47 protein-coding genes (1 of these 47 running past the window's edge) are annotated in these 52,174 nt (G+C 36.7%); 17 read left to right on the plus strand and 30 right to left on the minus strand.

Going from position 1 to position 52,174, the window contains the following annotated elements:
- The 4 genes in view from Rain11_RS00795 to Rain11_RS00810 are tightly spaced (at most 28 nt apart) and all read right to left on the minus strand, a layout consistent with a single transcriptional unit that may run on beyond the window.
- Positions 1-124, minus strand: the start of a protein-coding gene (locus Rain11_RS00795; RefSeq protein ID WP_101357425.1) for a 3-oxoacid CoA-transferase subunit B. The gene continues 536 nt to the left of window position 1, outside the view; 124 of the gene's 660 nt are visible here — the first part of the coding sequence; the start codon lies at positions 122-124; its stop codon lies off the left edge, out of view.
- 28 nt (positions 125-152) lie between these two features.
- Positions 153-716, minus strand: coding sequence for an FHA domain-containing protein (locus Rain11_RS00800; protein WP_101357426.1), 564 nt, complete (start codon positions 714-716; stop codon positions 153-155).
- A gap of 6 nt (positions 717-722) precedes the next feature.
- A complete protein-coding gene (locus tag Rain11_RS00805; protein ID WP_101357427.1) occupies positions 723-1,280 on the minus strand; it encodes a Uma2 family endonuclease in 558 nt (185 codons plus the stop codon).
- A 2-nt stretch (positions 1,281-1,282) separates the two neighbouring features.
- Positions 1,283-1,834 (minus strand): Uma2 family endonuclease, encoded by a 552-nt coding sequence (locus tag Rain11_RS00810; protein ID WP_101357428.1) that lies wholly within the window; start codon positions 1,832-1,834, stop codon positions 1,283-1,285.
- An 88-nt stretch (positions 1,835-1,922) separates the two neighbouring features.
- Between Rain11_RS00810 and Rain11_RS00815 the strand changes: the two genes are divergently transcribed.
- From Rain11_RS00815 to miaB, 14 genes are all read left to right on the plus strand, one after another.
- Positions 1,923-2,279, plus strand: coding sequence for a hypothetical protein (locus Rain11_RS00815; RefSeq protein WP_101357429.1), 357 nt, complete (start codon positions 1,923-1,925; stop codon positions 2,277-2,279).
- A gap of 57 nt (positions 2,280-2,336) precedes the next feature.
- Positions 2,337-4,256, plus strand: a complete 1,920-nt coding sequence (locus Rain11_RS00820) for a GAF domain-containing protein (protein ID WP_101357430.1) — start codon at positions 2,337-2,339, stop codon at positions 4,254-4,256.
- A gap of 22 nt (positions 4,257-4,278) precedes the next feature.
- Positions 4,279-5,040: a 3'(2'),5'-bisphosphate nucleotidase CysQ gene (gene cysQ, locus Rain11_RS00825; protein WP_101357431.1), complete on the plus strand. Its 762-nt coding sequence runs from the start codon at positions 4,279-4,281 to the stop codon at positions 5,038-5,040.
- Positions 5,012-5,578, plus strand: a complete 567-nt coding sequence (locus tag Rain11_RS00830; protein ID WP_165778047.1) for an acyloxyacyl hydrolase — start codon at positions 5,012-5,014, stop codon at positions 5,576-5,578. The genes cysQ and Rain11_RS00830 overlap by 29 nt, the downstream gene beginning before the upstream one ends.
- 120 nt (positions 5,579-5,698) lie before the next feature.
- Positions 5,699-6,838, plus strand: a complete 1,140-nt coding sequence (locus tag Rain11_RS00835) for an acyl-CoA dehydrogenase (RefSeq protein ID WP_101357470.1) — start codon at positions 5,699-5,701, stop codon at positions 6,836-6,838.
- Between the two features lie 153 nt (positions 6,839-6,991).
- Positions 6,992-7,942 carry a helix-turn-helix domain-containing protein gene (locus tag Rain11_RS00840; protein ID WP_101357433.1) on the plus strand — a complete coding sequence of 317 codons (951 nt, stop codon included), beginning with the start codon at positions 6,992-6,994 and terminating at the stop codon, positions 7,940-7,942.
- 30 nt (positions 7,943-7,972) lie between these two features.
- Positions 7,973-8,848: a glycosyltransferase family protein gene (locus Rain11_RS00845; protein ID WP_101357434.1), complete on the plus strand. Its 876-nt coding sequence runs from the start codon at positions 7,973-7,975 to the stop codon at positions 8,846-8,848.
- A gap of 13 nt (positions 8,849-8,861) precedes the next feature.
- Entirely contained in the window at positions 8,862-10,004 is a 1,143-nt protein-coding gene (locus Rain11_RS00850) for a glycosyltransferase family 4 protein (RefSeq protein ID WP_101357435.1), read from the plus strand.
- A 1,226-nt stretch (positions 10,005-11,230) separates the two neighbouring features.
- Positions 11,231-12,097 carry a tyrosine-type recombinase/integrase gene (locus Rain11_RS00855; protein WP_317042736.1) on the plus strand — a complete coding sequence of 289 codons (867 nt, stop codon included), beginning with the start codon at positions 11,231-11,233 and terminating at the stop codon, positions 12,095-12,097.
- A gap of 70 nt (positions 12,098-12,167) precedes the next feature.
- On the plus strand, positions 12,168-12,467 hold the full coding sequence (gene hpf / locus Rain11_RS00860; RefSeq protein ID WP_101357437.1) for a ribosome hibernation-promoting factor, HPF/YfiA family: 300 nt from the start codon (positions 12,168-12,170) through the stop codon (positions 12,465-12,467).
- Positions 12,468-12,522: 55 nt separating this feature from the next.
- Positions 12,523-13,239: a DedA family protein gene (locus Rain11_RS00865; RefSeq protein WP_317042737.1), complete on the plus strand. Its 717-nt coding sequence runs from the start codon at positions 12,523-12,525 to the stop codon at positions 13,237-13,239.
- Between the two features lie 5 nt (positions 13,240-13,244).
- Positions 13,245-14,322 (plus strand): peptide chain release factor 2 gene (gene prfB / locus Rain11_RS00870; RefSeq protein WP_101357438.1). Its coding sequence is split into 2 segments (ribosomal slippage): positions 13,245-13,304 and positions 13,306-14,322, totalling 1,077 coding nucleotides; the frame shifts between segments, so codons are not numbered across the junction.
- A 1-nt stretch (position 14,323) separates the two neighbouring features.
- Positions 14,324-15,184: an Rpn family recombination-promoting nuclease/putative transposase gene (locus tag Rain11_RS00875; RefSeq protein ID WP_101357439.1), complete on the plus strand. Its 861-nt coding sequence runs from the start codon at positions 14,324-14,326 to the stop codon at positions 15,182-15,184.
- 28 nt (positions 15,185-15,212) lie between these two features.
- Positions 15,213-16,691: a tRNA (N6-isopentenyl adenosine(37)-C2)-methylthiotransferase MiaB gene (gene miaB / locus Rain11_RS00880; protein WP_101357440.1), complete on the plus strand. Its 1,479-nt coding sequence runs from the start codon at positions 15,213-15,215 to the stop codon at positions 16,689-16,691.
- Between the two features lie 5 nt (positions 16,692-16,696).
- Here miaB and Rain11_RS00885 read toward each other — a convergent pair whose 3' ends face one another.
- The 19 genes from Rain11_RS00885 to Rain11_RS00975 all read right to left on the minus strand — a co-directional run bounded on the left by Rain11_RS00885 (position 16,697) and on the right by Rain11_RS00975 (position 35,081).
- Positions 16,697-17,581: a glycosyltransferase family 2 protein gene (locus tag Rain11_RS00885; RefSeq protein WP_101357441.1), complete on the minus strand. Its 885-nt coding sequence runs from the start codon at positions 17,579-17,581 to the stop codon at positions 16,697-16,699.
- On the minus strand, positions 17,578-18,285 hold the full coding sequence (locus Rain11_RS00890) for a class I SAM-dependent methyltransferase (RefSeq protein WP_101357442.1): 708 nt from the start codon (positions 18,283-18,285) through the stop codon (positions 17,578-17,580). The genes Rain11_RS00885 and Rain11_RS00890 overlap by 4 nt, the downstream gene beginning before the upstream one ends.
- A complete protein-coding gene (locus Rain11_RS00895) occupies positions 18,286-19,164 on the minus strand; it encodes a hypothetical protein (protein ID WP_101357443.1) in 879 nt (292 codons plus the stop codon). It lies immediately after the preceding gene.
- Positions 19,161-20,162 carry a hypothetical protein gene (locus Rain11_RS00900; protein ID WP_101357444.1) on the minus strand — a complete coding sequence of 334 codons (1,002 nt, stop codon included), beginning with the start codon at positions 20,160-20,162 and terminating at the stop codon, positions 19,161-19,163. The genes Rain11_RS00895 and Rain11_RS00900 overlap by 4 nt, the downstream gene beginning before the upstream one ends.
- Positions 20,152-20,985, minus strand: coding sequence for an FkbM family methyltransferase (locus tag Rain11_RS00905; RefSeq protein WP_165778048.1), 834 nt, complete (start codon positions 20,983-20,985; stop codon positions 20,152-20,154). Before Rain11_RS00905 ends, Rain11_RS00900 begins: the two co-directional genes overlap by 11 nt.
- A gap of 70 nt (positions 20,986-21,055) precedes the next feature.
- Positions 21,056-22,126 (minus strand): hypothetical protein, encoded by a 1,071-nt coding sequence (locus Rain11_RS00910; protein ID WP_101357446.1) that lies wholly within the window; start codon positions 22,124-22,126, stop codon positions 21,056-21,058.
- Positions 22,108-23,394 (minus strand): ABC transporter ATP-binding protein, encoded by a 1,287-nt coding sequence (locus tag Rain11_RS00915; RefSeq protein WP_101357447.1) that lies wholly within the window; start codon positions 23,392-23,394, stop codon positions 22,108-22,110. Before Rain11_RS00915 ends, Rain11_RS00910 begins: the two co-directional genes overlap by 19 nt.
- A 29-nt stretch (positions 23,395-23,423) precedes the next feature.
- The gene (locus Rain11_RS00920) at positions 23,424-24,677 is read right to left on the minus strand and encodes an N-acetyl sugar amidotransferase (RefSeq protein ID WP_207764404.1); all 1,254 of its coding nucleotides are present in this window, start codon (positions 24,675-24,677) and stop codon (positions 23,424-23,426) included.
- Positions 24,677-25,546: an imidazole glycerol phosphate synthase subunit HisF gene (gene hisF / locus Rain11_RS00925; protein WP_101357448.1), complete on the minus strand. Its 870-nt coding sequence runs from the start codon at positions 25,544-25,546 to the stop codon at positions 24,677-24,679. The genes Rain11_RS00920 and hisF overlap by 1 nt, the downstream gene beginning before the upstream one ends.
- 3 nt (positions 25,547-25,549) lie before the next feature.
- On the minus strand, positions 25,550-26,179 hold the full coding sequence (gene hisH, locus Rain11_RS00930) for an imidazole glycerol phosphate synthase subunit HisH (RefSeq protein ID WP_101357473.1): 630 nt from the start codon (positions 26,177-26,179) through the stop codon (positions 25,550-25,552).
- On the minus strand, positions 26,169-27,305 hold the full coding sequence (locus Rain11_RS00935; RefSeq protein ID WP_101357449.1) for an N-acetyl sugar amidotransferase: 1,137 nt from the start codon (positions 27,303-27,305) through the stop codon (positions 26,169-26,171). Before Rain11_RS00935 ends, hisH begins: the two co-directional genes overlap by 11 nt.
- A gap of 19 nt (positions 27,306-27,324) precedes the next feature.
- Entirely contained in the window at positions 27,325-29,394 is a 2,070-nt protein-coding gene (locus tag Rain11_RS00940; protein WP_101357450.1) for a hypothetical protein, read from the minus strand.
- Positions 29,387-30,073, minus strand: coding sequence for a pseudaminic acid cytidylyltransferase (pseF, locus tag Rain11_RS00945; RefSeq protein ID WP_101357451.1), 687 nt, complete (start codon positions 30,071-30,073; stop codon positions 29,387-29,389). The genes Rain11_RS00940 and pseF overlap by 8 nt, the downstream gene beginning before the upstream one ends.
- 3 nt (positions 30,074-30,076) lie before the next feature.
- Positions 30,077-30,625: a Uma2 family endonuclease gene (locus Rain11_RS00950; RefSeq protein WP_101357452.1), complete on the minus strand. Its 549-nt coding sequence runs from the start codon at positions 30,623-30,625 to the stop codon at positions 30,077-30,079.
- Positions 30,626-30,663: 38 nt separating this feature from the next.
- Entirely contained in the window at positions 30,664-31,716 is a 1,053-nt protein-coding gene (gene pseI, locus Rain11_RS00955) for a pseudaminic acid synthase (protein ID WP_101357453.1), read from the minus strand.
- Positions 31,717-31,719: 3 nt separating this feature from the next.
- Positions 31,720-33,171 carry a UDP-2,4-diacetamido-2,4,6-trideoxy-beta-L-altropyranose hydrolase gene (gene pseG / locus Rain11_RS00960; RefSeq protein ID WP_101357454.1) on the minus strand — a complete coding sequence of 484 codons (1,452 nt, stop codon included), beginning with the start codon at positions 33,169-33,171 and terminating at the stop codon, positions 31,720-31,722.
- Between the two features lie 64 nt (positions 33,172-33,235).
- Positions 33,236-33,958, minus strand: coding sequence for a CPBP family intramembrane glutamic endopeptidase (locus Rain11_RS00965; RefSeq protein WP_101357455.1), 723 nt, complete (start codon positions 33,956-33,958; stop codon positions 33,236-33,238).
- Between the two features lie 5 nt (positions 33,959-33,963).
- The gene (locus Rain11_RS00970) at positions 33,964-34,725 is read right to left on the minus strand and encodes a hypothetical protein (RefSeq protein WP_101357456.1); all 762 of its coding nucleotides are present in this window, start codon (positions 34,723-34,725) and stop codon (positions 33,964-33,966) included.
- Positions 34,725-35,081, minus strand: coding sequence for an NINE protein (locus Rain11_RS00975; RefSeq protein ID WP_101357457.1), 357 nt, complete (start codon positions 35,079-35,081; stop codon positions 34,725-34,727). Before Rain11_RS00975 ends, Rain11_RS00970 begins: the two co-directional genes overlap by 1 nt.
- 71 nt (positions 35,082-35,152) lie before the next feature.
- On the opposite strand from Rain11_RS00975, the gene Rain11_RS00980 reads away from it, so the two are divergent.
- Entirely contained in the window at positions 35,153-35,713 is a 561-nt protein-coding gene (locus tag Rain11_RS00980; protein ID WP_101357458.1) for an AAA family ATPase, read from the plus strand.
- Here the strand turns inward: Rain11_RS00980 and Rain11_RS00985 are convergent.
- From Rain11_RS00985 to clpX, 3 genes are read right to left on the minus strand one after another with little or no spacing between them, the layout of a single operon-like run.
- Entirely contained in the window at positions 35,670-36,461 is a 792-nt protein-coding gene (locus Rain11_RS00985; protein WP_101357459.1) for a DUF4129 domain-containing protein, read from the minus strand. The two genes, Rain11_RS00980 and Rain11_RS00985, sit on opposite strands and share 44 nt — an antisense overlap.
- Positions 36,451-37,200 (minus strand): SIR2 family NAD-dependent protein deacylase, encoded by a 750-nt coding sequence (locus Rain11_RS00990; protein ID WP_243390518.1) that lies wholly within the window; start codon positions 37,198-37,200, stop codon positions 36,451-36,453. The genes Rain11_RS00985 and Rain11_RS00990 overlap by 11 nt, the downstream gene beginning before the upstream one ends.
- Positions 37,201-37,225: 25 nt before the next feature.
- Positions 37,226-38,458 carry an ATP-dependent Clp protease ATP-binding subunit ClpX gene (gene clpX, locus Rain11_RS00995; RefSeq protein WP_101357460.1) on the minus strand — a complete coding sequence of 411 codons (1,233 nt, stop codon included), beginning with the start codon at positions 38,456-38,458 and terminating at the stop codon, positions 37,226-37,228.
- Between the two features lie 142 nt (positions 38,459-38,600).
- Between clpX and argS the strand changes: the two genes are divergently transcribed.
- Both argS and Rain11_RS01005 read left to right on the plus strand, forming a co-directional pair.
- A complete protein-coding gene (argS, locus tag Rain11_RS01000; RefSeq protein WP_101357461.1) occupies positions 38,601-40,385 on the plus strand; it encodes an arginine--tRNA ligase in 1,785 nt (594 codons plus the stop codon).
- Positions 40,386-40,454: 69 nt separating this feature from the next.
- Positions 40,455-42,113: a DUF4836 family protein gene (locus Rain11_RS01005; RefSeq protein ID WP_101357462.1), complete on the plus strand. Its 1,659-nt coding sequence runs from the start codon at positions 40,455-40,457 to the stop codon at positions 42,111-42,113.
- 53 nt (positions 42,114-42,166) lie between these two features.
- Here the strand turns inward: Rain11_RS01005 and rny are convergent, their stop codons facing one another.
- From rny to sov, 4 genes are all read right to left on the minus strand, one after another.
- Complete coding sequence (gene rny / locus Rain11_RS01010; RefSeq protein ID WP_101357463.1) at positions 42,167-43,729, minus strand: ribonuclease Y; 1,563 nt, start codon at positions 43,727-43,729, stop codon at positions 42,167-42,169.
- Between the two features lie 67 nt (positions 43,730-43,796).
- Complete coding sequence (locus Rain11_RS01015; protein ID WP_101357464.1) at positions 43,797-44,084, minus strand: cell division protein ZapA; 288 nt, start codon at positions 44,082-44,084, stop codon at positions 43,797-43,799.
- Positions 44,085-44,087: 3 nt separating this feature from the next.
- Positions 44,088-44,381 (minus strand): hypothetical protein, encoded by a 294-nt coding sequence (locus Rain11_RS01020; protein ID WP_133121455.1) that lies wholly within the window; start codon positions 44,379-44,381, stop codon positions 44,088-44,090.
- 88 nt (positions 44,382-44,469) lie between these two features.
- On the minus strand, positions 44,470-51,882 hold the full coding sequence (gene sov, locus Rain11_RS01025; RefSeq protein WP_101357466.1) for a T9SS outer membrane translocon Sov/SprA: 7,413 nt from the start codon (positions 51,880-51,882) through the stop codon (positions 44,470-44,472).
- Between the last annotated feature and the right edge of the window lie 292 nt (positions 51,883-52,174).

The raw sequence follows: 52,174 nt of genomic DNA on the forward strand, positions 1-52,174 counted from the left end.
CATTCATACCTTCGGGAATGTAGTTGGCAACTAATGTGGGTATGCCGATACCCAAATTTACGTAATATCCGTCTTTCAATTCTTTGGCAATGCGTTTAGCAATTCCATTTCTATCCAAAGGCATATGTATATGGGTTTTGAGTGGTCAGAACTTACAGAGCTGTTCTAAATTTTAGGAGCGTTTGCCCGATACGAATAACATCGCCATCTTTCAAGTTTCCTTCTTCTACAAATTCCTCATTGATAAAAGTTCCATTCGTAGAAAGTTCATCTTTGAATTTGAAATCTCCCATTCGGTATAAAATGGTGAGATGTTTGCCCGACACTTGGCTATCAGGAATGACAATATCGCAAGCACTATCCGAACCTATGATGTTTCGCCCTTCACGAAGTTTGAAATCTTGTCCCAGGGGGTCTAATGTATAAGAAACAAGCCAACCTACAAGTTTCCTGCCCGTACTTTGCGGCTGAACATTTTGCGATTGTGGTGTAATTTCTTGCGAAGGTGTGCCTGTAAAAATGGCAGTTTTATTGAAATTAGCAATTTTTTCGTTTTGTACCAGCGTTTTATCTTCGTTGCCTTGCATTACTTTGGTCTTGTCGTTATTCATAATTTGTGTTTTATTGAAATCGGAGGCTTGCTGTGTGGGACAATACGGACAAGCAGAGTGAGTGTCTTCGTAATAATGCCCATTAGCACAAAGTACGTATCCCATAATCTTTTACATTTTGAAAATATCTTCTACATTCAATTGCAAATTTTGTAAAATTTTTGATTTTACCAAACCTTTTTCCATTGCATATTCTACAAGGTCGTAATCGTCGTTCTGATACACATATATTTCAAGCACTTGCATTTTGGGCTCTATAATCCAATACTCAGAAATTTGATGTTTTCTGTAAAGTTTCATTTTTTCGCCTCTATCATAACGAGCCGTTGAAGGTGATAAAATTTCTACAACTAAATCGGGAGTTCCTTCAATTCCTTTTTCGGTAATAATGTGCTTTCGGCTTTCTCTGACGAAAACCAAATCTGGAATCACTAAATTTTCATCATCTAAAATCACATCAACAGGGGCATAAATGACCATTCCTAATTTTTCTTTTTTGATGTACTGGCTCAAAAGCTCAAACAATTTCCCTGAAATAATCTGATGCAAAGGATTAGGAGCAGAACGTTTCACAATCGTACCATTCAGAAGTTCATAGATAAAGCCTTCCTCAAAATCATTTTTTTGAAGGAAATCAGCTACTTGGTATTTTTCTAAAACTAGCTGCATAGTTATTTAAAGATTTGCTCTACATCAAATTCTAAATCCTGCAAAACCTTTGATTTTACCAAACCTTTTTCAATTGCATATTCTGAAAGGTCGTAATCGCCATTTTGATACACATATATTTCAAGCACTTGCGTTTTAGGTTCTATAATCCAATACTCAGAAATTTGATGTTTTTTGTAAAGTTTCATTTTTTCGCCTCTATCATAACGAGCCGTTGAAGGTGATAAAATTTCTACGACTAAATCGGGAGTTCCTTCAATATGATTTTCTTTAAGGATATTTTTTCTGCTTTCACGCACAAAAACCAAGTCTGGAACTACTAAATTTTCTTCATCTAAAAGTACATCAATAGGTGCGAAAAAGAACACCCCTAATTTCTTTTCGGTAAGATAATTTTCAAGAAGAAAAACTAACTTACGTAGAATGTTTTGATGTTGCAAACTTGGAGCAGAACGTTTCACAATCGTACCATTCAGAAGTTCATAGATAAAGCCTTCCTCAAAATCATTTTTTTGAAGAAAATCGACTACTTGGTATTTTTCTAAAACCACCATTGTTTTTTTTAGTGCATTTTAGCAAAAATACAGAATTTTTGTTTATTGCCAAAGAAAATTTTAACTTTGCTTAAATTGCAACTATACTATGAGTAGCGAAGATTTACAATTTGAATTTCGTTGGGGACAACTGCTGAACAAAATTGAAAAACTCTTGGGCAAACGTCCCAAAGACCTCAATGGTGTGCTTTTTCTGATTGGAGTTCAAGAGCTTGGCAAGGGCTTTCAAAATTTTACCAAAGAAGAAAAACAAGACCTAATACACATAGCTATCTGCCGACTGCTTTCAAAATTAGGTTTTTACGAATTGGAAGGTGTTGATGCCGAGGGCTGGCCTCACTGGAAATTGCTTCAACCTCTACCACAATTTGACTTGCTGGAACAAGAAAAACTCTTGAAAATGCAAGCGTTGGAGTATTTTGAGGAAGAAAAAATTTTTACATAAATTTGAAAAACTTACGGCTTTTTATGTATTTTTAAGGCACGCTAAACCCAAACACTTATGAAACGCGGTTTTACCATTCGTCAGAAAATATTACTTGGTTTCTTTGCACTAATTTTTATATTTGGTGGCTACGGTCTTTACAATATATTTATTTTGAACCAAAATAGTGCAATTATTCAGAATATTCAGAAAGTAGTAGACCCCTCTTTTGATGCAATTAAAGACTTCAAATTGCTTGTAGAACGCTCTCAAAGGCTAACGATTGGCTGGATTTACACACCCCAAACCAAAGAGGAAAAAGACCAACTCAAAGCCATTCAGGATATTGAGTACCCCAAGCTCAAAGAAAATCTCCAAAATCTGATGAAAAACTGGTCTGATACTTCGCAAATCGCCAAAATTGATAGTGTTTTCAAAGATTTTGAGGGTTTTATCCAATTGCAAAAGAAAGATGTAATGGAAAAAATTCTTTCTGTGCAAGACCAAGAGGGAGAAATGATTTTGAATATGACTATTTTGGTAGAAGACCGTATTAACCCTCAAGCAAAAAATATTATCGGCAAACTTGATAAAATTGAACAATACAAAAGACAAGAAAAAGAAAAAGCTCAAAATAACCTGCTGAATTCTTCAAGAAATCTGACCATTCAAATCATTGTACTCATTGTGATTGTAATTGTAATTGGTGTAGCGGTAGCCTTTACGCTCACGGCGAATATTGTTCAACCAATTACTTATATCAACAAAGTAATTTCCCAACTCAGTAAGGGAGAACTCCCCGAAGACAAACGAACTCGTTTCCGTAGAGACGAAATCGGGGAAATTGCCTCTTCTGTGGATAACCTCATACGAGGTTTGCGTTCTACTTCCGAGTTTGCTGATGCGATTGGTCAGGGGTTATTTAGAAAAGAGTTTCAACCGCTTTCTGATAAAGATGTGCTTGGAAACGCTCTCATACGAATGCGTGATAACCTTGAAAAAGTTGCCGAGCAAGATAGTATCCGAAATTGGAAAGCGGAGGGCGTGAGCAAATTCGCCGACTTGTTGCGTCAGTATAGTGAAAATCTTGATGAACTTGCCGACCAGATTATTTCCAATCTTGTTAAAAAACTGGGGGCTAATCAAGGGGGCTTGTTCATTGTTACCAAAGAGGGAGAGGAAGAGTATCTTCGTCTTGCCGCTTGTTATGCTTGGGATAAGAAAAAGTATTTGGAGCAGAAAGTTTATAGAGGCGATGGACTTACTGGGCAGGCTTGGCAAGAGCAGGCTTCTATTTATCTCACAGAAGTTCCTAATAATTATGTAACTATCACATCAGGATTAGGGCATACCAACCCTCGTTCCATACTTATTGTACCGCTCAAAGCCAATGAACAAGTATTTGGAGTTGTTGAAATAGCTTCCATTACAGAGATTGAGCCTTACAAACGCGAGTTCGTGGAGCAAATCGCCGAATCTATTGCTTCTACTATCTTTACGGTACAAAATAGACAAGAAACTGAAAGGCTACTGAATGAATCTAGAAATTTCGCCGAGCAAATGAAAGCTCAAGAAGAGTTGCTTCGCCAAAACGTGGAAGCACTGCAATTAGCACAAGAAGAAATGGAGCGAAACAACTTGCTTACTATGGAAAGGGAAACTATTCTGCAAAGTACGCATATGGTATTTCGTTTGAGTAGAAAATTTACCGTGAATGAGGTCAATGAACTTGCTTCCAATTTGCTTTACTATGCCCCTGAGGAACTTATTGGAATGAATATCGCTGAAATTTTTAGCAAAGAGAGCGTTTTTGAGGAAATGAAAATTACTATTTCTCGAAACGAGTTTTGGTCAGGAATTACCACTGTTAAAGCCAAAGGGGGCGATGAAGTGCTTGTAAAAATTACCGCAGGCTCGTTAGGTACAGGTATGGGGAATATCAATAAGTACATTATTTTTATGGATAATATCAACGAAATTCGTCTTTTGCAAAATTGAACACCCTAAAACCTTGAACTGAATGTTTCAGATTCCTATTGAAGAAATTTTAAAAACGCTCAATGAAGCCAGTAATGCCATTTTAGAAATTTATAACCAAGATTTTCAAGTTTTAACCAAAAAAGATTATTCGCCGCTAACGCAGGCAGATAAGGCTTCGCAAGAAATTATTGCTGATTTTTTAGCAGAGCATACCCCTGATATTCCATTGATTTCAGAAGAAGACGATTTGCCCGAATGGAATGAACGACAGCATTGGGAGTATTTTTGGCTTTTAGACCCTCTGGACGGCACCAAAGAATTTATTGATAAAAATGGTGAATTTACCATCAATCTTGCTCTCATTCAGAAAGATAATCCTGTTTTAGGTTTTATTCAGGTGCCTGCTTTGCAGTGCGTATATTGGGCAGAAAAAGGAAAAGGTGCTTTCAAGCGAGAAAAAGGGGGAATAACACAAAAAATTCAGGGAAGAAAAAATATTGCACCTCACGAAAGAATTGCGGCGGTAAGTCGCTCTCACGCTTCAATGGAAGATAAAAAGGCTTTGGATAAGTACCAAATCAAGCATATTATTTTGGCTGGTAGTTCACTCAAATTTTGTTTTTTAGCAGAAGGCAAAGCTGATTTCTACTACCGCCACAACCCCACTATGGAATGGGATACCGCCGCGGGGCAAATTCTTGTAGAAGAGGCGGGGGGAAAAGTGCTTGATGAAAAAAATCAGCCGCTTATCTATAATAAGCCCAATTTGCTCAATGGGAGTTTTTATTGTAAAATGTTTTAGTATTTGTTGTCTTTTTTTATTTTCTAATGTTTTTGCCCAAAAAATAGAAAAAGGCTTTGGTGTAGGTTGGGGCTACGCCCTAAATGAAAGAACCATTCCCGAAGGAGTTTATCGGCTTTTGTATGTGCAAGGGCGTGTAGCTTACAATCTAACTTACGGCAAACTGCCTCACAAAAGCATTTTTGAAAAATTACTCGTAGGAGCAGAACCTCAATACAATCGTGTTTGGATTGACACTGCCCCCAAAGAATGGGAGACGGGACTAAATTTCTTTCTGCAACCCACTTTTTTTCTGAATAAAACTTTTCAGCCTTATTGTGTTTTTTCCTTAGGACCGCATTATTTTTCCACGCCTACCATTCACCAGAGGCAAGGATTTATTTTTTCGGATAGTATGGGTATAGGCTCGTATGTAAGTTTGCATAAAAAAGTTTATTTTCATTTTAATTTTCGCATACGTCATCTTTCAAATGCTAACACACGCTTGCCTAATTTTGGTATCAATACCTATAATTTCCATTGTGGCTGGGTGTGGTGAGTAAAGGAAAAAATTGTTGAAATTTGTATTTTTTTCAAAAACTTTTTAGCTTTGATAACGATTTTTCAACGTAAAACTAAAATTTGATTATTTATGGTTGTTCAATCACAAGGTTTAGGAATTAACTTTCAACTAACCGAAGAGCATCTTGAAGTACAAAAAGCCGCCCGTGAGTTTGCTCAAAGAGAACTTTTGCCCGGAGTTATTGAACGAGACGACAAGCAGGAATTTCCTTATGAGCAAATCAAGAAAATGGGAGAATTGGGTTTTATGGGAATGATGGTTTCGCCCGAATACAATGGGGGGGGTATGGATACAATTTCCTATGTACTGGCTATGGAGGAAATTTCCAAAATTGATGCTTCGGCTTCGGTGTGTATGTCGGTGAATAATTCGTTGGTTTGCTGGGGTTTGGAAAAATATGGTAGCGAAGAGCAAAAGCAAAAATATCTCAAAAGACTTGCCACAGGTGAAATTATTGGGGCTTTTTGTCTTTCCGAGCCCGAAGCAGGTTCTGATGCTACCTCTCAGCGTACTACTGCCGAAGACAAAGGCGATTATTACTTGCTCAATGGCGTAAAAAACTGGATTACCAATGGTAGCACAGCTTCGGTGTATTTGGTGATGGCTCAAACGCACCCCGAAAAGGGACATAAGGGCATCAATTGCCTTATTGTAGAGAAAGGAATGGAAGGATTTGTGGTTGGTAAAAAGGAGGACAAAATGGGTATTCGTGGCTCTGACACACATAGCTTGATGTTCACTGATGTCAAAGTTCCCAAAGCGAATAGAATAGGAGATGATGGTTTTGGTTTCCGCTTTGCAATGGAAACGCTCAATGGAGGGCGTATAGGCATTGCGGCACAAGCCTTAGGAATTGCCTCAGGGGCGTATGAGCTTGCCCTCAAATACAGCAAAGAACGCAAAGCCTTTGGTAAATTTCTACACGAGCATCAGGCTATCCAGTTCAAATTAGCCGAAATGTATGCTAAAATTGAAGCCGCTCGTCTGCTTATTTACAAAGCCGCTTATCTGAAAGATACGAAACAAGATTTTGCCCTTGCCGCCGCTACTGCCAAGTTGTATGCTTCTGAAATTGCTCAAGAAGTTACTACTGAAGCAGTACAAATTCACGGAGGTTACGGCTATGTGAAAGAATTTCACGTAGAACGTTTGATGAGAGATGCCAAAATTACACAAATCTATGAAGGTACTTCCGAGGTGCAGAAAATTGTGATTGCTCGCTCTCTCTTGAAATAGTGCAACTTTGATTGCCTGAAAATACTAATTTTTGCTAAAAAGTCGGTATATGACTAAAAAAAAGTCTATGCCGACTTTGTTTTTTTATATCAAAAGATTTATATTTGTTCGCAAAAAAATTGTAAAAAAACAAGAAAAATCCTTCAAAGCACTATGGAAGATTACGATAAAATTTTAGAATCGCTGCACATTAAGTTTCTGAAAGCCAGAAATTTCAAACTGCTTAATCCTTTTGCCGTAAGAAATTTTTACGACATAGAAAATACCTTGTTACTCTTGCACGATGGCGATATTACGCTCAAACTTGGTGATGATTTTGTGAAGGCTCGACCTGGTGATATTCTCTTTGTACCTGCGGGAAAACCTACCTATATTATTTACGGAGCTACGGGTGAAAGTAATATGCTCAATAATGAGCAGTTTATTACTCAAAGAGAAAAATATTTTCAGCTCAACACTAACCCCGATTTAGTTGGAAATATTGCTAATTCGTTTAGCTATGTAACTTTCAACGCCAAACTTTTTGATTCAGTAAATTTTTTCACCAGTTTGAACATTACCCCCTTTGTAATACGTCAGAATCCTACGCTTTCACTGCTTATTTTAGATGTGGTTTTGGAAACTTTACAAAAAAAATATGGCAAAAAGCGTGTGCAACGTATCAAAACAGAGCTTATTGTCATTGAGCTAATGCGTTATATTTTAGAAAAAAATTTATTTGTGGAACAAATTACTACCAATAGTTCCTACTTCAAAGACCAACGCCTAATGGATATTTTTGAATACATCAAAAAGTATCTTGGCGGCGACCTTTCTAATAAAGTGTTGGCAAATGTTGCAGGAGTTTCTGAAGACTACGTGGGGCAATATTTTAAGAACCTTACAGGCATCAATCCACAAGATTACATTGAATACCAACGTATGGAGCGTGCTTCTGAACTTTTACGAACCACTAAAAAAAGTATTCGTGAAATTGCCAAAGAAATTGGCTATAAAGATACCGCTTATTTTTGCAGACGCTTCAAAATGGTTTTTGGTATTTCCGCAGGAAAAATGCGAAAAAGAGATTTGTTAATGGAAGAATTGGAAAAATTAAAAGTGTAAATTTGCAAGGCTAATACTACAAAACTACTAATGAAAGTTACAGGGGTTTCTTTTATCCGTAATGCTATCAAATACGATTACCCCATTGTAGAGGCGATACGTTCTATTTTGCCTCTTTGCGATGATTTTATAGTAGCAGTAGGCAATTCCGAAGACCAAACCCAAGAGCTAATTGCTCAAATTGAACCTGCGAAAATTAAAATTTTACCTACCATTTGGGACGATACTTTGCGAGAAGGAGGGGCTGTACTGGCACAAGAAACGAATAAAGCCTTGCGAGTTGTTCCTTTGGATACTGATTGGATTTTTTATATTCAGGGTGATGAAGTTATTCACGAAAAATACTTGCCTACTATTCGGCAAGCTATGCAAACCTACTTGCACGATAAAAGCATAGATGGCTTGCTTTTCAAGTATCTACATTTTTATGGCTCTTATGATTATGTAGGCACGTCTTATCAGTGGTATAGACGAGAAATTCGTGTAATACGCAACCACCCTGATATTTATTCTTACAAAGATGCACAAGGTTTTAGAAAAGGCAATAACCAGAAATTGCGTGTAAAACTTATAGATGCCTTTGTGTATCATTATGGTTGGGTCAAGGAGCCTAAAGCTATGCAACAAAAGCAAGAAACTTTTCATAAATATTGGCACGATGATAACTGGCTTGAAAAAAATATTGCCAAACGTGAAGAGTTTGATTACAGCAATGTAGATATTTTAGAAAAATTCACAGGGACACACCCGAAAGTAATGCAAGCTCGCATTGCTCGCAAAAATTGGCAATTTGATTATGATTTAACTTGTAATAAACTATCATTGAAAGATAAATTCAAAAAATTTGTAGAAAAGCTCACAGGCGGGTATATCATCGGAGAGTACAGAAATTATATTTTGGTCTAAAATTCAGAAACATTTGAAAAAAATTTTACATATTCTTTTGAGCAGTTCCAAAGGAGGTTTGGAATTGTATGTTTGCAGGTTGATGCAAAAGCAAGCAGAAACGGGCTTTGAAGTCTATGCTTTTGTTTTGGAAAATAGCGAAGTTCATAAAATTTTGGCTCAAAACCCTGCTATTCGGTGTATTTTCGGAAAGCCCAACAGGCGTTTGCATTGGCAAAATATTCGTCATTTGAGAAAAGTCTTGAAAGCGTACCAAATTTCAATTTTACACTCGCATAATAACATTGACGTATGGACAGCCTCTATTGCGAATTATGATAAAATTTGCAAGCATTTTTACAGCACTTACATTATGATAGGGGCAAAAAAGAAATTGCCTCATTACTACTTTATTTACGGCAATCTTGAAGCCGCAATTTCTACTTCACTTATCACCAACGAGGCAATGGCTCAAAATTTGGCTATTAGTGCAGAAAAAATCCGTTTGGTGCGTTATGGAGTGGAAACTGAAAAATTTATATCTGATTTTCAAAGACGTGAGCAAATTCGTAGGCAGTGGGGTGTTTCTGAAAATCAGATAGTTATAGGAACGTTGGCTCGTATCACTCGTTTCAAAAATGTGCGAGAACTTGCACAAGCTTTTTTGTATATTGAGCAGAAATTTCAGAAAAAAGTGGTGATTTGGCTTATTGGCGAGCCTTCTATTGCTTATTCTGATGAGAAAACCACTATTTACGTCCCCGAAGACCTTGCCATTGAACAGGAAATTCAAGAGTTTATACAAAAAAATAACCTCCAAAATCACATTTTTCGCATATCTTTTCAGAAAGATTATATCGCTTTTCTTGATGCAATGGATATTTTTGTGCTTGCTTCCTTTGATGAAATGTATTCGCTTTCAATGATTGAGGCAATGCTTATGGAAAAACCTGTCATCGGTTTGCGTTCAGGCGGCACACCCGAACAAATTGGAGAAAATGAAAGAGGCTTACTTATTGAACAAGCAACGCCACAAGCTATTGCTGAAGCTATCAACAAATATTTAGAAAATCCTGATTTGATGAAGCAGAAGGCTGAAAATGCAAGGGCTTGGGCTTTGCGTGAGCATAATTGGCAAAATACCCTTGCCGAATATGCCAGAATTTATGGTGTGTAGCCTTGTACATTTCCAAAGGTGGAAAATAATACCACTGCTGAACATTCCAATAAGTTCGGAAAAGATTGTAAGCTATTACAACAATCATAATAAAATAACGAAATTTGCTTCGGAATTTTTCTTTTTCTCCTTCAAAAGTGTTCAGCCTTTTCCAAAAAATTATTTGTAGAAATGGCATTACAGGCGAAGCGTATCTATCGCTTTCGAAAGGGATATTCATACTTAAAGCAAGCATTACAGCAAAATAGAAAAAAAAGAGAAAAAATAATACAAACAAAGTTCTTTCATTGGCAGAAAGTATGCCCGAGCCTATAAGAATAACTATGAACATAACTATCACAAGCCAAGAAGACATATCATACGTAGGGACAAACAACTTGACAAAAGATTCTGCATATCCTATAAAACTTTCCGACATCGTTACTGCCCAAATGTTTTCTAAAAAATCGGGTTTGCCTTGCAAAAAACTATTTCTCACAAGCCATAGCCCCAGCCCCAAACTGCTTAAAACAAAATAACGAAAAGCTTTTTCCCAAGAAAAATAATAGGCAAAAAGTAAGGCAAAAGCTATTACAAAAAATATTCCTGCCATTCTTTGCAAACAAAGCAGGTTAGAAAGCAAAATGAGCGAGTAAAAAAATGCAGAGCGTTCTTTTTCAAGCATTTGTAGAAAAAGAATAGTGATAGCAAGCAAAAAAGTTAGAAATAACGCCTCTGACCATACAAAAAAATGCACCATCACCAAAACTACCGAAAGCGAAGTATGCAGATAACAAATAGTTTGCCAGAAACGATTTATAATAGTCTGATGAACAAGCCAATACAACAAGAACAAGTTTAGTAGCAAAGTTGCTCCAAATAAAACCTTTACGGGCATAAAACTGAGCAAAAAGGGGAAAAGAGGTGTCCAGTTGGTATAATAGCCCTGTGGAGTGAGCAATTCGCCTTGTTTTCTGAAACTTTCGGCGGCGTAAAGATATGCTTTGGCATCGGTTGTCAAGCCAAAGCCATTTTGGGTAAGCCAAATCCAAATAGCCAATGATATGCCTGCTATCGGCAAAGCCCAAAAGTTAAATTTATGGAGAAGTTTCATAGTTTCTATGGGTTAGGTCTGAAAATTTCTATTTTTTTCTTGTTTTTCTCAAAAAAAAATTGTAAAATTCAAAACTTTTAGCTTGTAGGTTTAGTGTTGAATGTTTATTGATTGAAAAATGATTGAAAAATTTTTGCAATACATTAGCTATCAGAAGCGTCAGAGTTCTCATACATATAGTTCTTATCGCAACGATTTGGAGCAATTTCAAGATTTCTTGATAGAGCAGTTTCAGGTGCAAGATATACAGGAAGCAAACTATCAGATGATACGTTCTTGGGTTGTACATCTTTCAGAGCAAAATTTACAACCAACCTCTATCAATCGTAAAATTGCTACACTAAAATCTTTTTACAAGTTTTTGGTAAAAAATTCTTACATCACCCAAAACCCTACTTTGCGAATAAAACCGCTCAAAGTGCCTAAAAAAACGCCTTCATTCGTAGAAGAGCAAGATATGGTAAAGATTTTAGATAACTACGAATTTAGCAAGGATTTCAAGGGGTATCGAGATAAAATTGTGTTAGAACTTTTGTATCATACGGGTATGCGTGAAGCTGAACTTTTGAGCTTGAAAGAGGAAAATATCAACTATATTCGTCAGGAAATCAGAGTGTTAGGAAAAGGTAATAAGGAGCGTATCATTCCGATTACGCCCTCACTCAATCATCTTTTGCAGGAGTATGTTTATTATCGTGAAAAGGAGTTTTTGCAGTTGCCACATACATTTCTGATAGTAACCGATGAAGGCGAACCCGCTTATCCAATGTTTATTTACCGAATAGTAAAAAAATATTTGAGTTTGGTGGATAGTGCAGAACGAAAAAGTCCGCATACGCTTCGGCATACTTTTGCTACGCATATGCTCAATAAAGGGGCAGATTTGAATGCTATCAAGGAAATTTTAGGGCATAGCAACCTGAAAGCTACACAAATTTATACGCATAATTCACTTCAAAAACTTAAAGATGTATTCAAGCAGGCTCACCCGAAAGCCTGATAAAACTCATTGCTTTTCATAGATTTTTTTAATTTTTTGTCTTATGGTTTCACCTTAAAAATGTAGTGTTATGAAAGTGCAAATTCAATCCGTGCATTTTGATGCAGACATCAAGTTGCTTGATTTCATTGAAAAAAAGTTAAACAAATTAGATACTTTCTACGACCGTGTCATTGATGCTACCGTCTTTTTACGCTTGGATAAGAACGACCACAAGGAAAATAAAATCGTTGAAGTAAAAATAAATGTTCCCGGCAACGTGATTTTTGCCAAAGCCCAAAAAAATACCTTTGAAAGTGCTACTGATGAAGTAGTTGATGTGCTAAAACGTCAGATTACTAAGCACAAAGAAAAGCAAATGAATCATTAGATTTTTCCATAGCTCTCAATCAACTTCCTGAATTTTGTTCAGGAAGTTTTTATTTTTGAACTTTTCAGAAAAACTCCCTACCTTTGCAGAAAATTACAAACCTGTGGAAATTCTAAAACAACTTCTGGATTTTATTTTACACGTAGATAAGCATTTGCAAGTACTTTTTCAGGATTACGGCATATGGATTTATGCTATTTTGTTTCTGATAATTTTTGTAGAAACGGGGCTGGTGGTGATGCCTTTTTTACCCGGTGATTCGCTTCTTTTCGCCACAGGAGCCTTGATAAGTGTAACCAATGAACTTAATATTTGGCTAATGGGGCTGATTTTGTTTGTAGCGGCAGTTATTGGCGATAGCGTAAATTATTGGATAGGTAAAAGATTAGGAACTGCAGTTTTCCAAAAAGAAAGTCGTTGGATAAAAAAAGAATATTTGCTACGTACTCAAACATTTTATGAAAAACACGGCGGAAAGACAATTATATTTGCTCGGTTCATACCTATTATACGCACTTTTGCTCCTTTTGTAGCGGGCGTTGGCACGATGAATTACCCTCGTTTTTTGGCTTACAATGTGATAGGAGGTTTTGTATGGGTGTGGTCTTTTTTGTGGTTGGGTTATTTTTTCGCTGATACCGAAATAGTTCGTAAAAACTTTACGCTTGTCATTTTTGCTATCATTTTGCTTTCCATTACTCCGCCGATTGTTGAAATTATTAGGCATAAATTTTTCAAGAAAAAAGAAACAGAAGTTACGCATAAAAGTTAGAGATTATGACACAAGACCAATATAAAGATGTAAAAGCCCGTATCTCGGCTTTGAGGAGGTATCTTTGACTACGATGTACGATTGCAAGAACTTGCCGAAAAACAACAACAAACCACTGCTGCGGACTTTTGGGAGAATGCACAGCAAGCAGAGGCAGTAATGAAAGAAATTCGCAACATCAAGGTTTGGACAGAGCCAATGCAGGCACTTTTGCAGGCAGAAGCAGATTTTGAGGTTCTTTACGAATTTTATCAGAATAATGAACTTTCGGAGGAGGAAATTGACCAAGAGTTTCATAAATTACTACAACAAGTAGAAGACTTGGAGTTCAAGAAAATGTTGAGTGGGGAGGAAGATGCGTTAAGTGCGATGATGGAAATCAATCCAGGAGCAGGCGGCACCGAAAGTATGGATTGGGCAGAAATGCTGATGCGTATGTATATTATGTGGGGCGAAAGTCAGGGCTTTAAGGTGCGAGAAGTAAATTATCAAGCGGGCGAAGTAGCAGGCTGTAAATCAGCTACTTTGGAATTTGAGGGGGAGTTTGCCTATGGACTTTTGAAGTCTGAAATAGGAGTGCATCGCTTGGTGCGTGTTTCACCTTTTGATTCAGGGGGCAGACGACATACGTCCTTTGCTTCGGTGTTTGTGTATCCAATTGTTGATGATAACATTGAAATCACTATCAACCCTGCTGATTTAGAGTGGGATACGTTTCGTTCGGGAGGAGCAGGAGGGCAGAATGTAAATAAAGTAGAAACGGCTGTGAGGGTTCGCCACAAGCCCACAGGTATCGTGGTGGAATGTCAGCAGGAGCGTTCTCAGCACCAAAATCGTGAAAAAGCCTTGCAGATGCTCAAATCAAGGTTGTATCAGTTGGAAATGGAAAAAAGACAAGAGGAAAAAGATAAAATTGAAGGCACAAAAAAGAAAATTGATTTTGGTTCGCAAATACGAAATTATGTACTGCACCCTTACAAGCTCGTCAAAGATGTACGTACGGGTGTAGAACGTACAGACGTGCAAAATGTACTCAACGGCGACCTAAACGATTTTATCAAGGCATTTTTGATGATGCAGTAGTATGCAATTTGCAGATGTGAAAAATGATATTGCATTTCGCAAGATTTTCGGGAATGAAAGTAAAAAACAAATTTTAATTTCATTCCTCAATGCTGTTTTGGGATTAGAAGGGGGGCGAAAAATTGCAGATGTGCAAATACTTAATCCTTATCAAGTTCCTATAGTTTTGGGTGCAAAATCTACCGTACTTGATGTAAAAGCTCGTGATGAAGCAGGCAAAGAGTATATCGTAGAAATGCAAGTTACTGATAAGATTGGCTTTGCTCAGCGGGTAGTGTATTATTCTGCCAAAAGCTATATTTCGCAACTTAATGCCAAAGAAGAGTATTATGAGCTTAAACCCATCATTTTTATTGGTATTTTAGACTTTACATTTTTGGATACTTCTCACTATCTTTCTCGACATCTTATTCTGGACGAGAAAACCCAAGAACATAAACTCAAAGACTTGGAATTTAATTTTATAGAGTTACCTAAATTCAATAAAACTGAAAAAGAGTTAAAAACACTGACAGAAAAATGGGTATTTTTTATCAAAAATGCAGAAAATTTGGAGGTTGTTCCCGAAAGCGTTGATGATGAAGGTTTGAAAATAGCTTATTTGGAAGCCGACAAACATCTCTGGAGTAAAAAAGACCTTGAAGCCTACGAATATGCTCGTATGCGTGAAACCGACGAAAAAACCGAAAAAATGAAAGCAGAACAAGTTGGTTTCCAGAAAGGTATGGAGAAAGGTGTTGAAAAAAATAAAATAGAAACAGCTCTCAAAGCTATTCAAAAGGGCTTAGATAATGAATTTATCAAAGAACTCACTGGGCTTTCTGTGCAAGAAATAGAAAATTTACGTTCTCAAAAGAGATAATATTTTTTTAAGTTTTAATGCTATTTCTATGAAAAAAATAATTGAAGATATCGGAATTTTAGAACATAATGAGGCTTGCGAAACTATCAAAACTACGCAAGAGCAAAATACTGGCAAAACTCGTAAGCTGTACATAGAAAGCTATGGCTGTCAGATGAATTTTTCTGACTCCGAGATAGTAGCTTCTATAATGCAAGAAAATGACTTTGATACTACTGCTACTGCTGAAAATGCCGACCTCATTTTCTTGAATACTTGTGCTATTCGTGAAAATGCCGAGCAGAAAATTCGTCATCGCTTGCAATATTTGCAAAGCCTGAAAAAGAAGCGTCCTCATTTACTTGTGGGAGTATTGGGTTGTATGGCGGAACGCCTGAAAACTAAACTCTTGGAAGAGGAGAAGGTTGTGGATATTGTTGCAGGACCTGATGCTTACCGAGATTTACCTAAATTAGTGAGCGAAGCAGATGAGGGAAGCAAGGCTATCAATGTTTTTCTTTCGCGTGAAGAAACTTATGCAGATATTAACCCTGTGAGGCTTAATTCTAATGGGGTTACGGCGTTTGTTTCCATTATGCGAGGTTGTGATAATATGTGTTCTTTTTGTGTAGTGCCTTTTACGCGTGGGCGTGAGAGGAGTCGTAGTCCGTATTCTATTGTGGCGGAGTGTAAAGATTTGTTTGAAAATGGGTATCGGGAGGTTACGCTTTTGGGGCAGAATGTAGATTCTTATTTTTGGACGTCCAAAGATGATATTATTTCACTGAAAAATTATCAGAAGGCAATCGCCAAAGGAGAAAATTTTGAAGGAATAGAAACTTGTAATTTTGCTCAACTTTTAGAGCGTGTTGCACAAATTTCTCCTGATTTGCGAGTGCGTTTTTCTACTTCGCACCCCAAAGATATTACCGATGAGGTGCTTTACACTATGGCAAAGTATGAAAATATTTGCAAATATATTCACTTACCTGTGCAAAGCGGCAATAATCGCATTTTAGCGTTGATGAATCGCACTTATACGCGTGAGTGGTATTTGGAAAGAATTGCGACTATTCGTCGAATTTTAGGGGAGGCGTGTGGTATTTCTTCGGATATGATTGCAGGTTTTTGTACTGAAACAGAAGAAGAGCATCAAGATACACTTTCACTGATGCGAGAAGTGGAGTATGATTTTTCATATATGTTTTATTATTCGGAGCGTCCGAATACGCCTGCGGAAAAAAAACTGAAAGATGATGTACCTTTGGAAGTGAAAAAAAGACGTCTTAATGAAATCATATCTCTACAAAATGAGCTTTCTTACAAACGAAATCAAAAAGACATAGGCAAAATTCACAAAGTATTGGTAGAGGGTTTTTCTAAACGTTCACAGGAATATTTGCAAGGTAGAAATTCTGCCAATAAAGTCGTAATATTTCCTAAAAAACACTATCAAAAAGGCGATTATGTAAATGTACTCGTAAAAGAAGCTAATTCAGCGACGTTGTTGGGAGAGGCTGTGGAGTAGTTTTTTCAGAATTTAAGAAACTTTTTCCAAAAGAGTTTAGCTATTTGTCTAAACTCTTTTTTTCGTAAAGAAAAATATTTAATGGCTCGCACAAAATAGAGCATTTTAGTGTAAAGCCAACCTTTTTCTTTTAGCCAGAATTGAGTTTCATTTTGCAAAGATTTTTCAAATTTATCAAGGTTAGGATTGGTATTTTGGCTACTTGCTGAAACATAATGAATGGCTCGGGTAGCAGGGGTAAAAAGTATTTTATAGCCAAGTTTTCGTATCAGATAGCACCATTGCACATCTTCAAAGTACATAAAAAAATCATCAGGGAGTTTTCTTGCAGGCATTTTATCAATTACCTCTCGGCGAATTAAGAAAAAAGCCCCCCAAACCCAATCTACGAAAATTTCCTCATTGTGAGAAAAATAAAATCCTAAGAGACGTTTTTTACCTAAAATTTTATGCAAACGAAAAAGTTCAATGAATTCATAAGTCAGATTATGAAATTTATTAGCTGTATGCTGTACTTTTCCATCAGGATAGACAAGTAGAGGACTGATTACACCTATTTGGGGGTTTTCTTGCATTTTTTGCAGACAAATAGCTATGGAGTTTTCGTTGAGTTCAATATCACTATTGAGAAGCAAAATATACTCGCCTTTGGCATACTGCAAGCCAAGATTATTCCCTTTGGCAAAGCCTACATTTTCAGGTGATTTGATAAGTGTTATTTGTGGAAAAAGCTCTAAAAACTTATCAGGACTGCATTCCGTTGAGGCATTATCTACCAAAATAATTTCATAGCTTACTTCTTGGGTATATTGCAAAATGCTTTCAATACACTTGCAAGTAAGTGAAAAAGTATTGTAGTTGATGATGATGATGGAGAGCAAAGATGTCATTTTTGTTTAATAACTCCTATGCCAGCCCATCCTTGTTGAGGGTCTGCAATAAACTCTTTATATTCGTAGTTACTTTTTATTTCATTGAAAAACTCTCTTACTCCAACATTCCAACTTGGGGGGTGTTCGGCTATATCGTGGAAACCTATCAAACCTCCACTTTTTACTAATGGGGCATATAGCTCAAAATCTGTTTTTACTCCTTGATATGTATGATCTCCATCGATAAATAAAAAATCTATTTTTTCCCCATTTAGAATGTTTTTTACATTGGATAAAGTTTCTTGTGAGTGGGAGTCTGCTCTATAAAGTATTATTTTCTGATTTTCACTTGCAAAAGAGTGGTAGAAATTTTCTTTATATTTGGGGTATCCTCCTCCGTATTTGCCGCCTGGTAAGTCAATAGATATAATGGTGGCATTTTTATCTGCTAATTTTGAAAATAAGAAAAGAGAACCTCCATTTGCAGTACCTATCTCTAATATACATTTTGGTCTTTGCTGTTCAATCAATTTGGTAAGATTTAAAATTTCTTCTGGTACTTGTTTTATCCAAAAGAAACGCTCCCATTTGGGGCTATAGATAAGTTCTACCAATTGTTCTGCATTCAAACCTTCCGAGTCTTTGGCAAGCAGGGGAGCATATTTTTTTAACTCTCTTGCAGCGTTCCATTCGTGCAGTCTATTTTTTATCTGTTTGAGCATTTATTTAAAGATTTTATTCCAAAGATGTTTAATTCTGGCAATATTACGATTATTTTTCAAAAATAATTGAAATTTTGAAAGCGGAAAAGGATAGTTTTGAAAATTCTGAATTAACTCCTGAACGTTCCTCCCTGCCAAAAAAACTAGCTTTTTCCATTTTTCAGGTTGTAATGGGTGGAAATTGCGAATTTGTGAATAATTATTTTCATCAATGCTTTTCCAAAAATCAAAATACTTGTGTGTATCAAAGTCGGTTTTATGTCCCCAATTGGATATTTTTTGCCATACCTCGCCTTCGTTTCTTGCCCAAGTATCGTGCAGCATATAAAAAGGTGCAGTATGATTGAAATATCCATTCTTTCTACCATATTCGTAATATGGCTTATTGCTTGCTACTTGTATCAGGTCTAAATCGTCCGTTTTGATGCATATATATCCGTTGTTTGTTTTTTTGAACAAGTTTATTAAACAAACACAAATATTAGTTTCTTTTCTTACAGGATTTTGTTGCAAATATTCAATAAAATTTCCGAAGTTTATGAAGTATTCATCAGCGTCTAATTGAATATGCCAGCCACCTTCGCCCATTGCTTTGGCAAGCATATTTCTTTCTCTTACCTCGCATTGCATAGGTGTAAGCGAGGCTACATAGAAATCATCTTCATAAATGTGAATTTTTTTGTTGATATCTATACTTTGAATAAAATTTTGAAAATCTTTCTCATCAAAATCAAAAGGGTTTCCGCTCCAAGTAAGGCGTTTCTTGTCCAAAGCTAAGTAAATTATATCAGCATCAGCATATACAAGTGGCAAAGCATTTTTGAGCAAATACCAATCATAAGAAACAAGAAAACCTACTTTGATGAGTTGTTTTTTCATTTAGATAAAAGCATTTTTTTAGTATAATATGCAACATCTTTGAAGAAAGTGAAATCTTGCAAAGGGTTAGCCAACAATGTCCTGATAGCTTCTTTGTACCCTTTCAAATATCTTTTTTCTTGGAATGCAATCATTGCATTGTAGCGAAGCATATACTCGTGCTTGGGAATTTTCATCAAAAGATACTTTGCCCATTGATTTACCAAAGTTTTTTTCTCTTCAAGCGGTAATGTAGCAAAGTAATTATTAAGTTTTTTTGCTAAAAATTCATCAACAATCTTTTTTTCAATTCTGTGCCAATAATGTCTGTTATACTGCTCGCAATCAATGAGTTTTGTACGCTTTTGTAAAAAATAAGAAAAAGCGTACTGCTCGCAAGCGTGATTACGGGCATAACTGTAAAGCTGATCGGTAAATTCATATACTTCTGTAAGGCATTCGAAGTGAGTAGGGTGTAAACCTATGATACCTGCATTCCAAGAAGCAAAACTTTCGGGCAGAATGTATTGTGTTACTCCTTTGATAGTGAATTGATTAGACTTTAAAAAATCATAAACATCTCGGAAGTGGTCAGCGTCGTTGGGGGGGTATGTTCCTAAAAAAGTCATTGGATACTCAAACTTGTGCATAATAGAAGTTTGAGGAGAAATTTTTGTAAGAATTTCTGTAAAATTCTGAAAGAAAAAAGTATCTGTATCTACATACAAAATATTGTGTTGTGGATATAATTGTGTAGATTTCTCAATGATACCGATTTTTACTCTATGAATAAGATTATCGTTTCCCATCAATTTTTGAATATCATTAGAGTCAAGCATTTGATAGTCGATGGGTAATTCTGAAAGAAATTTTTCGTAATATTGGGGTTGGTCTGTAAAGACAATTATTCGCTCATCTGCTTTTAAGGAATAATTACACACCAAACTTAGAATGGAAAAAATTCCTCTGTTGTGTAAAAAATCTTTACCCGAAGAGAAATAAACAAAGCTAGTTGCCATTTTTTATTGTCTGATTAAAAGCTAAAATTGCAGATGGTTGTCCTTCAATTTGAGTTAGAAAAGCAGTAAAGTGAAATTCATTTAGGGTTTTTATGATTTGATCATCGCTGATATGCTCTTGGTGTACTTCCATTATGATACTTTGTGTTTGAGGCAGAAACTCTTGCAAATGTTTTTGGTCTGTAAAAAGTGCTTTTTCTGCTTCTTCAATATCTATTTTTAGAATGTCAATTTGGTTTTCTTTGCATAATTCAGGTATTGTGCAAGTAGATACTTTATCAATGATTTCGTGCGTGATACCCTCTGTCATTACGTGAAAACCGTCGTGTGAGTAATCTACTCTTCGTAGTTCTAGTTCCTTCAATTCATTCCAAAGTGCTTTCTGAACACAATAAACCTTGTTTTGGATATTATTTAGCTTGATGTTTTGACAAAGTAAGTCAAAATTAGTTTTTTCAGGCTCAATACAAACAATCGTAGCTTCTGGAAAATAGCTGTGCAAATATAGCGTAGCACAACCAATATTTGCTCCTGCATCTATGATATACTTTATTTCAATCTTTTTTTCTTGAATTTGCTTGATGAATTTTTGATAGTCATCAAAAATGAAGAAACCTTCAAATACAAGTAAATCGCGAGTATATTTTCTTACCAAAACACTTAAATTCTTATCTTTACCAATTCCCGACACTTTGATAAGAGTTTTATCCTTCGGCGTGAGTTTGTAGCCCTTATCGGCACAAGCAATCGCAAAAACAAGTAACCGTTGGAGTTGAATATTTTTCTGAGAAAGTTTTTTGGTGATGAAAAAGTGGTATAACAAAAAAACAAACTCATTTATATCACATAATTTCCATAGAAAATAGAATCTTTTGAAATTTTTTAACATAGGTTTAAACTTTAAAAATGGCTTTAATCTTTTTCTTAGTTTGGGAGGGGATAAAGGGGGAGAGAGCATTTTTGACCCCCTGATAACTTGAAAAATACTTCATCTTACTACAAATATCCCAACCCAGTATTTTTTTTAATTCAATTGGTGTTTTTCGGGCATCAAACCCAACCTCATATTTACCCCATTCTATTCTTTGGATAGCATTTTTAGGATGTTCTTGGAATAAAAAAGGAAAAAAATTCTTTAAAGAATTTTCAGAAGTGAGCTCACAGAATTTTATATGCATTTCTTTGTAATCTTGTAAAGTTAATTGATACATTTCTTCATAATCTTCTGACTTATGCTCTGCAAAATTGCCGAAAATTGAAACTTTAGCACCAAAATATGCCGCATATGCGATATGAGAGCCAAAACCATTGGTCGTTACATATTCAAAAGAACGCATAAGTAGCTCTAAACGATAAAAAGAATTTTTATCACTTCCGTGAGCACCTTCTACAATATCAAAACCTGCATCTAAAAACTCATTTACCCAATAACCATTTTCTAAGCAACTTGGATGAATACATACAATCACCTTATCAAAATCATTTTTTATACTTAAAATGGTATTTACGTAAGCTTGAAAGTTCCAATGGGTGTGTCTCGTATAACTCAGTGAATGTACAGGCATTACCAGCAAGGTGTTTGGTATTCGCTTTATTTCTCTATCAGGCAAATATACTAAGGGCAGGCCAATAGCCTTAGCATTCTGATAGCCGCACTTTTTGAGATACTCTTCATCACTACTTTTACCTACTAAGTAAGTAGGCTCTTTACTCATCTTTCCGTGAGACAAAATTTCCCCCGATACTGCAAGAGGATGATATTTACAAAAATCAGGAGCCCAACCGTGCTGCCAAAAAGTAGGTCTTTTGAAAAAGTAGTGAGGCTGTTTCAATCCAACATATTTCGCAAGCAAATGCAAACCGCCATAAGCCTCCATTATATGCCTATAACATATACTACGAGGAGGAAGCGAGATAAAGTTGCCGCATAAATCAATTTTATCTACTATTTGACCTTTTCCCATTGATATTCCATTAAATAAGGAGATAAGATTTCAACAAAAGAACCTGCGATTTCACTTTTTAGCGACATTTCTTCGGGGGTAGAAGTAAGCAAGAAGTTGCCCACTTCGGTATAACCTAATAGTGTGTGCCCGCCAGACTTATCTCTCATTCCAAACCACACCGTAAAAATTTGAGGTAGTAACCGTAGATTTTTGAAAGTACATTTTATAACAAAATCTCCTTCAATGTATTCAGGTCGCCAGCCGTCTAGCAAAGAGTATGCCCCTGCTAAAAAGCCGTGCTGACTTTCTATATCAAAATAAAAATAAGGTTTTTCAAGCCTTTCTTTAGCATATCCGTAGAGTTCAATGGATAAATCATCACCAAAATTTAAATTATTAGTAATTTTTCCTTCTTTGTTTTTGAAAATAGTTTTTTGTATAATTACAGTGCCATCGGCAGTTTTTTTACCTATCTCAAATATTCCTGATAGATTTTCGTTAGTATTTTGTAGATAACGCCCAACCACTTTGTTTGTTTCGCCTTGAAAAGCAATTTTTCCTTTTTCCATAAAAATAGCTTTACTGCACAAGTTTCTTACTGCCCCCATATTATGGCTTACAAAAAGTACTGTTCTGCCTTCACCACTTACCTCTTTCATCTTGCCGAGGCATTTCTTTTGAAATTCGGCATCGCCTACAGCAAGGACTTCGTCTATAATTAAAATTTCAGGTTCAAGGTGAGCGGCAACGGCAAAAGCCAAACGCACGTACATACCCGAACTATACCGCTTTACAGGGGTATCAATATATTTGCCAATGCCAGAAAATTCTACAATTTCGTCAAATTTCTTACGAATATCGTTTTTAGTCATTCCCAGAATAGCTCCATTCAAAAAAATATTTTCTCTTCCTGTGAGTTCGGGGTGGAAACCCGTACCTACTTCCAAAAGGCTGGCAACCCTGCCTTTGGTATAAATCTTACCTTTAGTAGGGCTAGTTACTTTGGAAAGTATTTTGAGCAGTGTAGATTTTCCTGCTCCATTTTTCCCGATAATTCCTAAAACTTCCCCTTGCTTGACTTCAAAATTGATGTCTTGCAAAGCCCAAACATACTCGCCTTCTATAATGTTACGGTCATTGGTTTCGCCGATTTTGAGCGTTGGGTCTTCTTTACCTTGTAGCTTTGCCCAAAAGCGGGCTAAGTCGTCGCGTATAGTACCCGAACCTATTAAACCTAATCTATATTGTTTCCAGAGATTTTCTACTCTTAAAACTATGTTTGACATTTGTTATTCTTAATTTTTTTGATACAACTCTACTTCCCTTTACCAATTATGATATATTTATTTTTATGGTCAGAACTTTGTTTTTCTTTTGTGATAACAAAATTAGTGTTTTTTTCGTATAATTCCAACCTTGCTTTTTCAATTTGCTCTTGAGTAGGTTGTTCAAAAACTTCTTTTTTGTACCGCCATTCCCAGTATTCGTCTCTCTCCCAAAAAATGGGGTTCCGGTGTTGGTTTAGGATATAATAAAAGCTATTTTTCGTAATGCCTAACCAATTCAAAAATAGTCCTAAATTTTGAGGCTCTCTGTACTGATATTGCTCTACAAGGGCTAAACCTTCTTCTCTTGTCATTCTACGAAGCCTAATTTCTCGGCAAGCGTGGTCGGTTGCTTTGCCATAGCCGTGCTTGACAAATTTAATAAAATCGTGAACATCTGAGTAGTTCCAACAATCTACGTCGTTGTAAGTATCAAAAGTTCGGGTCTGTTGGTGCGTTTCATAATCGTATAGTTCAATCATTTTTTCGTGTTGGGCTTTGGTATCCCAACGAATATAATTATTCAAATAAATCCCTCTTACACCTACTTGTTCCAATTCTTTGTCATCGGGGTACATAAAAGGCTTGACATCTTCTTCGGTAATCTCATCAAAATCATCAATCAAGTCCTCTGCTTCAAGCCCCATTAGGTCGTGTTCTTTTCTGTATTTTCTTGTCATTTCTACCTCGTCAAGATGTGAAAACATACCTACTTGGTCAATACCTTGATGAGCCCCCCAAACTATTAAAGGTATTTTGAACTTTACAGCAATTTGTACGGGGAAAACTGTTTGTCCTGCCAAGCAATGCCAATAGATACTTCCTAAACGCCTAAAAGTAGCTCTTGTGATTTTCTTTAATGTTTCAGGGCTTACCGAAAGGGTCATTATATCGCAATCAAACTGAATACGAAGGTTAGCCAAGTTACGAACTCCTACATCGGTATTGTATTGCTTATTATAGGTAACTAGCAGCGGGTTCATACCAAATACATTTTTAATGGTATGCACAATAAAATAACTATCTCTTGCACCACTTACAGGGATAATGCAGTCATAATTGTTACCTGATTGGTTACGATAGTTTTCGAGAATACTCCTCAATTTTTCGGCACGCTCTTGCCAATTCAAAATATCTTTCTCTTCGTGAACCCGACAGCCACTGCATACTCCTTCCTTATCAAAAGTAAGATGCAAGGGGTGTTTTTCGTGATAAAGGCAACGACTGCAAACTTTTATTTTCATCAAATAATTTCTTTTTCTATTTTTACAAAAAGTAAATGTTCTAAAATATCATCTTCTTTTTTCAAAAGCCTTCCATTTGTATCAATTGGATTATCTTGATAATTGGCGTTGGTTTCCAACCGCACCCAAGGCTGAAATTGATTGATTTGTGCTTTACAAATATTAACGCTATGCTCGGTAAAATGGAAAAAATTACCTGCCGCTCCCGCATCTACTTGGGTTTGTTCAAATAATTCTATGAAACTCCGAGCATTTTTGGCTCCTCCCAAGGCTATAATTGGAATTGAGGTAAAGTTTTGTATAATTTTTAAGGCTTCAATATCAAATCCCTGATAAGAGCCATCTCTATCTACATTATTGACAAGCAACTCACCTGCTCCCAAAGTTTCTATTCGGCTTATCCATTCCTGTAAGTTGTAAGGCAAGTATTTTTGAGTAAGATAGTGATAAGGTTTATAGGTCTGCCCATCTTTTTTTATATCCAAAGAAACTATAAGGCATTGGTTTCCAAAATTTTCAGCGATGCTTTTTACTACATCAGGATTTTGCAAAAGCAAGTTATTTACAATCACTTTATCTGCTCCTGATTGTGTAAGTTTTCTTACGTCTTCCAGAGAACTAATACCTCCACCAACAGCCAAAGGCACAAAGCATTTTTTGGCAACTTTTTTTATGAGTTCAAAGTTAGGCTTTTTCCCTTTTGAAGTAGCCGATATGTCATTGTAGGCAATTTCATCTATGCCCCATTTATTGAGAAACTCAACGGCTATTTCAGGTTTACCAATGGGTAAATATTTCTGGAAACCTATGCTTTGCACTACAATATCATCTTTTACAGTAAGTACAGCTATAATTCGTCTTTTTAACATTTCTTATGAATTTTCAATAAAGGCTCTAAACAAGCGTAATCCATTATTTTGGCTTTTTTCGGGGTGAAATTGCACACCAAAAATATTATTTTTTTGCACAGAAGCTACCAATGATAAACCGCCATAATTACAGGTGGCAGAAATATATTGACTTTCACATTCAAAGTGGTAACTATGGTCAAAATAGAAGTTTTTGCTATCTTTCAATCTTGAATAAATTTTGCTATTTTGAATAATATTGAGATCGTTCCAGCCTACGTGAGGTACCGCGGCTTTACTTTTAGGAGTAATTTTCTTCACATTTCCCTCAATAAATCCCAACCCTTGATGCAAACCATTTTCTTCGGAGGTGTTGGCTAATAATTGCATACCCAAACAAATTCCTAAAAGAGGTTTTTGTTCTTGTAAAACTAATTCGGTAAGTATTTTGTCCAATTCCTTACGAACAATAGACTTGATAGCAGCTTCAAATGCCCCAACACCAGGCAGTATAATAGCATTAGCTTTTTTGAGTTTTTCGTATTCAGAGGTTACAAATACTTTGTAGCCTAAAAATTCAATAGCATTTAGCACAGAGTAAGTATTGCCTAGATCGTAGTCTATGATAGCAACTTGTATATTTTTATATTTCATAATCCACTCCAACTTTAAATTTCCTTACCCACTTGCCTTCTGCATTTTTTTCAAATAAATCTTTATTGACGAATTTATCTACAATTTTCCAAAACTCTTGCATAGTAATTCCAATATGATTGCAAAACATTTCTATAAATTTATCGTCGCAAGTGCCATCAAATTTTTCAGTGATTTTGATAGCCTCTTCACGTGTTATTCTACCAATGCGTATTTCTTCGTTCATATAGTCGGTAGTTCTACCAAAACCATATTTAAGATATTTTATCATTTGGTTAAATGCCACGTAGTTATCATCAAGAGCAGTAACTCCATAAGGTTCTCCTATTTCCCAGGGCTTATCAATTCTTACGTCTAATCCTCTCAAAGACGAATAATTGGCATTATTTACCAAAGACCAATCCTTCCAATAATATCCTAAATAAACAATTCGTAAGTTTGCTCTCTGCATTTCTTCATCACTTGGATAGATGTATTGCAAGATTTGATTTCTTTTAACCTCTTCACTCAAAAGCCAAGTAATGTCCCCACCAGCCAAAGTATTTAAGTGTTTTAAGTTGTTACCGTCGCTTCCTGTTTTACCTAATGCACCCATATCTCCTAATTGTAAAGCGGGATTTTCTCCCCACCAAATAAGGGAGATTTGGTAAGCAATGGCTAATCTTGGAACGCTACTAAACAAAGCTAATTCAGCAGATTTTGCCCAATTACCAAAAAGTTGAAAACCTTTCTTCAGGAGTTTTTTCCAAATAACGGGAGCAGGGTCAATGGTAATGCAATCAAAGCCTAAACTAATGAGATTTGAAATATTATCTGCTCCTCTTTGTGTAATTTGCTCGGGTGGATAAGCAAGACAAACTAAAAGAGGCTTCATTTTTAGTACATTACGAACATATAAAGCCTGTCTTGTACTGTCTTTTCCACCACTTACCCCAATGATACAATCGTAACCTGAATGATTGTTTTGCTTGCCAAATGCTATAATTTCTTGAAGTTCTCTTTTCCGTTCTTCCCAATCAACTTCTTTAAGACTTTCAAAGTAGTTACACGCAGGACAAATACCAAACTCATCAAATTTGGTATTTGGTCTTTTATCTGTTTGGAGACAACTTTTGCAGTATTTCATAGTTTTCATCGCCGAGTAATTAGTAACTAGATATAGATGTTTCTAAAAATATTATTTTTTTACTACTCAAACCAAGAGTTTGTTTTCTGTTGTTTAATCCTTTAATGTTTTCAATATTTCTATTTTGGTAAGAGCTTAAACCATGGCTATAAGGATATTTTTTTTTAGGGACACGAGGTAAGCCATCTATTAGACATATACCTGATATTGCAGGCACAATAAAAGAACTTTGCCACTTTTCGTCTTGATTAGAAAACCATTTGAAATAATATCCTGAATCAGTGGAAGGTACGACAGCTACTAAATTATTTTTAATATTTAAGGGAAGTTTATCTAAGTTGTCTAATTTCCTTAAAAACATATATCTATAATTAGTTTTTAATTGACTATGTATTTTTGGGTAAGATTGAGAAATAGGGCTATTGATTATTTCATATCTAAAATAAGTAACTTTACCAAAGGCTATTTTAGCATTTGCAAAGGTAACGTGTAAAAACATTAAGCATACTGGAATACAAAGAAATGTAAAAATAACTTTATGAGAAATAGCTTGATACCTTTCTATAAAACTTGCTATAACTGGAGAGGAGCCTATTAAAAATAAAATGCCAATTTCTCTTGGAACTTGTGAAAAATAAGAAGCGTCACCAGCCCCAATAGATAAAATTAGGCCAGGAATAAGTGATATGAAAGCTAGAAGCAAAAGAACTTCTTCTAAAATAAAATTACCGCTTTTTATACTTGACCAAGATAGAGTAATGCTTTGCTTTTCTTTATGCAGAATGCTGACAAACACAAATGCAAAGATAGGAGCAAAATATATGGGTAGAAAATAGTACCAAACATTTGTGTCGGTGTAATTTTTTATGAAGTGAAATAACTCAATCGGACGCTTTACGCTATCTGTTACTAAATTGTAAGCAAAATATAATATAGGGATAGCTATTAGAAATATTATAATGTTAGAAAGATTAAATAATTGCTTATTCCTAAATAACAGATAAATAATTATAGGAATAAATAAAAAGCCAGTAGAAATTTTTGATATCAAGAGTATGATAGTCAAAGTAAATATAAAAACTTTTTCCCAAACAGATATATTCTCTAACGAAAAATTCAAAATAAAACTTATTGTTAGAAGTAAAAGAATGATACTAAATAAATAAGACTCAGAAGCAAAGAAATGTAATCCTCCTCCAACCACAAATCTTTTCATTTCAGTTGGAAACAATCCAATATTGGTGATAAAAAAAATCGTCCAAAATGTTTGTCCTTGAATATTGCTAAAACTTATTGAAAATTCCTTTGAGTAATACTTACTAATTTGCAAAGCTACTTGTAAAAGTATATTAAAAAATAGTGATAAAAAGCAAATAGGATATAAGTAATTATAAAGTTCTGATGCAGAACAACTTAGTAAAATTGAAATATTGGCGAAAAAATATAAGCTACCAAAGTGATAATGTAAGAAAGGTAGTCCATCTAATCCTGTACTTGGAATACCATAAGTTTTTATCATTTGTGCAGTACTAATTAAAAAAAGTTGGTCTTTATTCGCCAAACCTACTGCCAACTTCTCTATAAATACAGGACTTGCATAATCATTTTTATAAAAATCACCAACAACCCAAATTGAAAATAACATAAATACCAACGAAAAGAAAAATATTTCTTTTAAAGTTGTATTATAAGCAAATAAAATAACAATATAAATAGAAAATAAATAACCAATAATAACTATTGCTAAACCAACAATATTTGAAAGGATTGAGGGTAAATAAGCGGATAAAAAGACTAAAAAGAATAGGAGCAGGATTACTAATGCTGTATTAGTATTAATGTGCTTAAACCTACTCAAAAATAATCTATTTATACTTCCTAAACTAGAAAAAAATAAAGAAAAACCAACAATCTTTACAAAAAGTATAAGGTTTATTTCAAAACCTATTCTACTAATGATGTTGAATATGGTTATTGATAATATTAAAAAATAGGATAGAATAGAAATGATTAGCTGATTTTTTAAATCAGTATCTACCAGCACACCCCCAAAAATGTTTTTTTTAGTAGCATTTTGAATTTTATCCATAAAATATTTGATATTTTAATTCTGCAAGTTTCCAATCCGTTTCGTTGTCTATATCTTGCATTTCTAATTCAGAAACATGCAAAGGTACAGAAAAATCGGAGAATATCTTTTTGGTAGATAAAAACTTAGCTACTTGAAAGAAATAAAATTGCCCTACGTCGTGGTAAGCAGGAGGCAAATCCTGAGATCGTTTGTTTAGGTTCTCTGGAAAATTCATTTGCAACTTGCCATTTTCAATTTTCAGGCTTCGCCAAATAGGATAGCTAAAAGCCGCCACAGGAACTACGCTATCAGCCTTGTGTTCAAGTAATAAGTTAAACGCTTTTTGTAATTTTTCTGCCGTAACAAAAGGGGCAGTAGGATACAAACAACACGCATACTCAAATTTTTGCCCTCTTTTTTGGTACTCTTCAAGCACTTCTACAAGTACATCGGCAGTAGTTGCAAAATCATCAGAATTTTTGGCAGAACGCATAAAGGGTACTTTGGCACCATACTTTTGAGCTACTTCGGCAATTTCGGCATCATCGGTAGAAACCATTACTTCCTGAAAAATACCACTTTTCAAACTCGCTTCAATAGAATACGCTATAATAGGTTTTCCGAGAAAATCTTTAATATTTTTGCGAGGTATGCGTTTGCTGCCTCCACGGGCTGTGATAATGGCAATATTGTTCATAGTTTATTGAGCAAATAATTCTTCAACACTTATCTGAAAGCCAGGGACAATAGGTGAGGCATCAAAAATTTCACTACCTTCGTAATAGCGAGCCTCTTTACCACGAATAACCTTTGCGAGTTTTAGTTCGGGGTAAATATGCCAAATTACCTGTACGCCTGCGTGTTGGTATTCTAAAACTTTGTTTTCAGTGTAATTTACGTTATCGTTTTCAGAAATAATTTCTATTACGAAAGCGGGGATAGGGTGTTGCTTTTCAGCCGATTGTAAAATTTGTTCTCGGGTAAAAAAAGCCAAATCAGGTCTTCGCATTTGGGTTTCGGTGAGCCAGCAGTCTACTTCCTGAAAGAGTTCTCCTAAATCTTTGAAAACCTGCGTTTGTATAAATTTTCTGTTGAGTTTTGAAATAACAAGCAATTCTGAACTTTTCATACGATTGATTTCAGTAATTTCACCATTATTATACTCCCAAACTTTTTCGGTTTGGCTTTGTAAGGCAAAAAAATCTTCCTTACTAATGGTGGGCTTTTTTTCTACTACCAAAGTTTCCATACAAATAAAATTATCTTCCCTTTTACAAAAATAGCCAATTACATCAACATATCCAAATGCAGGGCGGTGCCGCGTTTGAGGTCTTGTTTTGCGATTTTACCTAAAACTATTTCATAATATTTGGGCTGTAAGCCCAAACCTGGGCGAATGATACGGATATTTTCGGGCGTAAGTGGTTCTCCTGCTTTTATATCTTGTACTACGTAAATAGAACGCTTGTAAGTAAGGCTTTTCTTTTCTGCTTCCAAAATGCCATAATGTACCTGCCCCAGTCCTAAAAATGCTCGGTTACACTCCTCTACAAGCATTTTGAACTCGTGAGGCTCGAGCGAAAAGGCACTATCTACGCCGCCTTCGGCACGGCTCAAACAAAAGTGTTTTTCTATTACCCTTGCCCCCAAAGCGATAGAGGCAACTGCAACGCCTATGCCCATAGTATGGTCAGAAAGTCCTGCGTGGCAGTTGAAAAGTTGTGCCAAGTGAGGAATGGTAAGAATATTTGAATTTTCGGGTGTGGCGGGATAGGTGCTTGTGCATTTAAGCAAAATAATGTCTTTGCAACCATTTTCACGTAAGGTCTGTACGGCTTCCTCTATCATTGTGAGCGTGCTTGTGCCTGTACTCATAATGACGGGCTTGCCTGTTTGAGCCACTTTTTTGAGCAAGGGCAAATGATTGTTTTCAAAAGAAGCGATTTTGTAAGCAGGAACATTAAGTTCCTCTAAGAAATCTACGGAGGTTTCGTCAAAAGGAGTGCTAAAAGCAATAATCCCTCGTTTTTGAGCGTGTTCGAAGATGGCTTTGTGCCATTCCCAAGGCGTATAGGCTTCTTGGTAAAGTTCGTAAAGGCTTTTGCCTTTCCAGAGAGAATTTTTATCGGCAATAAAAAATTCGTTTTCTCTAAAATCAATCGTGAGTGTATCGGCGGTGTAGGTTTGCAGTTTGATAGCGTCTGCACCTGCATCGGCGGCGGCATCTACAATTTGCAAAGCTCTTTCCAAAGATTGATTATGATTGCCCGACATCTCGGCAATGAGGAAAGGTTTATGCTTGAGGCTAATTATTCGGTCTTGAATGTTGATAGGGTGCATTGGCTATTTCGTTTCTAATCTATAAATTTTGTAAAGTTCTCCGTTTATTTCTTCATCTGATTTATTTGTAAAATTCAATCTTTCAAAAATTTTTTTTGAAGGTTTATTGCTACTTTTTACACAAGCAACCCATTTGAAATCTTTATGCAGATTTATAGTTTTGTTTATCAATATTTTTCCCAAACCTATACCTCTAAACTTTTTGTCTATGGTATAATTGATGTAGTTGAATTCACCCTTCCTATCTATTCTGATTTGTCCAAATGGAATACCCTTGATAAGTCCAACATAAAAAATGATACTTTCATCATTTAGATGCTCTCTAAACCACTTGCAATGGTTGTTATACAAAATAGGCTCTTGATTGATAGAATTTCTCCTAACCTCAATATCATTAGCCCATTCAAAATACAAATCAATGTCTTGTTCATTAGCAAGCCTTATATGAACAATTAGTTCTAAAAATGTTTCTGTAATCTTTTTCGTATTTCCAAAATAGTTTTGAAAAGATTTGGAACATAGAAAACTTTGCTTGGAAATAGTTTCTTTGTTAAAAGAAAAAAATATGTAATTGTCAATAGCAGTTATGTGATTTTTATTGATAAGTCCTTGGTATATCGCCTTCTGATTTTCAGCATAATATCCTACTATCAAATACATACCCACCGCCAAACATTCATATGCTATGCTACTGGCAGAGACAATTCCTACTTGGCATTTCTGCATTACATTGCATAAATCTTGGGCATTGAGGTTTTGATACAAAAATACGTTTTTTTCCTGAATAGTCAAATCTTTCAGACTTGCAAAGTGTGTATAGGCACTCCCTACTACTACGTGAATTTCTCTGAAAACTTGTGCCTCTATGCAGGCATTGAGGGCTTTTTCTGTAAAATTATGCGGGTCGCTACCGCCAAAACAGATAAAAACATTCTCTATTTTTTCAATTTTTCGCTCCTGCTTTGCGGCTTCTAAAAATGGCTTTCGCAAAAGGGCGTATTCTAATCCTAAACATAGCTTCGTATAAGGCTCGCAAGAGTAATCACTTTCTTTTACGCCGCCTGCGTGATTAATGACTACATCTGCTACAAAATGCCAAGCGTGCAAATCATCAATGCATACAAGTTTTACACCTTTACTTTTAATAATTCTCTGATAATCCGTTTGAAAGTTGTATCCATCTAAAACTACTATTTCCTCACCTGTTAGGTATTTTTCTGCAATGAAGCGGGCTTCTTCCAAATAATTTTCGCTTGGGGACAATTCAATAATATTAGGCGTAACTTCGTGAATTTGTTTGATTACCTCTCGGGAGGGTTGCTGTATCATTACCCAAATATCAAAATACTCTTTGAGCATATCTGCAAGGGCTAAACTGCGAGTGATATGCCCTAAGCCAATTTTTGTATTGCCATCGGCACGGAAATAAATTTTGCTTTTGGGGAAAGAGTCCATAAATGTTCTTTATGAGGACATCTGCAAAGTTGCTCAAATATACAAAATTTTGGAAAATTTTTATTTACTTTTTTACCCACTTATATTCTGGTTGGGCAAGAAAAGAAAAAAAAGAGTTACTGATAGCTAAAATGATATGCACGACTACTGCAATCCAAATATTACCTTCTGCAAGCGTAAGGTAGGAAAGTATCACCCCCAAAGGAATTGCTCCGATAGCTTCTTTTTGTCCTTTGGGAATGTGTGCGATAGCATAAATAGCTACATTCACGCTAGTAGCCAGCCAAGCCATTTGTGTAGCCTGAAAAATAGCAAAAAGCAAAATCCCCCTGAAAAGCAGTTCATACGCATACAAGTATGCTATCCAAGTGCTATATTCCCAAATAAAAGTAGCAGTTGTCCATTCTTTGGTGCGAATTTGTGGATACATAGCTAAATTATCAGGCTTTTTAGCGTTTAGGTAATTGATAAGCAAAATTAAAGCGGAAAGCCCCGCTATCCACCACCCAGTAGAGTTACTTGTGGGTAATACATCACCATATTGGTTTGGAAAGAACTTTGCACCAAAGCTCATAGCTATCATTGGCAAAATACCTAAAAAAATAGCTCCCACCAGTCTCTGAAATACCACCCAATAAATAGCTTTTTCACGAGGTTTGTACTTTTTTTCAAAAATTTTTTCTAAGAATGGAGATTGTGCAATAAACCAATAGGCAATAAATCCGAAAGTTACACAAGCCAATGCCCAAACAGCTATTTTTTCATTTTGAGAAATTGTAAAATTCATAATGCTTATGATATTCGCTTGCTTAATCGCTCGATGTATTCGTGTAATGGGAAAAGAGCTACTTCTGTAACGGTTTCTTTACCTTCCACATACTCGAAGGGGTCATCAATATCTTTGATGAGGCGATACATATACACATACACGAGTGTAATAAAAAATACCACTAAGCCCATTGCCACTAAGTTTTTGAATTTGATAATGAGCATAGTGGCTGAAATAACAACCAAAAGCACTTCCAAAAGTGCATAGCCTGTAGCCAAAAAACCTGTGCGTGAAATCACCCCTGTACGTGTAAGCGTTCGGCGAAGGGTAGCGAGTTCATTAAAAACTCTTGCGAGTACAGGTGGGGTAGCCCCTTGTTTATCCAAATCGTTGAGTAAGTTGTTGAAATTTTGTAGAGAAGCAAACATCTGTTCGTCAGAGGCTTTTTTCAAAAACCAGTTATCAATGCAAACAGCCATTTCTTGGCAGTATTTCAAGACGTTTTCCTTCGGATAACCTACTTTTTCAGCCAAATTAAGGCAGGTTTCCTCTATACTTTCCAACGCCGAAGCAATTTCACCGGGTATTCTTTCACTTTCTTTGTAGTCGGCAAGAGTACCTGAAAGCATAAAGCCTATCAAAAACACTCCTGCACTAATTACCAAAGCCATATCGCTCAGTTCTACCCAACCTGCAAAATTTAAAATTTCTACCAAAACAAATTTCAAAGCCACTACTCCCAAGGCAATGGGCATAGAGTTAAACATTAGTTTCCATTTGAGCATCATTGTAAAAGTTTAGCTTTTCGGCGTTCAAATTCTTCAAAAGTAATATATCCTTTTTCCATCAGTTGGGCTAATTTTTCAAGTTCGCTGCCTATATCTTTATGAAATAGGTTCTTGCGAAATTCCTCCTCAATAATTTTCTTTTTGTATTCCTCAAAATTGTATTTTACGTCAAATTGTTCATCGGTCATTGTAAGAAATTTAACTGCATCTACAAGTCCTATAATGGTAGGAATGCCCGTCCAACTAAAAATGACCGAAAGTACTCCTTTTCCAAAATTTCCTAAATAAAAATGATGTACGCCCCAAGTTCCTCCAAACAAAGACATTGCGGCGGCAATCAGTCGCTTTTTCATAGGAGTAGATTTTTGCAAATAAACGTTTTTTTTGTAAAAAATGCTACATTGCAAATGTAAAAAAATATGTAATGTTCAAAGTTGCAATTGTAGGAGTAGAAGCGACAGGCAAAAGCACTCTCGCTGAAAATTTAGCAAAGCACTATCAAACGATTTGGGTGCGTGAATATGCTCGTGAGTATCTGACTCGTTTGGATAGAAAATATACTTTTGATGACGTACTTACCATTGCCCAAGGTCAGCAGAGGCTTATCACAAAAGCAATTGCCCAAAACCCTTCATTACCAATAATTTTTGTAGATACCGAGCTTTTAGTTACGCATATTTGGTGCGAATATGTGTTTGGGAGGCATCATTCTTGGATAGCAGAAAACCTATCCAAACAAAATTTTGACCTGTACTTGCTTTGTAATACCGATTTACCTTGGGAATATGATGTATTGCGTGAGCAACCGAGTTTGGAAAAAAGAAAAGAAATTCATAAGCTCTATGAGTTTTATTTACGCAAACTACATTTTCCTTATGAACTCATTGAAGGCAAAGCTGAACAGAGATTACTTTCGGCAGTGCAAGCCATAGAAAAGCACTTCAAATTTTCTGATAAAAACTTTCAAAACGGGGATAAAGTGTAGTGAAATGCTCTTGGGAAGCTACAAACTCGCCATATTTGATGTATGCGAAGATTCTTGAAATATCTTTGAAACTTTCTGAAAGAGAGGCTTTTCTCTGTTTTAATTCTATTTGGTAATCCCAATTGGTTTTCTGTTTGGAAAGTTCTATTAGGTTTTTGTTTGCAAGCAGTTGCAATGCTTTCAAATAAGCATATCGCAAAGCCTGATTGTAGTTTTTTTGACTGATGGCTTTTTGTAAAAGACTTTCTATCTGATTTTGTGTAACATTTTCTAAATTTTCTTCGGTAATTACTTCATTTTCAACTTTTTTATTCAGTGCAAACCAAGATTTTATATCAAAGCCAAGTAGCATTAAAATCAGGAAAATAATTAAAATGGTAATGGCAACATAAATAAAACTTTCTCCCAAAGTAATTTTAGGAAACTCGGGAATTTCTCTTTCACGAAACTTTTTGACTTTCCAATCGTCTTGCCCTTTGTTGCGTTGATGTTCTTCATAACGCCATTGTTTCCATTGCCAATCGCGGTCGTATTTATTGTATTCGTCAATATCTTCGGTGTAGTCAAATTCAGGGTTATTTTTGAGTTGCTTGACTTTCTCTTCATCAAAACTTCTCAAATTAAGTGGATAATTTTGGGGTGTTTGAGCGAAAGCAATTCCCGCAATACACAAAAAAGCTACTATAAAGAATGTAAATTCCTTTGTCTTTTGTCTCACGCTTCTTGTCTCTTGCCTCCTAATTTGCATACGTTTCAATGAGTTTTTGGGCAAGTTTGGGGAGAGCCACTCCTGCTTTTTCTTGAATAAAAGTAAGGTTATGGTAGTAATTGAGGTTAATATTAGGTTGTTCTACATCAATTACGAATTTAGGTACTTCGCGAGCTACATAATTGATAAGCCCTGCCGCAGGATACACTACCATTGAAGTTCCCACTACCATAAAAATATCCGCAGTTTGGGCTTCTATGGCGGCAACTTCCATCATTGGTACTTCTTCGTAGAACCAGACAATATGAGGACGCAGTTGAGAACCCTTTTCGCACTTATCGCCCAAATGCAAATCTTTTTCCCAATGATACACCAAATTAGGGTCTAAGGTACTTCTGACTTTAAGTAATTCGCCGTGAAGATGCAAAACATTTGTAGAGCCTGCCCTCTCGTGCAAATTATCAACATTTTGGGTGATTATTACTACATCAAAATATTTTTCTAGTTCGGCGAGGGCTTTATGTCCTGCATTGGGTTCTACGGAAAAAAGTTGGCGGCGTCGCTGGTTGTAAAAATCCAGCACCAAAGCAGGATTTTTTGCCCAACCCATAGGGCTGGCTACGTCTAAAATATCGTAATTTTCCCATAATCCGCCTGTATCTCTGAAAGTACGAATACCACTTTCGGCACTAATGCCCGCTCCTGAAAGTACCACTAATTTTTTACGCATACTATCCAAAGAAATTTGACTGATTTGCCTAAAAATTTCCCACAACATTGGAATTATGGCTTGCAGATGAGAATTAAGCGACTTTCAACTTAGCAAGTTTGGATTTTTCAAATTTTTCGGCGACGTAGTCGGCATCTATTTCAAGAACTTTGATATCCTTTTGTGAAGGCAATTCAAACATTGCGTCATTCATAATAGCTTCACAAATAGAACGCAAACCTCTTGCTCCTAAATTCAGTTCAATAGCTTTATCTACAATATAGTCCAAAGCACTTTCCTCAAAAACTAACGAAATGCCTTCCATTTCAAAAAGTTTTTGGTATTGCTTGGTAAGAGCATTTTTGGGTTCGTAAAGAATTTTTTTAAGTGTATCGCGTGAAAGAGGTTCTAAACTTGTAACCACAGGTAAGCGTCCTAAAAGTTCGGGGATAAGCCCAAAGGTTTTGAGGTCTTGGTGAGTTACAAATTGTAAAAGGTCTTCGGTATCTTGAACCAAGTTATTTTTTTCATTTGTAAAGCCAATAGGATTGGTATTCATACGCCTAGCAATGATACGCTCAATGCCATCGAAAGCCCCTCCGCAAATAAACAAAATGTTTTCAGTATTGACGGGTGTCATTTTTTGTTCAGGGTGCTTTCTGCCACCTTGGGGGGGTACATTCACGATAGAGCCTTCTAAAAGTTTGAGCAAACCTTGTTGTACGCCTTCACCACTTACATCACGCGTAATGGAAGGATTATCGGCTTTACGAGCGATTTTATCAATTTCATCAATATACACAATACCTTTTTCGGCGGCTTTTACATTGAAATCAGCGGCTTGCAAAAGCCTTGATAAAATGCTTTCTACATCTTCGCCAACATAGCCCGCTTCTGTGAAAACGGTAGCATCTGCAATAGCAAAGGGTACTTGTAAAAGATTGGCAAGTGTACGAGCCAAATACGTTTTACCTGTACCTGTGCGTCCTACCATTATGATATTGGACTTTTCTACCTGAATTTCTTCTTTCTGACGATTTTCGGTGTGGATAATTCTTTTGTAATGGTTATAGACCGCTACGGAAAGCACTTTTTTGGCATCGTCTTGTCCTACTACGTATTGGTCTAAATATTTTTTAATTTCCACAGGTTTAAGCAAATTGGGCTTGGCGGGAAATTGTTTGCGGGAAATCTTAAACTCCTCCATTACAATTTCGTGAGCTTGTGTTACGCACTGCTCGCAAATATTTGCTTTTACGCCTGTTATGAGAAATGCTCCGTCTTTTTTTGTCCTTCCGCAAAATGAGCAAGATAGTTGTTGTGCCATAGTTAAGCCTTTTTTGCAAAAATACAATTTCTGTTTGGCAAATGCTAAAAAATTGTTACCAAAATTTTGGCTGTACGCAAGCAAATCTAAAAATTTCTGATTGGGCTAAATTTTTTCTTACCTTTGCAAGCAAAAAAATGCTATGAATATCAATGAAATTCTGAGTGCTTCCATACAACAAGCCTTTCAAGAAATTTTTGGAAAAAAAGTTGAAAATATCACTTTGCAAGCTACTAAAAAGGAGTTTGAAGGTACGCATACTTTGGTGGTATTTCCTTTTACGAAAGAACTCGGTGAAAAGCCTGCTGATATAGCCCAAAAAATTGGGAGTTTTTTAGTAGAAAAATGCCCTATTGTAGAAAAATTTAATGCTGTGCAAGGATTTTTGAATATTTCTTTGAAAAAAACAGCTTGGCTTTCAGTAGCTAAACAACTTTCAGAAAAAAAACATTTCTCTTTGCCTGATAAAAACCTAAAAGTTGTGGTAGAGTATTCTTCGCCCAATACTAACAAACCTTTACATTTAGGACACTTGCGTAATATTTTCTTAGGTTTTTCAATTTCTCGGATATTTTCAGCATTTGGCTATAAGGTGCATAAAACGCAAATTATCAATGATAGAGGCATACACATTTGCAAATCTATGCTTGCCTACGAGCTTTTTGGCAATGGCGAAACTCCTGAAAGCAGTGGATTGAAAGGCGACCATCTTATAGGCAAGTATTACGTAATGTTTGATAAACTCTACAAAGAGCAAATACAGAAACTTATAGCCGAAGGAGCAAAAGAAGAAGAAGCTGAAAAAAAAGCCGAAGCTATTCAGAAAGCCCAAGAAATGCTTGTAAAGTGGGAAAAAGGAGATAAGCAGGTAGTTGAGCTATGGAAAAAGCTCAATAGCTGGGTGTATGAAGGTTTTAATGCTACTTATACTAAATTGGGCGTAGATTTTGATAGTGTTTATTACGAGTCGGATACGTATTTGCTGGGCAAAGATATTATTCAAGAAGGTTTAGAAAAAGGAATTTTCTACAAGAAAGAAGATGGTTCGGTATGGATTGACCTCACTGCTGAGGGCTTAGACCACAAGCTCGTTTTGCGTGCCGATGGAACTTCGGTGTATATCACGCAAGATTTAGGCACTGCTGATTTACGCTACAAGCATCAAGAAATGGATAAAATGATTTATGTAGTAGGTAATGAACAAGATTATCATTTCAAGGTGCTATTTCTTATTCTCAAAAAATTAGGCAGAAGTTATGCCGAAGGTTTGTATCATTTAAGCTACGGAATGGTAGAATTACCCACAGGCAAAATGAAATCTCGCGAGGGAACCGTAGTAGATGCCGATGACCTGATTGAAGAGGTAATTAGTTTGGCTAAAGCCAAAACTTTGGAAAAAATGCAATCCGCAGGTACAGAGGGTACTTTCACGGAAACTGAAAAAGAAAAACTTTTTGAAATGATAGGTTTAGGAGCTTTGAAATACTTCTTGCTCAAAATAGACCCCCATAAGAAAATGCTTTACAACCCCGAAGAGTCTGTAAGTTTTGAAGGCGATGCCGCCCCATTTATCCAATATACACACGCCCGCATATGTTCGGTATTGCGTAAAGCACAAGAAAATGATACAAATGCTTCTTGGGAAAATTATACAGATTTGCACCCTTTGGAAATAAGTTTGGTGTATCAACTTTCTGAATACATCAATGCTTTACAATATTCCGTAGAAAAATACGCTCCTTATATTTTGGCTCAATACGTTTATGAACTCTGTAAAATTTTCAGTACTTTTTATGCCGAGTGTTCTATTCTCAAAGCAGAAAACGTAGAAGCTATGCAATTTCGTTTGCTTTTATGCGAGCTAACAGCCCAAACCATTAAACAAGGAATGTATCTTTTGGGTATTGAAGTGCCTGAAAGAATGTAAGTTTTTCTTGGATTTTAGCCAAAATATTAAGACTTTTACCGCTGAAAATCAACCTCAAAAATTAAAATTATGATACAACGAAATCTTTTTCGCACAGCCCTACTGTTTTGGGCAGTGGCTCTGATAGCTTCCTGTAAAAAATCATCTACCCCTGAACATAGCAAACTCGTTCCCAAAGATGCAGGTATTGTGTTTAAGGTGGATATGAAAAGCCTCACGAGCAAGACTATTTCTTTGCAGGAACTCGTAAGCGAAGAAAACTTGAAAAATATGGGGCAAGATAGCGAGGAAGCCAAGAAAAATTCAAAAACAGCTAAAAAATTCTTGGATTCGGGCATTGATTTGCTCAATAGTGCCTATGTTTTTCTGGTAGATGTAGAAAAAGATAAGCCTACCGCTGGGCTTGCCTTTGCTTTGGATAATGAAGAAAAGTTTTTGAAATTCTTGAAAGATGATGCTTTTTGGAAAGAAACAGGTGAAAAAAAGCCTGAAATCAACGATAAGGATAAAATTAAAATTGCAACTTTCAGCAATGGAAACAAAGTGGCTTGGCAAGGTAAAATAGCTCTCTTACGCTCAGAAAAACCTTCTGATGAAGATATGAAAAAATATTTTTCAATGAAAGAGAACGAAAGTCTTATTAGTAATGCATCTTTTAAGGAGGCTTTGGGAAAAAATTATGATATTTTGATGTGGATTGATGCCGATAAGACCAGCAAAGCAGGCACACAAGGTAATATGCAGGCGGCTTTGGCTTTGAATATGGCAGCAGATACCAAAGATACTTATATGGTCTTGGGTTTTAACTTTGAAAAGGGCAAAATCACAACCGCCATAGACTATTCGGGCAATGATTATATGCAAAAAATGAATGACCAAATTGCCCGTAAAAACATTTCAGATGATTTAGTAAAAAATATTCCTTTTACAGAGGCAAGTACAGGTTTTAGCATAGCCTTGAATTTGGAGGGTATTTGGAAATTTTTGCAAGAAAAAGGTGTAGCAGGTGAAGTAGATGAAAACCTTAAAGAGGCAGGATTGAGCGGAGAACTTCTTTCCAAAGCTCTTACAGGAGAAATTTTTGGAGTAACTGAAAAAGTAAATTTTGATGCTAATTTGTTTGCCCAAGAAATACCCGTGGATTTTGTAATTTCTTTGGGTATTAAAGATAAATCTGCTTTTGAGGAAGTAATGAATATTCTAAACAAACGAGCTCAGGGTGTTATTCGTAAAAGTGGCGATAATTATGAACTACAAGGTTTTGGAGGCATTGCAGTAAAGAAAAATATTGCTTATATTACGCTCAATAAATCTTTCTTTGAAGGTATCAATAAAGGCGAAAGTAAATTAAAAGGCGAGCTTGTAGAAAAGGCAACCTCTTTTGCTTCTGTAATTTATATTGGCAAACCTTTTTTTAATGCCCTTGTCAATTCTAAACAATACAAAGAATCGGCTTTTGGTGAGGTGTATGGTTCAAATTTTCCTTTTGAAAGTGTATTTTTTACCTCCGACAAAGTGAAAAATAAGAAAAATCAAACACTTATCACCGTGAATATGACCGATAAGAGCCGAAACGCCTTGATGGTGCTTATAGATATGGCTAAAAAAGCAGAGGAAATCCGCAAAAAAGAAATGGAGCGTTATGAAAAGGAATTTGATATGCCAAAACCTGAAAGTAGCGATATGCCAAAAATTGATGAATCAGAGAAAGTATTAGAAGATAAGTAAAAAGGGTGATATTTTATGGGGCTTCGCCTTCGGCGAAGCCCCATAAATAAGTATTATTTCGCAAAATTCACAGCTCTCATCTCTCTAATAACGGTAACCTTGATTTGTCCAGGGTACTGCATTTCTTTTTCAATTTTTTGAGCAATTTCAAAAGAAAGCATATTAGCTTTTTCATCGGTTACATTTTCAGCATCAACAATCACGCGTAGCTCTCTGCCCGCCTGAATAGCGTAACATTTCTGTACGCCTTCAAAAGAAAGAGCAAGTGTTTCTAATTCTTTCAAGCGTTTGATGTAGGCTTCCATCATTTCCCTTCTTGCTCCCGGACGTGAGCCTGAAATGGCATCACAAGCCTGTACGATAGGAGCAATGAGCGTTGTCATTTCAATTTCGTCGTGGTGAGCTCCAATGGCATTGCAAACTTCGGGGTGTTCTTTGTATTTTTTAGCAATTTCCATTCCCAGAATAGCGTGGGGCAATTCTTTCTCATCGGGTACTACTTTGCCGATGTCGTGTAGTAATCCTGCTCTTTTGGCGAGTTTTACGTTTAAGCCAAGTTCAGAAGCAAGAATAGCACACAAATTAGCTACTTCTTTGGAATGTTGAAGCAAATTTTGTCCATAAGAAGAGCGGAAACGCATTCTACCGACCAGCTTGACAAGTTCGGGGTGCATACCGTGTATGCCTAAATCAATCACGGTGCGTTCTCCAATTTCTACGATTTCCTCTTCAATTTGTTTTTGCACTTTGGCAACAATTTCTTCTATACGGGCAGGGTGTATTCTGCCATCGGCAACGAGCTTATGCAAAGCCAAACGAGCAATCTCACGGCGTACAGGGTCAAAACCAGAAATAATGATTGCCTCAGGGGTATCATCAACAATAATTTCAACGCCTGTGGCGGCTTCCAAAGCCCGAATGTTGCGTCCTTCTCTACCGATAATTTTACCTTTGACTTCGTCAGATTCAATATGAAACACCGAAACGCAATTTTCAATAGTGTATTCAGTGCCATTACGTTGAATAGCCTCTATCACTAACTTTTTGGCTTTTTTGGCGGCAGTAGCTTTGGCTTCTTCTACAATTTCTTTGATGTAGCTTGATGCCTGTGTTTGAGCTTCCGCTTTGAGCGACTCAATAAGCTGGGCTTTTGCTTCTTCGGCAGTCATTTCGGCAATTTTTTCTAATTGCTTTACCTGCGAAAGGCGTAATTTCTCAGCCTCTTCACGTTTTTTCTGAGCGATTTCGTTTTGCTCTTGCAGTTGTTTTTCTAAAACTTCTAATTCAGTTTCACGTTTTTTGATTTGCTCTGCAAGTTTTTTGAGTTCCGCTTCTTTTTGTTTGAGCTTATTTTCGTTGGTTTGAAGGAGTGTTTTTTTCTTGTTCAAATCTTGTTCAAACTCATTTTTGAGCTCAAGATACTTTTCTTTGGCGGCGAGTTCTTTTTCTTTGCGTATGGCTTCGGCTTTGGTTTCAGCTTCTTGAATAATCATAGAGGCTTTTTGCTTCATTTCTTCTTCTCTTCTACCGAAAATTTTAAGTAAGATGTATCTACCAATAGCAATCCCTGCTACCAGTGATACCACGGCGGTAATAACGATATAGATAAATTCCATAAATTAAGGTATTTAGGTGAAAAGCCTAAATCACCCTTTGAGCACGAAAAGCAAGCCAGAAGGAGAGCTACAACACCGAATTGAGCATTTCTTCAATAGAGTTGATTTTTTGCAGGACAATGTTCTCCAATTCTGTTTTGGAGGTTTCTATATTTTTTTTGCCCATCATACAATCTATGGCAAACATAGCAAGCATATCCTGATAGTTATCCACCTCAAATTCCTCACGATAGTATTTGAGAGCCGTATTGATTTCCCTTCCCACGCTACGCAGCATAGCCTCTTCGGCGGCATCTACTTGCATAGGGTACTCTCTATCGGCTACTTTGAGGCGAATGGGTAGTTTATAATCCATAGTTTATTTGCTCAAAAAATCAATGCATCGGTCTATATCGGTGATGTAAGCGTCTATTTTTTCCCTCAACTCTGCGGCACTTTCGGCATCAGGGGCAATAGAGGCTACAAGTTTACTGATTTTATATTGGTTTTCAAGATTATTTAGTTGCAAGCTTTGTTTTTTTATTGTTTCTTTCAAAGTCAAATTTTCCTCTGAAAGATATGCACATTCTTGACGAATGAGCTTGTATTTTTCAACCAATTCACGAACTTTATTTTCTAAGAGATTTAGCCTTGCTAATAGTGCTTCATTCATAAAAACACGCAAAATGTGTTAATTAGCAAAGTTATATTTTTTTTTTGAAAAAACAAAAAAAATCATAAACATTTTGAAAAATTATTTTTTACATACCCGTAAAATTATACCTCAACTGGAAACCCACGTTGGTATTTTTTCTTGGGAAAGAAAGAGTAGTAGCGGGTGTATTGATAAGTCTTTCAAAGTAAAAGGAAGTAGTCAGGTTGTTATTCACTTTATAGGTGATGTTGGGGCGAAGTTGGAAGTTGTAATTTCCTGAAGTAATGACGGTTTCCTCATCAATACGTCTTTGGAAGGTTTTGCTATCACGAATGGTAAAATCTACACGGAAATTCATATTATTGCGTAATATCACCCTTTGCCCTTCGGCATCTCGGAAAGGCAAACGCACATTTTTCTTATCAAAACCGATACCGATAACAACATCATTGCTACGAGCTTCAGTAATTTGAGCATTTGCCAAGTTCAAGCCTATTTCACGAGTTCGGTTAATATCCAAACGAATGTTTGCACCGCTTTTGGTACGAGCATTGATACCTACCAGAGGGCTAAAACGCTCCGAAACTTGCACTTGCCCCAGCACCAAAATAGGTACAAGTTCGCCATTGGCATTGAGTGCAAAAGGCTGAACATAGCTACCAAAATCATTATTGAGCTGTAAAAGAGCCGTATTCTGGTACTCCAAAGCCGAAGTATAATTGCCAATGCGATACTCGGAGCTATATTTGTGGCTAATAGTGAAACTGGTGAAAATATCTTTGAACGCAGATAATTTGCTCAGACCATTGTAATCTATTTGCCAATTGGGCAAAGGAAAGCGAGGAAACGCCGAACTGCCTGCTTTTTGTCCTGCATAAGTTTCCATAAATGCCGCTATCAGTACATCTTGGGAGCGTCTGCGATAAGAGCTATCTGTGATAGCGTTAGGGTTTTGGGCAGTGAAAAGTTGTTGATATTTGTCCAAGTTTGTAATGAAGCGGTTAAAAGTTTCAGAATTTACGCTATTATCTTTGGCAAAGGCGGAATTCCAAGAGATAATTGTACTTTGAAAAGTACCATTTCGGTAAGGACTAAACGAAGCATATACCTTATTGAGGGTATCAAAACGGAATATTTCTTGGTAGTTATCGGTGCGAACTTGTTTGGCATCAAGGGTAATTCTAAAATCTGTAAAAGGCTCAATATTGAGCGTAAAACTAATGTTTTGGGTGCGATTTTGTTGGAAGGGGTTGTTCTGAATCAGGCTTGTATCAGGCGGAATGACCATCCAACCGCTATTTACAAAATCAAAACGTTGGTTAGGATTTTGGCTACCTGCGACAAAGTTCCAACCCGGTGCCCCCCAGCCATCTGTAAGTCCTAAATAACGAGGGTTACCAATTACACCGGGCAATATAGTGCCTTCGTTTCTTGAAATATTGAAAGTTCCACCTCTCACGCTCATTAAAAGGCGTAGGACGCTTCGTAATACAGGACTAACCTGTGGGGATTGGTTTTTATTTCTTGAAGTAGGTTTGGTTTTAGGGGTTTTGCTTGGCTTTTTCTGTAAAGTATCTTTTTGCAGGCTATCTTTGGTTTGTTTTTTAGCCTCTTTAGCTTTTTTCTTTTCAAGTTCTTTGAGGCGTTTTTCTTCGGCTCGTCTTTTGCGTTCTGCTTCTTTTTGTTTTTTGCGTTCTGCTTTGCTCAGTTTGGGTTGAGTGGGTTTGGTAGCAGGTTTGTACTCGTTTACGGCTTTGAGTAGTTTCACTTTGTTGTAAAGTTTGGTAAAATCAGCAGTAGTACGCAGACTTTGCTCTCGGTTGTTTTGAATATTGTTGCCCAAGATTTTTTCTAATCCCAGTGAGGCGGCTGTCCAACGATAGTTGGCATTGTAGGTGTAATTGGCATTTACCCAGTCGGTAATGGGAAACTTATCCAAAGGCAATTTGTAAGCAATATTGAAGCGTTGGGAGTAATCTTTCATACGTCCTAATTTGAGCAAATTTTCTTGCACGGCTTGTCTGCTACCGGGTGCATTTAGTTCTCCAAAAGGCTCATCTACAATAGCTTGGGCTTGGGCATTTCCACTGAAAGTAAGATTTCTTGATAAATTCCATTGAAGGCTGTAATCTCTGTTGAAGTTATAGAATTTTTCAAAGAAGGGTTCAAAATTTTCCACTCTGAAATCACCTGAACGCAGTTGGGTACGAATGAAAGTTCTATCCAAATCTCCTCGGGCAGAGAAATTGTTAGGCAGAAGGTTGAAATTGGTTTCTTTGATAAATTTCAGCCAAGGTGATTGAAGCCATTTGGCTTTACTTTTTTTGAAAGGTTCAATGTAATTGAACTCGCGTGTATAGTTGTAAGTGAGGCTTTGTTTCCAATTTTGTTGTAAATAACTTGCCACATACGGACTGCTCCGCTGAATATCCGAATACGACCAAGTATAGCCAAAGTTCGGAATATCCCAAGGCATTGTTTTACGTTCTTTGTTGGTTTTCATTTTACGAATGTTCGTAAAATTGATGCTTCGGCGGGTTTCTCGGTCTTCAATAAGACTTTTGAAAAACTCTCTTTCGCCGTCATTAGCAAACTTTTCCAAGGAGCGTTTTACTCTTACGTCAGGGTCAAAGGGGTCAAAGAGAGGGGTAGAGTTTTTGCGTTGATAGCTCAAAAAGATAGGCAAGCGTATGCCCCATTTAGCAGGGGTGAATTTATCCAAAGCGAAAGTGCCTTGTGTATCAAACTCCCAGTCGTTGCGGAGTTGGCGTTCAGAAACTTTTTGGGAAATTTGTCCGAAACCAGCGGTACGAATAGCCCCCGAAGCCTGAATTTGGGCAAAATCGGCAAGGTTGAACATCAGGCGGGCATTGGCGGCAACGCCATTGGTGCGGTCAAAACCTATGGCTCGTAATTCATTGAACCACACACAAGCCGACTTAGGACGGCGGTCGTCGTTGGGCAGATTTGGATTTTTAATTCCGAGCATCAATACTAATACCGTGCTCAAATCAGGGTTACCTACCACTGTAACTCTGTATCTACCTACTTGTCTTGTAAAAGGGACAAACAAATTATTCCGAAAGCCAAAGGTATTATTTCGCTGAATTTTAGTTTCTACCAAATCTTCCAAAGCAATATCTAATTCATTTTCAGCCTTCCAAATAATTCTTTGTAGAGCCTCATAAGTAGGAGCAGTTTGCACTTCGGCTAAACGCGTGAAAGTAAGAGGGATTTCAATTTCGTAGTAATTTTCATTAAAATCTGTACCCAAACGCACAATTGCTGAAAGTTCGCCGTCTTGAATGTTATTGTCTGATGATTGAGCGTGAATAGGCATAGAAAGCCTTTTATAGTAAAGCATATTGAGATTTACGTTCTTGAAGGCGGCACGGGCATCTCTATCTTGCAAGCCATCTACACAAATCTGCAAAGATTGCTCGTTGAACTCACGGTTATTGATAGTGGTAATATCTCTATCCCTCACAAAACCGGGTGGAATGACGTAAGGAATAACCCCTGTAGCAGGACTTCCATTTTCTTCAACATTCACCACGGAAACTACAAAAGAGGGGTTGTAGGGTTCAGGGGGGAGTTGTAAGCCTTTATCACGTAAATCTCCCAAGTATCTTCGCCACTGATTAGCAACCATTTGGAATTGTGCCATACGCAGTACCACAGGCTGTTGGAAGCCTGTCATATACAAACGCATAAAGCGAATAGATTTGAATCCATTGATATTGCCTATTTTTTCAGTAAATTCTCGTACAGGTATGCGAAACTGATACCAAGTAACTACATCTTGGTTTTTAGTAATTTTGGGGTCTTTGACTTCCACTTTATCTACAATATAATTTCGCCCTACTACCAAATCCGAAGGGCGAAGCGAAATTCGGTATTCATAATATTCCTCCAAATCACTAATGGTGTTATCGGTATTCAAATCTTCGTTATCGGGAAAGTTTGTAGCCGCTTGCGTGAATTGTCCGCCTGTGTTTTCGGGTGAGTTGCCTTCGGTATTGTTGTAATATTTGTAGCGTTCTATAATTTTAGCATTGCGAGTATTGTATTCGCTGTCTAAATAAAACCTAAAATTATCCGCTGAAACATCTGTTTCTATTTGGCTACGTACTGCGGGGGGGAGGCTGTTGAGATAGTTTTGGAAAAATTCGTTTTCTTCTGCATTACGTAAGCCGTCTAAACCTATATCTTGTAAAGCTCTTACGCCCGGTGTATTGCTAAACGCATTATTCAGAAATTGATTTCTGGGTACAAAACCCCAAGCTGTTGGGTCTTTGGCGGTACTTTCGGCATTTTCGGGCAAACCATTTTCAAAAAAATGACGGGTGTCTTTCATTATGTCTTCTGAAATATTACCCAAATTGATGTATAAATCACCGCCTGTGGTATTATTGACGCCTTGGTCGCCGCTGACAATCACCCGCCCACGCTCGCCTGAAATGAAGGGGTCAAGTAGCCAAAACTCAATGTATTCAATGTTGGCATTGTCAAAATCAACTTCTTGCGTAATGGCTCTTGTGATAGAAGCAAAATTTTGAGTAGGGTTAGGCAGTTTGCCATCGGGGGTGAGGTTGGGGTTATAGTTGAATGAACCTCTTTCGTCAGGGAAATAGGCAATTTCAAAAAGATTTTGATTAGTTGCAATGTTTTCAAACTGCCGATTAGTGAAAATCTCCTGGGGAGCTACTACCCGCATATAGTGATTTTCAAGGTCAGTGGCAGAAATATTAGAAGGTCTTTGAGAAGCGTTGTAAAAAATAGAATTATCCACGTTATACCAAGCCATTCTGGCTCGGCGGTAAGCGTATTCCAAAGGCGAGGAGAGCGTTCCTTGTTGTTCAAGAATACGGCGTGGGGTAGAGCCTAATTTCCAACGTAAATGAGCCGTATTGCCTAAATCAAAAGGCGTACGAGAACCTTCAAAATCATCAATATAAGAAACTGCTCCGCTCAGACGTGCCGCATTGGGGCGAATTTGAGCAATTTCGGCATCAAACTGAATAGAGGATTTTTCTTTGGTTTGGATAAGGGGTAAGGCATCAGTGAGTTTCGTTAGAAAGCGAGAATCGCGTTTGAGTTTTACATCAAAACCAATCATTGTGTTATTGATAGCCTCTTGCCCCATAGCTACGCGTGTAAGTACAGGACGCTCACGCAAATTGGCAATAGTAAAGCCCAATTTTAGGTCTTTATCTACTTCATACTCAAAGCGAGAGCCTAAAAAGTTGCGAACTTGCAAGTTGAATAAATCGGCTTTTTCAAAGCTAATGGTAATTTCTTTGCCTGAATTGAGAACGGCATCGTTGGTGATAGTTACTTGTCCTGTGGAGTAATTTACTTGATAATCAGTGCCTTCGGTAAGCGGTACGCCTCCTGCTTTTACAATTACCGAGCCTTGGGCAATATTGATACCGGGTAAAAATACCGTGTTTCCTGTGGAAGTGCCTTCGTATTGTCCTTTGATAAAAAATTTATTTTTAGTAGCAAAGTTGTTTTGGGCATCGTTGCGTGTGCCTGTGTAAAGCTCTTGAAAAACATATTTGCCAATCAAATTAGCTTCTGTGGCAGGGTTGAACTCATTGCGTAGGGTTCTGCCGAAAGGCTCTAATACGGGAAAAATGAGTAAGCCTTTTTGGGCGTTTATAGTAATGCCTTCTACAAAGTCAAAATTTCCATCGCCAATAGCTCTATTGAATCGGTCTTTAACGGCATTTCCTTGTTGGTCTATCACTCTATCGCCTCGTGGGTTAAGTTGGTCTAAACCAAAAATTTTGATAAGTTGAACATCTTTGGTGCGTTCTCCTTCTTGCAGGGCGGGGTTATCTAATCCTGAAATATCATCGCGGTAGATAATTCGGAGTTGAAAGCCCTGCTGTTGGATTTGAGCAGTTCCGAGTGAATAGATGTTTTTCATCATCAAATCCCAAGAAGGCAAATCGGTGCGAATAGTAGAAGGACGCAACATTTTCAAAAAAATAGCCTCGTCTTGGGAACGATTCACATAATCATCGGAAAGTTCGCCTACTTTGTACTGCTGTCCGTTGAAAGTGTATTCAAAAGAAACGCCTAAAATTTCGTCATTACGCAGGGGTGTATTCAAAGAAATGTAGCCTAATTGAGGGTTAAAGTAAAATTCGTTGGGTTCAAGTTTGCGAGCGGCACGTAAAACTTCAAAATCAGTGCCACGCCGTAAGCCTTGCAGTTCTAAAAAGTCGGCGGCAGTTTGGGGGTTACGTACCGAGGCGTTATTAGCGATATTTGCAAAAAGGTTATTGGCTTGGTTGCTTGCAGGGAAATTAGGGTTAGGGTTTGCACCTACGAAAGGCAAAGCATTGCGATATGTTTGAGCTTCACCTAAATCTAAAAAGGCAATAATATTACGAAGATTTTGGGTGTTATTGGTTCGGTTGGTTACATACACTTCAACCCTTGTAATTACAATGCCTGAATTGATAGTAGGCATAGTAGCCAGAGCAGGTTCATAGCGTTTGCGATGAAAATGAGAAAGCAAGAAATGTTTGTTTTCTTCGTAGTCGGTCATTCGGATTTCAAAACGGCGGATTTGCCTACCGCCTTGCAAACGAATTTCATCAGCAGTAGAGCGTTGGTTAGCAATAACATTTTGCATTCTGAGTTTTCCAAATTGCCAATCTGTGCGAATACCAAATAAATTTTGACTTCCCTGAATGAGAGCTACTCCCGGTGAAAAATTAACATTCCCAAATTTTACATCTTGCAGAGCCTCTTCGGGATAGGCTTTATACTGCACGCGAAAGGTATTTTCAAAATTAAAGCTGGCTTTGGTGTCGTAGCTGGTATTGAGAGAAAGTTTGTCGCCTATTTTACCGGTTACGCTGAAATTAGCGTGGGGGTCAAAATCAAAAACACCGTTGCTTTGTCTATCGGCAGGGATAGCAGGATTAGCCACATTTTGTCTTTTATAGCCAAAGTCTAAATTTACAAAACCACTGGGTTTGAACTCAACGGCATCGCCTCCAAAGATTTTTCCAAAAAGTTTGCTTCCAATCGGAATGCGTGGCTTGAAATTGAAGCGAGAGTTTTGCGTAGCGGTTTCTTCTGATGCGTTTGCTCCGTTGATTTTCCAAAATTTTTTGTTTATTTCTAAATCTTGAAAGTAATCCAAGTCTTTGCGTGTAATACGTGAAGGGGGGCGGTAGTCATACTCGCCAATTTTTTCTTCTACTACATAACTGCGGGCAGTGTCGTTTAAATCTACTTTGAAGTTGGTTTTTAGATTAGAGGGTTTTAGGTCTAAAATGGATTTGGTACGGTGCGAGCCGAAAAGGTCTCCACGTCTATCAGGGAATTGATAAGTAGAAAAACGACTTTTCTGATACTTGGGGGTATCTTGGGGAATGGAAGGGAAAGTCCATTCCTTGTAATTGCTATCATATTGGGCAGAGGGGTTGCCGCTCCATATACAAAGCGAAAACAACACACTGCCTACTATCCATAAATGTAAGCCTTGACGTAACAATTTGTAAAAGTTTAATTAGCCGTTTTCGTAAAAACACTCAATAAGCACACCGATTTTTTTAGGGCTTCAAAAATAGCGATTACTTCGTAAAAAACAAAAATGAGAGAAAAACGAGAAAGTTGCAAAATCTTTAAGCAAATTTCGTGCAAAACTATTTTTCTGATTGAGGTTGTTTAGGATTTATTTTTTTTGATAATTCTTCGGATAAAAATGACCATAAAGGATAAAATTAACAAATTTACCCACGTATCTACTCTGGTTTCATAGCGTATGATTAAAGCCTTGAATTGGT

It is taken from the genome of Raineya orbicola (genome assembly GCF_002843425.1).
Classification (GTDB): Bacteria; Bacteroidota; Bacteroidia; order Cytophagales; family Thermonemataceae; genus Raineya; species Raineya orbicola.

Excerpts from the sequence above, each read along its gene's own strand:
- Rain11_RS00800 (WP_101357426.1), bottom strand. The coding sequence starts at position 716 with ATGGGATACGTACTTTGTGCTAATGGGCATTATTACGAAGACACTCAC.
- Rain11_RS00805 (WP_101357427.1), bottom strand. The coding sequence starts at position 1,280 with ATGCAGCTAGTTTTAGAAAAATACCAAGTAGCTGATTTCCTTCAAAAA.
- Rain11_RS00810 (WP_101357428.1), bottom strand. The coding sequence starts at position 1,834 with ATGGTGGTTTTAGAAAAATACCAAGTAGTCGATTTTCTTCAAAAAAAT.
- Rain11_RS00815 (WP_101357429.1), top strand. The coding sequence starts at position 1,923 with ATGAGTAGCGAAGATTTACAATTTGAATTTCGTTGGGGACAACTGCTG.
- Rain11_RS00820 (WP_101357430.1), top strand. The coding sequence starts at position 2,337 with ATGAAACGCGGTTTTACCATTCGTCAGAAAATATTACTTGGTTTCTTT.
- cysQ (WP_101357431.1), top strand. The coding sequence starts at position 4,279 with ATGTTTCAGATTCCTATTGAAGAAATTTTAAAAACGCTCAATGAAGCC.
- Rain11_RS00830 (WP_165778047.1), top strand. The coding sequence starts at position 5,012 with ATGGGAGTTTTTATTGTAAAATGTTTTAGTATTTGTTGTCTTTTTTTA.
- Rain11_RS00840 (WP_101357433.1), top strand. The coding sequence starts at position 6,992 with ATGGAAGATTACGATAAAATTTTAGAATCGCTGCACATTAAGTTTCTG.
- Rain11_RS00845 (WP_101357434.1), top strand. The coding sequence starts at position 7,973 with ATGAAAGTTACAGGGGTTTCTTTTATCCGTAATGCTATCAAATACGAT.
- hpf (WP_101357437.1), top strand. The coding sequence starts at position 12,168 with ATGAAAGTGCAAATTCAATCCGTGCATTTTGATGCAGACATCAAGTTG.
- Rain11_RS00875 (WP_101357439.1), top strand. The coding sequence starts at position 14,324 with ATGCAATTTGCAGATGTGAAAAATGATATTGCATTTCGCAAGATTTTC.
- miaB (WP_101357440.1), top strand. The coding sequence starts at position 15,213 with ATGAAAAAAATAATTGAAGATATCGGAATTTTAGAACATAATGAGGCT.
- Rain11_RS00885 (WP_101357441.1), bottom strand. The coding sequence starts at position 17,581 with ATGACATCTTTGCTCTCCATCATCATCATCAACTACAATACTTTTTCA.
- Rain11_RS00890 (WP_101357442.1), bottom strand. The coding sequence starts at position 18,285 with ATGCTCAAACAGATAAAAAATAGACTGCACGAATGGAACGCTGCAAGA.
- Rain11_RS00895 (WP_101357443.1), bottom strand. The coding sequence starts at position 19,164 with ATGAAAAAACAACTCATCAAAGTAGGTTTTCTTGTTTCTTATGATTGG.
- Rain11_RS00900 (WP_101357444.1), bottom strand. The coding sequence starts at position 20,162 with ATGGCAACTAGCTTTGTTTATTTCTCTTCGGGTAAAGATTTTTTACAC.
- Rain11_RS00910 (WP_101357446.1), bottom strand. The coding sequence starts at position 22,126 with ATGGGAAAAGGTCAAATAGTAGATAAAATTGATTTATGCGGCAACTTT.
- Rain11_RS00915 (WP_101357447.1), bottom strand. The coding sequence starts at position 23,394 with ATGTCAAACATAGTTTTAAGAGTAGAAAATCTCTGGAAACAATATAGA.
- Rain11_RS00920 (WP_207764404.1), bottom strand. The coding sequence starts at position 24,677 with ATGAAAATAAAAGTTTGCAGTCGTTGCCTTTATCACGAAAAACACCCC.
- hisF (WP_101357448.1), bottom strand. The coding sequence starts at position 25,546 with ATGTTAAAAAGACGAATTATAGCTGTACTTACTGTAAAAGATGATATT.
- hisH (WP_101357473.1), bottom strand. The coding sequence starts at position 26,179 with ATGAAATATAAAAATATACAAGTTGCTATCATAGACTACGATCTAGGC.
- Rain11_RS00935 (WP_101357449.1), bottom strand. The coding sequence starts at position 27,305 with ATGAAATACTGCAAAAGTTGTCTCCAAACAGATAAAAGACCAAATACC.
- Rain11_RS00940 (WP_101357450.1), bottom strand. The coding sequence starts at position 29,394 with ATGGATAAAATTCAAAATGCTACTAAAAAAAACATTTTTGGGGGTGTG.
- pseF (WP_101357451.1), bottom strand. The coding sequence starts at position 30,073 with ATGAACAATATTGCCATTATCACAGCCCGTGGAGGCAGCAAACGCATA.
- Rain11_RS00950 (WP_101357452.1), bottom strand. The coding sequence starts at position 30,625 with ATGGAAACTTTGGTAGTAGAAAAAAAGCCCACCATTAGTAAGGAAGAT.
- pseI (WP_101357453.1), bottom strand. The coding sequence starts at position 31,716 with ATGCACCCTATCAACATTCAAGACCGAATAATTAGCCTCAAGCATAAA.
- pseG (WP_101357454.1), bottom strand. The coding sequence starts at position 33,171 with ATGGACTCTTTCCCCAAAAGCAAAATTTATTTCCGTGCCGATGGCAAT.
- Rain11_RS00965 (WP_101357455.1), bottom strand. The coding sequence starts at position 33,958 with ATGAATTTTACAATTTCTCAAAATGAAAAAATAGCTGTTTGGGCATTG.
- Rain11_RS00970 (WP_101357456.1), bottom strand. The coding sequence starts at position 34,725 with ATGCTCAAATGGAAACTAATGTTTAACTCTATGCCCATTGCCTTGGGA.
- Rain11_RS00975 (WP_101357457.1), bottom strand. The coding sequence starts at position 35,081 with ATGAAAAAGCGACTGATTGCCGCCGCAATGTCTTTGTTTGGAGGAACT.
- Rain11_RS00980 (WP_101357458.1), top strand. The coding sequence starts at position 35,153 with ATGTTCAAAGTTGCAATTGTAGGAGTAGAAGCGACAGGCAAAAGCACT.
- Rain11_RS00985 (WP_101357459.1), bottom strand. The coding sequence starts at position 36,461 with ATGCAAATTAGGAGGCAAGAGACAAGAAGCGTGAGACAAAAGACAAAG.
- Rain11_RS00990 (WP_243390518.1), bottom strand. The coding sequence starts at position 37,200 with ATGTTGTGGGAAATTTTTAGGCAAATCAGTCAAATTTCTTTGGATAGT.
- clpX (WP_101357460.1), bottom strand. The coding sequence starts at position 38,458 with ATGGCACAACAACTATCTTGCTCATTTTGCGGAAGGACAAAAAAAGAC.
- argS (WP_101357461.1), top strand. The coding sequence starts at position 38,601 with ATGAATATCAATGAAATTCTGAGTGCTTCCATACAACAAGCCTTTCAA.
- Rain11_RS01005 (WP_101357462.1), top strand. The coding sequence starts at position 40,455 with ATGATACAACGAAATCTTTTTCGCACAGCCCTACTGTTTTGGGCAGTG.
- rny (WP_101357463.1), bottom strand. The coding sequence starts at position 43,729 with ATGGAATTTATCTATATCGTTATTACCGCCGTGGTATCACTGGTAGCA.
- Rain11_RS01015 (WP_101357464.1), bottom strand. The coding sequence starts at position 44,084 with ATGGATTATAAACTACCCATTCGCCTCAAAGTAGCCGATAGAGAGTAC.
- Rain11_RS01020 (WP_133121455.1), bottom strand. The coding sequence starts at position 44,381 with ATGAATGAAGCACTATTAGCAAGGCTAAATCTCTTAGAAAATAAAGTT.